The organism is Paenibacillus glycanilyticus (assembly GCF_023715145.1).
GTDB lineage: Bacteria > Bacillota > Bacilli > Paenibacillales > Paenibacillaceae > Pristimantibacillus > Pristimantibacillus glycanilyticus_A.
This window is the reverse complement of record NZ_JAMBNP010000013.1, coordinates 1-57671: the sequence shown is the minus strand read 5'-3', so window position 1 is coordinate 57671 and position 57671 is coordinate 1. Positions and strand designations below refer to the sequence as shown.

Sequence of the window (57671 nt, the reverse complement as noted above, 5' to 3'; positions counted from 1 at the left end):
GATCAATGCGGCAGCGGCCAGTTGACCGGCATACCAGCGGCTGATGACAAGCTGAATAAAGATGCCAGCCACGGCAAAACTCGTAAACCACAGGAAGCCCTGCTGGCCATGCGGCATTAACAGAAAAGCAACAAGCAGCGGAGCTAGCGCCTGGCCGGTATTGCCGCCTACCTGGAAGACCGATTGGGCCATCCCTTTGCCGCTGGAGGCAGCCATCCGGGCTACCCTGGAGGACTCCGGATGCAGGACGGACGAGCCTACCCCAATCAAGGTTGCCGAGACCAGCAGCATCCAGAAGCTGTCGGCATAAGCGAAGCCAATTACGCCGGCCAGCGAGAACAGCATGCCGAGCGGGAGCAGGAATGGCATCGGCCTGCGGTCGGATACGTATCCGATAAACGGCTGGAGCAGGGACGCGGTTATGTTGAGCATAAAGGCGACCCAGCCGATTTTGGTGAAGCTCAGATGCATGGTAGATTGAAAGAGCGGAAAAGCAGACGGCACGACGGTCTGCATCGCGTCATTCAGCAAATGAGCGAAGCTGACGCCAAACAGCATCCAGATGGCCGGGTTGCGCTGTGCGTGTAAAGCGGCGGTTTGATTCATGGAGCGGATCCCCCTTTTCATTTTTTTCAGTATAGCGGGGAAAGCAGAATATGGTCGTTGCGAAAAGTGCTGCAAATGGAGCAACTTTTGCTATAATGGTGGCAGGTGAAGAGACATGGAGATGAAGGTAGAGACGGATTGGATCGAGTTATGGCAAGGGAGCCATGGCTTCAAGAACGTTCCCCATAGGCACGAGGACTGGATGCAGGTTACCCTGCCGATCAAGGGCACGGTTCACTTTACGCAGGAAGAGCGGAGCTATGGACTGAAGCAAGGCAACGGCCTGCTTCAGCCGCCAGGGACGGAGCATCATTTTTACCTGGGCGAGCAATCCTCCGTTATTATCGTGAAAATACGTGAGCGCGGGGCCGGGGGCATGGAGTCCATCGGGCCGCAATTTGCGGCGGGAGAAGGGCAGGATATCCGGCAGGAGTTTCACACCGGAGATATGATAGGCCGTTTCCGCCAATGGATGATGGCGCTTATTGAGGGGCAGGCTTTGGCCGATCCGCTTGCGGTGCAGGAGGTCGAGCAGGATGTTGTCGCTTATCTGGGCGGCATGCTTAAGCTTGGCAAGAAGGAGCCGCTGCCGCCCGGCATTAGCGATCCTCATATTTTGCGGGCATTAACTTATCTCCATGATTGTTATGAAAATATGATTAATATCGATGAGCTTGCCGGGATCGCGCTTCAAAGCCGGTATCATTTCATCCGTTCCTTCCGCGAAGCGACCGGTACAACGCCCTATCAATATTTGCTGAGGCTGCGTATTTCGGAGGCCATGAATAGATTGCGCCGCTCGGATGCAACGATTGGACAGATCAGCGTGGATTTGGGATTCTCGAGCACGAGTCAATTCCACCGGGCTTTTCTGAAAATGACCGGCGTAACGCCGCAGGTTTACCGGCAGCAATAAACAGGATTAACCCTTCCGGGCACGGAAGGGTTTTTGCATAATGAAACGCGCTCCCGCGCCTAAGGGCGGCGAAGCCGTTTCTCCTTGACCTTCACATTAATGTGAGGGTATATAATCGATTCGAATCGACGATGCGGGAGGCGTGTAGGAATGAAAATCGGAGAGCTTGCGGCGCGTACCGGGGCCAGTCTGCGGTCGCTTCGTTATTATGAGGAGCAGGGACTGCTTACTCCCATTCGGCTGGACAACGGCTACAGGGAATATTCGGCGCTTGCTGAAGAGCAGGTGCGGACCATTCAGCTGTACCTCCAGCTTGGATTATCGACGGAGCAAATTGCCGGTTTTCTGCATTGCGTCCTGAAGAACAAAGAGGCTTTCTGCAAGGAGGTGCTCCCGATCTACCGGCAGAAGCTGGAGGAGATCGAGTCGCAGATCCATCTGCTGAGCGGCATCAAGCGGAATCTCGAGGACCGCATTCAGTCGATTCTGGAGGAACAGAAGGAAACGGAGGAATAAAGATGAGCGTGAGGAAAGTAGACGGCCAATCCTTTCATGAAGCTGTTCGCGGTAACGGAGCTGCTTTGGTCGAATTCGGGGCAAAATGGTGCCCGCCATGCAAGGTGCTGCTGCCCATTCTGGATGAGCTGCAGCGGGAGGAAGGCGAGCGTGTCTCCATCCTTCAGGTCGATTGTGACGAATCGCCGGAGATTGCCTCCGAGTTTGGCGTGATGTCAATGCCAACCGTCATTGTCTTCCATAACGGCGAGCCGGTGGACAAATATATCGGTCTGCGTCCAAAGGATGTATACCAGCAGGCAATTGCGAGGTACGCGTAAAGAATATCATGGCAGTCACGGGATGGGTCCGTCCGTGGCTGCCATTATTTTTCGGATTTATTTGGAGGCAGGAAACGGAATGTCTTTGGGAGAAAACAACTATGCTCAATATCTTCCAATTGGAGGTTAGATAGAATGGAGTTACAGCCCTACATAAACGATCTGTTTCAAGCTGCGCAGAACGGCGATGCTGCTCGGGTGAAAGAGATAGTCACGGCCCATCCTCGGCTTGCCAATACCGAAAATCAAGACGGGCTTACGCCGCTTGGCTATGCAGCGCATTTTGGCCATCCTGAAGTGGTGCGGGCGTTACTTGCGCTTGGCGCGGATGTGAATGCTCTCTCGCATTCAAGCATCTCCTTTATCCCTTCGAACACGGCGTTGCATGCGGCCATTGCGGGGGAGCGGAGCCTTGAAGTTATTAAGCTTCTTCTCGCGCATGGAGCGGATACGACAATACTGGACAGCAATGGCCATACTTGCCTGCACGCGGCCGCTTTCCATGATGACAATCTGGAGATGATTAGACTCTTAATGGAGCATGGGGCGGACGTTAGGGCCGCAGCGGAAGGCGGGGAAACGGCGTTATCCCTTGCCATCCAGCAAGGGAACGAGAACGTCGCGAGCCTTCTTCGGGAGTACGGAGCTTCAGTCTAAGAGGTTAAAAAGGGCAGTTGCTTAAGCCATCGGCCTAAGCAACTGCCTCTTCTATTATTTCAAGCCTTTCTGCGCAAGGAAGGCTTCCCACTGCTTCGCTACTTCGGTATCAACCTTCTCCATACCGGAAGCCTTCAGCTTCGAAACGTATTCCGGCAGGACTTTGTTTGGATCAACGGCGCCGGTCTCGAGCGCGGTTTCGTATTCATTTTTCACCGCGTTGATGTTGGCGACCTCTGATTTGAAACTCTCCTCGTTGACAGTAAAGCCGCTGCTTGCAAGAACGACAGCGTTGTCGTTCAGCTCGATCGTTTTTTGCCAGGTATCGGCTGCCTGACCAGGTTTCAAGTAAGCATTAAACTGGTTGCCGAATACCCAGTCGCCGTTAGGCGCATAACCGGAGCCTTCGATTGGCTTGATATTGAGATCGTCAACCTTCTCGTAATGCTTGCCTTCGATTCCGTTGCAAATCAGATTGTACAAGTATTTATCCGTGTTCAGTAGGTTGATGAACATGAGAGCGCGTTCAGGGTTTTTCGAGTTTTTGTTGATGACATGCATCGCGCTCGCGATACCCGTGAAATAGCTCTCGGAGATTGGTGCGTACACCACGTCATTGCCGCCGTTGATCGCTTTCTCGCCAATCTCGCCGCCCGGCTTCGAAGTGAACTCGATCGATACGGCAACGTTTCCTTTCGCTTTCAGATCGTTAATGTTCTGAAGGACAGGCGCGTCTTGATTGATGTAGCCCTTCTCATACCATTCATGCAGCTTCTGGTAGTAAGGGAGACGGTCATTGGCGGTATTCAGGAAAGTCGAAAGCGTGTAAGCCGGATCATCCTTTTTGTAGTAGACAGGCGAGCCGTCCGTGCCTGCAACCGTGGAATCGATATACATGCCTCTGGAGTTTTGCGCCAGACCAAGCGGAACAACATCCGGTTCGTTTTCTTTCAACGTCTTCAGGAATAGCTCGATATCGCTGTAGCTATGGATCGTCGAGACATCCAGGCTGTATTTGTCAATGAAGCGCTTCTGGATAATTAAGCTCTTCTGCTTGGCAGCGACCTGATAGATCGGGAAGCCGTAAACCTTGCCGTCTGCGGCAAGCATATCCGGCCAGAATTTATCCGGAATGTTCGCCCGTGCTTCAGGCGCATACTTGGCGAGCATGTCATCGGTAATTTCAAGATAAGCGCCGCGGTCGATATAAGGCTGATAGTTGCCGAGCCAGCCCTTGGAGCTCCAGGCAATATCGAAGTTCTCGTTAGCGGCGAGCATCGCATTCAGCTTAGGCTCGTATTCGTCGAAGGTAAGAGGCTTTAGCTCAACGGTTGCATTGATTTTTTCCTGCAGATATTTATTGATCTCTTCATTGACGAGCTTCTGATCCGGACCGGGATCGGCTGCAACCGGATAGAGGAAGGTCAGCTTAACGGGATCCAGCGCGGGTTCCGTTGATTCGGCAGGCGTATCGCTTGCAGCGGTGCTAGGCTCTGTGGTAGGAGCCGGAGTTGGATTGTTATTACCGTTATTATTGCTGGAACAGGCTGCGAGAATAACGAATACTAAGGCGACAGACAGCAGCTTGGCGATCAATCTGTTCTTTTTGTTGTTCACCATGAACTGAACCCTCCAATTATTGTTCCTGATTTAGTATTACTACACTTCGTGAAGCACTCCTGCTTAAGCTGTGTAAAAGGGTGCGGATCACCTCCTGAAAAGAATTCGATTCTTTCGAAAGCACTAGCCTAGAATTGCTGTACATTAGCCCTTGAGGGAGCCAACCGTTAACCCTTTTACGAAATACTTCTGGAAGAAAGGGAAGATGACAAGCATCGGCCCGCTGGCGATGATAGCCATGGCCATCCGGACGGTCAGCGTCGGGAACTTCGCGAATTTGAGCTTGTCGGCTGCTTCGGCCATCGGCGAGTTAGCGAGAAACTCTGCCTGCGACAAGATCCGGACCAGCAGCAGCTGGAGAGGAACGAATTTGTCGTTGTCGATGAAGAGCAGGGCGTTGAACCATTCATTCCAATACCCGAAGGCGATAAACAAGCCAAGAGTCGCCAGGGCAGGCGTGGAGAGCGGCAATATAATGACGAAGAAAATCCGGTACTCTTTTGCCCCGTCTACCTTTGCGGACTCGATGATCTCCCTCGATATCTTGTCGAGGAAGCCCTTCATAATCATGATGTTAAACGGACTCATGATGGCGGGAATAATAAGGGCGGCCAGCGTGTTTTTCAGATGCAGATATTGCGTCATCAGAATGTAGAACGGAATCAATCCGCCGTTAAACAGCATCGTAAAGAATACATAGAAGGTAAGCGGCCGCTGGTAGCGGAAATCGCTGCGTGAAATCGGATAAGCCATCAATGCGGTCATAAACAGCGATAACACGGTGCCAATGACGGTAATGGCAATCGTAACCCCGTAACCTCTAAGCAGAGGCTCCGGCTTCTCGAACACAATCCGGTAAGCCTCGAGGCTCCATTCCTTGGGCAGGAATTGATAGCCGAACTGATGCAGGCTGTCCTCGGAACTAAGCGAGATGGAGATGACGAGAACAAAGGGCATGGCAATAAGCAGACAAACGATAATGAAATACAGATTGATAAAAGTATCAGCAACTTTGATTTTCATGGTTAGGCGGCCTCCTCGGTCAGAAAAGCGCATTGTCTTTGTCAATGCGGCGGACAATCAGGTTAGCGGTTACGACGGTCACGAGTCCAACGACGGATTGCAGGAACCCGACGGCAGCGGCGGAGTTAATATCCCCGAGCTTCGTTAAGGCGCGGTACACATAGGTGTCGATAATGTCCGTTGTCGGAAAGTTAGGTCCCACATTATTCGGAACGAAGTAATGCAGCCCGAAATCCCCTCTGAATATATTGCCGAGACCCAAGATAAACAAAATGATGACGAGCGGCTTGAGGAGCGGCAGCGTAATCCGGGTCATCATCTGCACGCGGGAGGCTCCGTCTAGCCGGGCAGCTTCATAATAATCGGTGCTGATTCCCGTAATGCCGGCGAAGTAGACGAGGGTTGAGAACCCGACTCCTTTCCATAGGGCGACAAGCGGCAGGATAAAGATCCACGGTGTCGTCTCCAGATACCAGTTATGCGTCTTCAGGCCAAAGAAGGTAAAGATGGTGTTCAGGTATCCGTTCTCGAAATCCAGAAAGGCGTTGCCGATATAACCGACCAGTACCATGGAGATGAAATAAGGCAGGAACAAGGTCGTCTGGTATACCTTGATCAGCTTGCTCGTCAGCTCATTTAGCAGCAGGGCAAGCAGGAGGGATATCGCCATCGTGAGAAGAATGTACGAAAAGTTGTACAGCAGGGTATTGCGGATAATGCGGAAGGCATCCTGCGCTTTAAATAGAAACTCGAAGTTGGCAAGGCCTACCCATTTGCTGCCGAATATCCCCTGATCATACCGGAAGTATTTGAAGGCCAGGATCAGCCCGACCATAGGCAAATAGGCAATGACCAGTTTGAATAGGACGCCGGGGAGGGCAAGCAGGATAAGCTCGCGGTTTCGCCGAATATGCCACAGCTCTTTGGCAAGCCAGCTTTTGCGTTTGACAGGCGCAGGTGCTGCCGGCTGTTCAGGGCTGCTGGAAAGTCCGGCAGGCGGAATGTTGGACAAGTGCATCTCCTCCAAATTTGTGATGAGTCCAGCATGCCATGACCCGGATCGTGCAGGATAGAGTTCAATCCTTGAATAACTGTAGAAGCGGGGTGTACTTATTGCGAATTACTATTTAATACCGTTTGAGGCAGTAAAAAGCCGCCTGCTTCCTTGTAAGGAAACAGGCGGCTTAGCTTCAGGAGATCGATCTCTTAATGCGGAATTCCTTCGGCGTACTGCCGAACTTGCTTTTGAATAAGCGGAAAAAGTAGCTTTGGTTGCCATAACCGACCTTCTCCATGATTTCGGCAATCGTGCTGTCCTCTTTGAGCAGCAGCTCCTGTGCCCGGCGCAGGCGGACATCGTTGAGATATTCGGTAATCGTAATTCCGCAGCTGTCCTTGAACAGCTTGCCGACATAGGCGGAGCTTAGCTTGACGGTCGAGGCAATGGACTGCTGGCTTAGATTGTAGTCGCCGTATTTTTGCCAGATTAATTCCTTCACCGTCTCTATGATCATCTCATTGCGTTCCATGCTGGAAGGCTTTGCTTCATCGCAGATGGCGGTGCAGAGGGACAGGAAGGCCATATGCAGCTCATCCAGCGTATAGTGATCCTGCGGCAAGAGGGGAATGCGCTCAATATCGACGGACAGATGGGTAATCCGGTTGCTCGTGATATCCGCCGCGGCGTTCTTGATGACCCACGCCATGTCGGCGATGGCTCTCCTCATATCCTCCAGCTGCAGCTTTGCCAGTAAGGTGAAAGCCCGCTCAAGCTCGCTGCCGGCATCGGTCAGCTTTCCTTTCTTAATGGCCTCCGACAGCTTCTTCTCTACATCCTCCGGCAGCGACTTTTGTTTGTTCTCGAGATTTGTACGTATATCCTGTATTTCTATAATGGCTTTGTAACCCATCAGAATACTGTACTGGCTAAGCTGATAGGACTGATAATAGCTTGCGGACAGCTGGGTCAGCTGGGCTGCGGCTTCGCCGATTCCGCATGAGAGGGAGAGATGGTAGTAACGTTCCAGAACCTGCTGGACATCGGCAATAGATGGTTTGACAGCGGTCGGATCGAGCGGTTCTTCCTTACCGGATAAGATCAAGGTGAAGTGATCCTCCTGCATGTCAATCATCTCGCAGCAGAATGCCCGCGACAGCACTTCCCTCGTGATATTGATTACGGCAAAGCTGTGGAGCTTCTTCATCGCCGTTGAGGTACGGCGGTCATATTCATCGTACCGGTCGATCCGAAGCGTGCATACCGTAAATGGTCCTTGCGGAGCAAGCTGCAGCTCATGCTTCGTAATCAGCTGCCGCATATCCAGCTCCGAGAGGCTCCGGTAATCGGTCAGGAACTTGCGGATATAATATTTGCGCACGATCTGCTCCGAGCTGATCTCTTGCAGTTGTCCGGAGAGCTGCTCGTAGAAATCGCCCATGGCATCCAGTTCATTGCGCTTGCTTGAATCGGGAGCAGCGGTTCGCATATGCGGCAGAATCCGCTTCAGCATCGTTTCGATAGGACCGTAAAGCTTATAGCTCAGCCAGATGGAAATTCCGATAGAAAGAAGGATAAACGCGCCGGTGAGCGCAAAATTCCTTGTCCGCATATCCGAGACCGCTTGCATGATCTCCTTGTAAGGCTGAATGTACAGAATGGTCCAATCCCCGATCCCATGCAAGTACGTAATCATAACCTTCTGCCCGCCGGAATTGCCGATCACAAAGCCGGAGTCGCTTTGCTGTACGGATGATGCCGTATGATCCGGATCTACCAGCTGTCCAATGGCCTCCTGATCCAAAGGAAGAGACTCGCTCGAATGCCCGCTGTCGAACAACTGCCCGCCGGAGGTTCGGATTAGAATTTCGCCGCTGTTCCCGCTGCTTACGCCGTTAAGCTTGCTCAGGCTGTCGAATACCCAGTCCGGTTTAATGAACAAGATGACGGCTGATTGCTCGGAGGTGAACGGGCCGTATGCATCCGTTACGATAAAAGCAAAGGCATCGATGCCGTTAGAATGATTGAAGCTGAACGGAATCAGTCTGGAGGTAGGCAAGGAGCCTCCAGAGGTATGCAGCAGCCACTCTAGGATACTGTTTTTCGTCGTGCCGCCGTCCACCAGAAAATCACTGGAGGAACCGTAAAGCTCTCTCGTCGAGGCGTTATATACCGCCATTGAATGAAGGAAGGAGGAGCTTTCCAGCATGTTGTACATTTGCTGATAACCGCGGATATATTCCATCTTGGGCAGATTGTTGCTGAACATCAGCGGAATCAGGGCATTATCGCGATACGCGAAGGTAGATAGGTGTACGATAATTTCATTCATATAGGAGAGGTTGTATTGGGTCTGGGTCAGAACCTTCAAGTTCGCGTCCTCTTGGACATGCTTGACCGACCTCTCGAGCAGATAGGTATTGGCTGCGGACAGACCGGTCAAGATCAGGGCCATCGTCAGCATAATAGAAAATAACACGCGCTTGAAATATTTCTTGGAGGTAAAGTAGCCGTATGCTTTCATGAGTATCTGCCCCTTTATCCAGCATGTAGTCTCTATATGTATAGTTGTAAACGTTACCAAAAAGTTACGCAAGGGTTATTTTAGACGGAATCACCTTATAAAGGGGATATACGCAGATCGTACGCTTTTTAGCATTTTGTGCAGTTTACAGTATAGCCGGTGCTGTGGCAGTGTGGAGTCAAACCTACAAGCATAAGGGGTGTAAGCATGCTTGAAATCTATGTCAGCGGATCGGGCAGTGATCATGGCAACGGGAGCAAGGAACAGCCGTTCCGAAGCATTCGGGAAGCACAGGCGGCCGTCCGTTCTATCGTTAAAGAAGGCGCGGCTGCGGGAGTAACCGTTATTGTCCGGGGAGGCACCTATACCCTTGATGAACCTCTCCGGTTCGGCTGCGGCGACGCGGATGCTGAGCGATGCCCGGTCATCTACCGGAGCGCGGAAGGAGAAACCGCTGAGTTTATCGGCGGAATGGTTCTGACAGCGTGGGAAGACGAGGGAGATGGACTTTGGTCGGCACGGGTGCCGAAGGGTGTGAAGTTCCATACTCTTTATGCGGATGGCCGGCGCATTTCGAAAGCCAGAATGCCAGACTCCGGGTACTACCGCTCTCAGCCGCTCGAGGAAGACGGACGAGCCGGCATTCGCTATAGGGAGGGGGAATTCCCGGATATTCCGCATGGCGATGCGGATGGCCTGCAGATTTATGTATGGCCGGGCGGAGGCGAGGCGAACTGGTTCGCGGAGACCATTCCGGTCGCCGATATGGATGCCGGGCAGCGAACGATCCGTTTCAAGCGGCCCAGCTGCTGGGAGATTGGAGAGGAGTCCCGTTATTATTTGCAAGGCTCGCTTGCCTTCCTGCGGGAGCCCGCCCAGTTCCACCTGGATGAATCGGCCGGCGTGCTGTATTACCGTCCGCGAAGCGAGTCGCCATGGAAGGAGCAAGTCGTCGCGCCGTTAATCGGCCGTATTCTTCATATACAGGGAGACAGCGAAGAAGAGAGAGCTTCCGGACTGACCTTTTCCGGTCTAACCTTTGTTTGCACGGATTTCGTTGAGGATTTCCGAATGATGCGGGAGGAGCCCGGCATGGATAACGCGGAACCGGATGAGAACCGGAATGGCATCGTTTATCTGCGTGATGTTCAAGATATCGAGATCTCGGACAGCATCATTCGTAATTCGGGTACCTGCGGGGTATATCTTGACCGCGGCGTTGAAGGAGTTCGGCTGCTTCGCAACCGAGTCGAGCGGGTGGGCCATACCGGTATTTATGCATCAGGTTATGCACCGGGAGAGGGGGATTTTCGGGATAACCTTGCTCCTTACCGGAACAAAGGCCACCGTATCGCGGATAATGTGATTACAGACGGCGGCGAACTGGTGGGGCATGGAAGCGGCATTGTGCTGTATCAGAGCGGGGATAACGAGATTGCCCATAACCGGATCGCGAATATGCCCCGTTATGGCATTTCCATGAAAGGGCTTCGCTATCAGCGGATGCCGTCCATGCTGTGGGAGACGGCTGTCGCTTGGGATAACCATTATGATTTCCTGTATACCCGTAACAACCGGATCTGTTATAACGATCTCTCGAATGTAATGACGGACAGTCAGGACGGCGGGATGATTGAGTCTTGGGGAATCGGGCGCGGCAATGTCATTCATGGCAATCGGCTGCATCACAGCGGTATTCATTTCTCCTTCGGCTTTGGGATCTATCTCGATGATGCGACCGACGACGTAGAAGTCACTCATAACGTGATCGATCATTTGTACCAGACCGGTGAAGGCAAGCTGTGGATGGCCATATTCTCGAAAGGGATCGGCAACCGGATCAGGAACAACTTAATTACGAATAACGAGTCGGAATGCGCTTTTGGCACGCAGGAAATGGTAGGCGAGTACAACCGTGATATTGTGATCGAGTCGAATATCGTATCCAATTCCGGTTATATGTACGCGCATGTGAATTGGAGCGGGGAGCGTCTGGCATCGGCTGACCGTAATCTGTATTGGCGTGATGGCGCGGCGCCATTGGTCACGGGCGAGCTTCCTTTTCCCTCGATCGGAGTAAGTAAAGTCTGGGGTAACCTGTATGCGTGGGAATCCTGGCGTTCATTACTGGAGGGAAAATATGATGCGCAGACGCTGCTTGCGCCTGCCGGGTTCGTTGATGAAGCGGCAGGGGATTACGGGCTGCAGCCCGCATCGCCCGCGTACCCGCTTGGATGGCAGGATATTGATTTCTCGCTAATTGGTCCAAGGATGAAACCAAAGGAAGGGGAGAAAGGTATAATCTCCATAGATATAGGATCAGTTAACTAAAGGAGCTGAACGGTCTGGAGAGAATTATCCCGATTTTACCGTGTCCATCCCTAAAAGAGCAGGTGGCTTTCTATGAGACGCTTGGTTTTCAAACCGTCCAATTGTACACTCGTCCCAATCCTTACGCGGTTATGAAATACGGCGACATCGAGCTGCACTTCTATGGCAGCAAGAAGACGGTGCCCGTCGAGAACCAGAATATGTGCTATGTTCAGACGGATGATGTTAATGGGCTCTATGCAAGCTTTACATCCTCGCTCAAGGAGAAGACGGGGAAAATCCCGCGCGGCGGCATACCCCGCATATCCAAGGTAAAGGATCTGGCCGAGGACAGACGGTTTGTTCTGACCGATATCGGCGGGAACACCTTATTCGTAGGAACGGCTCACTCCAAATTAGCCGACCAGGCTGTATTCTTAAGAACAATCGAGAACGCCGAGTATGCGAATCATTTTGAGGTACTATATGATCTGATGTACTCGAAGGAAGACAGCCACTCCGCCTCCCTGATGCGGGTGAAGTTTTTCCCGGGGGACCTTGGCGAGCTGCAGGTGAGTGACCTGGATCTTGCGAAAATATTGCTGGTCGCGCTGGACATCGAGCTTCAGCAAAAGCAGATTCTAAATGACGAGCTGATGAACAAGTTGTCTGCTTTGCTTGATCAATATGGCCAGGAGCACGCGGATTGGTCCCGCATTGCCCAGAAGGCTGATGACATCGTGAATGTGGAATAAGTGTCTAACTATAGCTTAAGCCCCTCCTGTAGGAGCGGGCTTTTTTATTACAATTATTTTTAAAGTGCTGACTTAATAAATAGCAAGGTACAATAGGTGATAATGCTATAGAAGTGACAGGTGATACCATGAATACGAATCAAATACTCGACCTTTTTCTTAGAGACCATTTTTCTCCTGATTTCAGGCTGAAAGCTCCCTTATTTTATAATGCAGATACAGGAATTCGATATGAAATTGGAAATCCTGATCCCAATGTATCGTATGACAGTTATTTCAAACAGGTGAAACATCGGGCTCTGACTTTATTCAAAGATACGCATCAGGCAGATGATGATCTGCTTTTTATTTATTATGATTGCTTTAAACGAATACCCAACAAGCCTCGAAAATTCAAACCAATCAGTCGGCTACTGCTTAACTCGCATGCAGTTCGTACGCTCAGCTGCATCAGATGGCGTCCGGATGAGGAAGATGACGTAGAGGATGGCTGGGAATATTATCGTTTTGTGCTAAAGTGTAAAGCTTCAGATATTCACATCAATAAAATGCTGTTTTCAGGTCGCTGGATTTATATTGTTAACGAAACGAAAAAAACCATTTTTCATTTTTATGACAGTCGAGGTTTAGACATTGTGTCGGGTTCTCCCGAAACTCTTCGGTCCCAGTATTATAAACGGAATAACTGGATCCTTAATTATGACCGGGAGAGAATAGATTCCATTTTTTCATAATGCAAAGCATGCATTGCATCTTGGAATCTGCCCTGCTATAATCAACGTTAATTATCCGAGTTATGTGAAGGAGTTGCGCATATGATCACAATCATGCTTAATCAACTTCATCATCACAAAAAGCGTTAGCACCCCTGATACAAAATTCAGGGAGGGCTAGCGCATTTCGCGTTGGCCTCCCTGCGGCATAGATAACGCGCAGGACCAAGAGGTCCTGCGCGTTTTTTTGTTTTTTACCAAAATAAAAGGAGAGTGCCGGATATGCAAAATGTAAAAGGAACCTACGATTATTTCGGACGGGAACAAGCGCTTCGCAAGAAGGTAAGGACTGTGCTGCAGGAGGTTTTCGATTGGTATGACTATGAGAGCATGGAGTCAACCGTGCTTCAGGAGCTGGATTTATTGACATCCAAGTATGCGGGCGGCGATGAAATTCTGAAGGAGATGTACCGGTTCACGGATCAAGGCGGAAGGAGACTTGGTCTGCGCTATGATTTGACGATTCCGTTCGCGAAGGTTATGGCTTTGAATCCCGGAATCAAGCTTCCGTACAGACGGTACGAGATCGGGAAGGTTTTTCGCGATGGTCCGGTGAAGCGCGGCCGTCTGCGGGAATTCCTGCAATGTGATGTTGACGTGGTGGGAATTGCGGGGCCGGAAGCAGAAGCGGAGCTGCTGCTGATTGCGGTTGAGGTTTTTAAAAGGCTGGAAATTCCCGTCATAATGCGGTGGAATAACCGCCGGCTTCTAGGGGAGATTCTGGATGCGGTTGGAGTGCAGGCGGAAGACAGTCTTTCCGTCATGCTTACGCTCGATAAACTCGAGAAAATCGGCAAGGATGATGTCCTGGATGAACTGAAGGGGAAAGGCATTCCCGGAGCAACGCTTCGGGAGTTTGCTGAGCTTATGGCCATGGAAGAGCTGTCATTTGATGTTCTGGTCGATCGATACGGACTTGCGGAATCACAAGGTGCAGCCGAGGTTAGATCTCTGCAGACCCTAATGGATAAGCTCAGACTGTCGGACATTTGCCGATTTGATCCTTTTTTATCAAGAGGCTTGTCTTTTTATACAGGGACCGTGTACGAGATCTTTGACGCAAGCGGCTCTTATACGTCCAGCATAGGGAGCGGCGGGCGGTATGACGCCATAATCGGAAAGCTGATCGGAAGCGAAGACATTGCATATCCGGCCGTGGGGCTTTCGTTTGGCATGGAGTCTATTATGGAAATGATCCGGGATCGGCCAATTCCGGCGCCTGCTCCAAAGGTCGTCGTTATAGCCATCGGCAATACGATTGATGAAGCCTTGCTCGCTGCGACCGTCTTACGGTCGAACGGGATGAAGACGGGAATGGAACCGGCGGGCAGGAAGCTGAAAAAGGCATTGGCCTCGCTTGAAAGCAGGGCGATCCGGTATGCGCTGCTAATCGGCGAAGAAGAGGTTCAAAGCGGCACCGTCCGGCTGAAAGACATGGAGGGCAGGCAGGAGTACGAGGTTACGCTTGATGAAGCGTTGTTTCTTATTGAAAAGAACGATAAATAACCGGACAACTCAAAGTCCCGTCCGCACAAACTCCGGACGGGACGGGATAATGGCAAGCTTTTATATCTTCTGCGCCATGATCGTGCTCATCGCATGCTGATGAGGGATGCCGCTGGAATTGCAGTCAAATACAAGCTCGGCGCTGTCCTTGATCAGCCAGTCATGATAATGGCTTAACAGCTCGCCCGAATGCCATTTGTAGGCATGAGGTTCTTTTTCCGGCGGCGGGGCGATAAATGGTTTATGCACGAATACATTCAGGACATGGATTCCGCCAGGGTTAGTGAACTGCTTGTAGTTCGCGAAGATCTCCTGGCGGAACTCCGGCTTGATATAATGAAGAACTCCGCTGGAGTAGATGATGTCATAAGCCGAATCCAGCCGGAAATCAAGCACATCCGCTTTGATCACTTTCACTTGAACCCGAGCAGCGTCGGCGAGTCGTTTCGTCTTCTCGATCCCGGCATCCGACACATCGATTCCCGTTACTTCATAACCGTTGCGAGCAAAAAACACCGCGTCGCGCCCTTCCCCGCAGCCGATATCCAGCAGCTTCAGTCGTTTGGACGGCGGCATCTGCCGCAGCACCTCGTATACGCCGCCGTTAGGCTCCGTTCCCCAATAATAGTTCTCCGTTTTGTACTCCTCTTCGTAGATGGTAATCGGCTTATCCTGAGAGGCATAGCCAAGCAGTTTATCCGCGCTTACCTGAAGAGTCCGGCATAATTCCGGCAGCAGCGAGAGATCCGGCATCGTTAGGGCGTTCTCCCATTTGGATACCGCCTGAAATGAAATGCCGAGCCTTGTTGCCAGCTCCTCCTGCGTCAGCCCCCGTTCCTTCCGGTAGATCGCAATGCTCCGCGCCAGTTGCTCCTTCATAATAGTTCACGCTCCTTCGATACTCTTCATTCTATTGAAGTTAATCCGACGGAACAATAACGCGGCAATTGAACTTTTGCCGGACTCAACCTGCGGTTGAGATTTGTAGAAGCTTGGACAAAGAGAGTATACTGTAGGTATCTTAGGCTATTAGCGGGAGGACACCATCGATGTATACACATTCAGAACCAATCGGGATCATTCAGAATCATATAAAAGTATTCCAAGCCACGGAAGGGGATACGCCGGCCGTGCTTGGGCTGCTCGCCAGTACGGCGGAATGGCTGAAAAGCAAAGGCTCCACGCAATGGAGCGGTCTTTTGCAGGGCGAAGACTCCCATCGTACGCCGGAAGCCATCAAACGTGGCGAAGTATATATTTTCATGCAGGAAGACACGCTGATGGGGATGGTTATGCTGATGCAGCAGGCAAGCCCGTGGGACCGGGAACTGTGGGGCGAGGAAGGGCATGAGAGCTCCGTCTATCTGCACCGGCTTAATATTAACCGCAAGGCTGCCGGAACAAATCTCGGCGAGGCGATTGTTCAGTGGGCGGGTTCAGGCATTCATTTCCCGGGTAAAGACCGGGTTCGGCTTGATTGCATTGCCAACAATCCAAAGCTGAACGATTTCTACGGGAACGGCTGCGGCTACGAATTTAAGGGTACGGCATCCAACCCAATCGGCGATTTTAATCTTTATGAGAAAAAGGTATCGGAACGTTAATCTTATTCTTGCTATTCCGATAAACTTACTATACAATCTTCTCAATTCATCTTAATTATATGGTCAAAGGAGAATTCAAGATGATGCAACCGATCCATCCGGCTGAGGTTCAAAGACGCCTGGAAAGCTTGAAAGATCAAGATGTGTATATTCATCTTGAGATGACGACAGGAGCCTATGCGGCTCATAACGACGCCTCCAAGCATCCGGCCGCTACTTTTCTAACGAATGCCGTTATTCAATATTCGAATGGTTTAATTTCCGGGAACGGTCCTTTCCGCGTCGGACTGAAAATGCGGCAGGGCTGGGTTTATTCCGAAGGCCTGACTCATTATGAAGAGAACGAATCCGAGCGGCTTATTCTCGCCGGCCATGACCAGCAGGGCAAGCTGGTTGTCGCGCTGCAGCTGAGCCGGGAGCCGTTTTAACTGGAGGTTAATGCTTACGAAGCAGCTTTCTTACAGAAAGCTTAGCTAATGCTTACGAAGCAGCTTTCTTACAGAAAGCTTAGCTAATGCTTACGAAGCAGCTTTCTTACAGAAAGCTTTTAGAAAGGAGAGATACGAATGGAACGTATTCTAGTTATTTTTCCGCATCCGGATGACGAAGCGTTTATCTTATCCGGCACGCTTGCGCAGCTGATCGATCAAGGCGCGCATGTGACTTACGCCTGCCTGACGCTTGGGGAGATGGCCCGCAACATGGGCTTTCCGCCTTTCGCAAGCCGGGTTACGCTGCCGCAGATCCGCCGGGGAGAGCTTGAAGAATCCTGCGCGGCCATCGGTATTCAAGATTTGAGAATGCTGGGCTTCCATGATAAAACCATTGAGTTCGAGGATAAAGTGTACCTCGATGAACATATTCATGCTCTGATTGAAGAAGTAAAGCCTACGGTTATCTTCACGTTTTATCCGGGCTACAGCGTTCACCCGGACCATGACGCAACCGGGGAGGCCGTAGTTCGGACGGTAGGAAGACTGCCCGAAGAAGATCGACCTCCCGTCTATTGCGCGGCGTTCTCCCGCAATCATGAGCAGGCGATCGGCAAGCCGGATATCTCGTTTGATGTGAGGGATTATTTGAAGAACAAGATGGCTTCCATCCGGGCCCATCGCTCGCAGTTCCACGCATCTGAGATTTTCGGCAACAAGCTGCATACCGACAAAGAGATTCAGGAGCGCTTCGGTACGGAACGGTTCTGGACATACAAGTTTGAGAATTGGAATTAACGTTATAAACAGCAGAGGGAACCTTTCACTGAATGGTGAGGGTTCCTTCTTTTTTTTGCCGCTTGCCAATCTGTTAAAGCCAGGCGTCGTTTGCTTTGTTGAAGAGCAGAAAAGAGTATGCGAGTTAGTGAAGCGACTTTCATTAATTTGCTTACTCATTTTTATTTTGCTTAAACATTATAATGTTTTATTGACCTCTTCCCGTTTCCCCTGTATCTTAACCTTATAATGTTATCACTGATGTCTCTTTATGAAAAAGGTGGCAGGATGAGCGAACGAATCATATGGCGGAATGTCAGGCTGATTAACAGCTTGCAGACGGTGGATATTGTCATTGGCGAGGATGGACGTATTGCGGAGCTGGCGGCAGCGGGTACGGCAGGCGGCAGCCGGATCATAGACTGTACCGGTCTCTATGCCTCCAGCGGATGGATTGATTTGCATGTGCACGCGGTACCTGGACTGGATCCGTATGGCGATGAGATTGACGAGATTGGCGTCGGGCATGGGGTAACGACCATTGTTGATGCGGGAAGCTGCGGCGCGGACCGGATTGGAGAGCTTGCGGCAAGCAGGCAGCAGGCGAAGACGAGAGTGCTGGCACTGCTTAATGTATCCCGGATCGGGCTGCAGCGGGTGGATGAGCTGTCGGAGCTGCACTGGATTGACAGGGAAGCGGTATTGCGGGCGATTGACCGTTATCCGGATCTTATCGTGGGGCTAAAAGCCCGAATGAGCGGCAGCGTTGTTGGACGGAACGGCCTTGATCCGCTGCGGCTGGCACGTAGTCTATCCGAGGAAAGCGGCTTGCCGCTCATGGTGCATATCGGCTCAAGGCCGCCGGGCGTCGAGGAAATATTGCCGCTCCTTCGAGAGCGGGATGTCGTCACGCATTATTTGAACGGCAAGCCGGATAACCGGCTGTTTGATCTGTCAGGCAGACCGCTGCCCGCTCTGCTGGAAGCGAGGGCTAGTGGCGTCCGGCTGGATGTCGGCCATGGGACGGCGAGCTTCTCTTTTGAGGTGGCGGAGATGGCGAAGCGCGCGGGCATTCCGTTCGATACGATCAGTACGGATATTTACCGGGGCAACCGGCTGAACGGTCCGGTTCGGAGCATGTCCGATGTGCTGACGAAGTTTCTGTCTCTCGGGTATGAGCTGAACGAGATTATAGCGGCGGTTACCAAGCGTCCGGCGGAATGGTTGGGTAGGCCGGAGCTTGGACGCGTTAAGGCCGGCGAGCAGGCGAATCTTACCTTGTTCGAAGTGGCTGAACGGCCTTTGGAGCTTATCGACTCCGAAGGCGAGAAGCGAATGGCGATGCAAACGATTCAGGCGAGGGGAGTTTATACGAATGGACAATACCTTACATGCTAGATATGGATTAAAGCGGGTTATTAACGCCAGCGGACGGATGAGTATCCTGGGGGTCTCCGCACCAACCGATACGGTCATGGACGCGATGAAGCAAGGCGGACAGAGCTATGTGGAGATTGCGGATCTCGTTGATAAGGCCGGCGACTACATTGCGGGAATTATGGAATCCGAAGCCGCGGTGATTGTAAATTCCGCTTCAAGCGGCATTGCATTGTCGGTAGCGGGGATCGTGACGAAAGGAAATCGGCGGCTGACGGAGAAGCTTCATCAAGAGCCGATTTTACAGAACGAGATTATTATCCTCAAAGGCCATAACGTGCAATACGGAGCTCCGGTCGAAACGATGGTCTATCTTGGCGGCGGCAGGCTGGTCGAGGTTGGATACGCGAACGAAGGCAAAGCCGAGCATATGGAAGAGGCGATTAACGAGCGTACGGCGGCGATATTGTATGTGAAATCCCATCATGCCGTGCAGAAGAACATGATCAGCGTCGAGGAAGCATGGGAGATTGCGCAGCGAAGGGGCGTTCCTATGATCGTAGATGCGGCGGCGGAAGAGGATTTGCGGAAATACGTTGCTTGCTCCGATCTTTCGATATATAGCGGCTCTAAGGCGATTGAAGGTCCTACCTCCGGTATTGTAGGCGGCAAGCGGAAGTATATCGAGTGGGTGAAAATGCAGCTCCACGGCATCGGCCGCAGCATGAAGGTCGGCAAGGAGACTTCCTTTGGCCTGCTGCAGGCGCTGGACGAATACCGCGATAAGCCGGATAACAGCGAGCGGGAGAAGGCCGCTCTGAATAAGCTCCTTCCGCTTGGCGAGCTTCCCGGCGTGAAGGTGACGATCGTGCAGGACGAAGCGGGGCGGGCGATTTACCGTGCGCGCGTTCAGATTGACCCCGATTTGGCCGCTGCGACGGCCAAGTCCGTCAACGACGGGCTGCGCGAGGGAGATATTGCAATTTATACCCGTGACTATGGCGTGAAGCAAGGCTACTTCGATATTGATCCCCGCCCGCTGACGGGTGACGATATGGACGTCATTGAAGCTCGAATCAGACAACTGGCAGGAGGCCGTACCCATGTCTAATATGACGAAGAGATTGTACAAAGGACGAGCTGCGCTAAATGTGCTTGCGGGCAGCATCGGCAATGCGAAGGAAGTATTCGAGACGGCGGAAGGTTATGTGCTGGTTGGCGTCTTGTCCAAAAACTATCCGACCGTCGAGGCAGCGGTGGAAGCGATGCGCGAGTACGGAAACGCGATAGACGATGCCGTGTCGATTGGCCTTGGTGCCGGGGATAACCGGCAGGCAGCCGTTGTAGCGGAGATCGCGAGGCAATACAGGGGCTCGCATATTAATCAGGTATTTCCCGCGGTTGGTGCCACGAGGGCTAATCTGGGAGAGCGGGACAGCTGGATCAACGCTCTGGTATCCCCGACCGGCCGGGCGGGCTACGTAAATCTGTCTACGGGACCGGCAAGCGCGGTTCAGCGGGAGCAGGCGATTGTGCCGGTGAAGGCGGCGATTGCGCTTGTCCGCGATATGGGCGGCAATGCGTTGAAATATTTTCCGATGAACGGCTTGGCCTGCGAAGATGAGCTTCGCGCCGTTGCACGGGCGTGCGCGGAGGAAGGCTTTGCGCTTGAGCCGACGGGCGGAATCGACATGGATAACTTCGAGGCGATTTTGCGCATTGCGCTGGAAGCGGGCGTGCCGCAGGTTATCCCGCATGTTTATTCCTCGATCATTGACAAGACAACCGGAGCAACCAAAGCGGAGGACGTAAAAGAGCTGCTCAGCACGATGAAGAAGCTGGTTGACCAGTATGGAGGCTAAGCGGATCGCGGCATTTGGCGAAGTCATGATGCGTCTGCAGACCCCAGGCTGTGAGCTGCTGACGCAAGCGGGAAGCCTTGCCTATTCCTTCTCGGGGACTGGCGTTAATGTGATGTCGGCGTTATCGAGGTTCGGTTATTCCACCTCGCTGATCTCCCGCCTTCCGGATAATCCGCTTGGCGATGCGGCAGCGGCAAGTCTGCGCAAGCTTGGCGTAATGCAAGACCGGCTTTTGCGCGGCGGCCAATATATCGGCATGTATTTTCTCGAAAAAGGTTTTGGTTCGCGTCCTAGCCGCGTCACTTATTCGAACCGGCAGGAAAGCAGCTTTAATACCGCTCCTGCGGATGCTTATCATTATGAGCGGATTGCCGCCGATATCGACGTTCTTCATCTATGCGGCATATCGCTTGCAATGAATGACGGCGTCCGGCTTCATATGCGGAAGCTGGCCGAGGCGGTTAAGGAGCGGGGCGGGACCATCGTGTTCGATTGCAATTACCGTCCTGCATTATGGGGAGAAGGCGGATATGGCGCCGCGAAGCCGCATTACGAGAAGCTGCTTCAGCTGGCGGATATGGTTATGATGAATGAACGGGACGCCATTCATATTCTCGGCATGCAGGCGGAGGCAACGGAACGCGAAGAGCAGCTGAAGGAGCTGATGCCCGGCGTGGCCGGCCGGTATGGCATTTCCGTAATTGCGGGTACGCACCGTACCGTAAACGCCGACCAAACCCACTCGCTGCGCGGCTTTCTCTATAAGGAGCAGGACTTTGCTTTTTCACCCAAGCGGACGTTTATGGTTTACGACCGCATTGGGGCTGGCGATGCTTATACAAGCGGGATCATTCATGGGGAGCTGCAGGGATTTGCGGCGGAGCGGACGGTTGGCTTTGCTGCTGCTGCGGCAGTACTAGCCCATACCATCGCAGGGGACACGCCGATGTCGCTCGAGCGGGATATTGTGCGCGCAATGGCGGATACGGCAAGCGATGTAGAAAGGTAGGAACAGATACGATGAAGCTGGCACGAAAGAACAGGCCTCTTTATATACAGGTGATGAGCATCATTAAAGATCGGATTTTGCACGGCGTGTACCCGGTGGATTCGAATATTCCATCGGAGCCGCAGCTGGAGCAGGAATTCCAGGTAAGCAAAATAACCGTGCGCAATGCGATAAAAGCGCTTGTGCAGGAAGGTTATTTGGAGACGAGCAGCGGCAAAGGGACGAGGGTCGTCCGTAATACTTCATCCTCCAAGCTGTCCAAGCTGAAGCGGTTCACCGAAGTGCTGGTCGAGGAGGGCCATCAGATTGGCAAGCGGCTGCTGCGAACTGAGCTTGTGGATAATGAGGAGGGCACCGAGCCGTACCGGTTGTTTGGCCCTCAGGCATTAAAGGTGGAAAGATTATATCTTCTGAATGGACATCCTTATATTCATTACACTCATTATCTGTCGGTCGGGCTTTATGCGAATGGCGAAGGCGGGGCTAATCTCTCCATTCAATCGCTATACGACTGGCTGGAGGAGCAAGGCTTTGTTCCGGAGCATTACCGGGACGAGTTCGGCGCATCGCAAGCCCCCGCGGCTGTGCAGGAGGTGCTCGGCCTTTCTGCGGAGCAGGCTATTTTGCTGAAACGTTCCAGGTTTGCGTATGGCGCTGCCGATGAGTTGATTGAGTACAGTGTGGGCTTTTATAATACGGACATGCAGCCCTATGTCGTTAATTACGAGGTGTAGGGGCGAAAGGAGCAGGTATGGAAGCGAATAAGACAACTTACCAAACGATTGATGAGTATATTGCGGATTTTCCCCCAGACTTACAGGCCATCTTAACGAAGATCAGGGAAGTGATTCGGGAAGCCGCGCCGGATGCCAAGGAAAAGATCAGCTACCAGATGCCGGCTTTTGAGCTGAACGGGAACCTGGTCTATTACGCGGCCTTCAAAAAGCATATCGGCTTCTATCCGACCGCGGGAGGCATCGCTGCTTTCCACGAGGAGCTGTCCGGTTACAAAGGGGCTAAGGGCTCTGTACAGTTCCCGCTGAATAAACCGATTCCGTATGAGTTGATTAAGCGGATTACCGAATATCGGGCAGCGGAGAACCGCGAGAAAGGGAAGAAGTAGCATGGAAGAGGTGTATCTGGTTCGGCCGGCGGCGGATTGGAAGGAGCCCTATCTGGATTTTTATCGGGAGTGGATCGCAAGCGGAGAAGATATTGTTCCCTGGGTTGTAGAAAGGGATCCGTCTGATTTTGAGGCGATGATTCAATGGCTGGAGGATCAAGCGAGCGGAGCTGGTCTTCCGGATGGCTGGGTGCCTGGCTCGACCTATTGGCTTGCCGCCGGTGATCGCACCATTGTTGGCGCCGTCAATATCAGGCATGATTTGTCGCTTTGGCTGCTGAACAGAGGAGGACATATCGGCTACGGAATCCGCCCTTCGGCCAGAAGGAAAGGGTATGCGACCCAGCTGCTTGCCTTCTCGCTGGAGAAGACGAAGGAGCTTGGGATCAAGCGTGTTCTCGTCGTTTGCGATAAGGACAATTTGGCCTCTGCCAAGACCATTCTGAACAATGGCGGAGTAGAGGACGAAAGCTTCGTGGAAGAGAACGGGAATGTAATCCGGCGCTTCTGGATAGAAGGATAAGCGTTCAGCCTGCTGAAACGGTTTGCCGCTGGCCGCAGGTAATGATTGTTGATTGTTGTAAGCATAAGGTTTTCGGAATTTGTCAATTTTCACACAAGCCAGTCGAAAAGTTTTGGGCGCTCTTAATCAACATGTCACCTTTCGTCGCATATGGTGTAGTAAGGTGGTGATGATGGAGTGACATTTACACTTGTCGACTGGATCAAGTACACGTTCTGGGGCGTATTCGGCTTTATGATCATTGATTTCGTAATTGCCTTTTCCAAATCGTTCTGGGACGGGAGCTTCAAGACATCATTTCTTCCTTATCTAAAAGACATCCTATTCTACGTATATCCTCTATATTTCCTTATATCAATAGTGAATTTGGACCCGACGGAATGGACGCTGATTACCCTATTCTTCATAGGCGGCTTATCCCTGATTATCAAGTACGTGCTGGACATTGCCGGACGTTTCAAGCCAAAAGCCGAAGAAGAAAGCGAGTCGTAGGCACTCACACGAACGCAACGCAAAAAGACCCCGAGTGGGTCTTTTTTCGTTTTTTTCGCGTTGCTCCACAACTTAGTTGCGAGGGTGAGCCAAATAGCAGGCAAAAAGCCTGCTGCAGCCGATCGAGCACCTTGGCGCGCGGAGGAAAGTGGCGAATAGCAGGGAAAGTGCCTGCTATAGCCGTTCAAGCGGCGTGACAGGCCGAAGAGGGTGGCGAGTTCCAAGCCACGAGAAAGAGCAGGTAGCTAATACAATACAACCCGAGCAGAAAAAAAGACCCCTGCGAGGGTCTATCTTTCCGCTTCATCCAAACGATGAAGCGAGGTTTTTGTGGTGTAACGCCAAACGGAGCAGGCGGACACGGAGCGAGTGAATGCTTTTTAGAAGCGTAGATTATGCTTCCGAAGTAGCTTTCTTGCAGAAAGCTTGTAGCTCGCCTTTGTTTTCGAAGTTTAACCATAGACCAATTTTAAATCGGAAACTTTGAAAACAACAGCGATCGAAAGAGCATTCACTTGCGTAGTGCCAGCCACAGCGCAGTGCCAGCCACAGCGCAGTGCCAGCCACAGCGCAGTACCACGCGCCAACAGTTACCCGCAACTACCTCCCCTCATCGTCCCTATACTCCTGGGGAGTCACGTCAAAAAACTTCTTAAACACGCGGATGAAATACGCGGTATTGTTGTAACCGACAATCTCGGCGATCTCGAATACCTTGGAAGGCGTTGTGCGAAGCAGGAACGCGGCCTTTTCCATCCGAAGCCGGTACACGTATTCCGTCAGCGGCTCGCCGGTTTCCGCTTTATAGATTTTCGAGAGATACACGGGATGCAGATGGACGTGGTCCGCAATAGCCGGCAGCGATACGTCCTTAGCCAGATTGACGTCGATAAACGACCGGACCGTGCGGACAATCGTGCTGTGATTATCCTTCAGCTCCTGATCGGCATCCTCGCGGATACCCTGCAGGATCCGGATCGACCATTCCATCAGCTGCGCCGCCGTGGTGTAGGCGGGGGCATGGAAGAATTTGAGCGCCTCAGCTGAGAGAACGGAGGACAGCAGCTTGCCGTTCTTGTGAATGATATACGAGAACGCACCGGCCAGCACATGATAAGCTTCAATCAGCTGTTCCGACATATCCTGCTCACTGCCCGTCTCCAGCATATCGCGGAAAATATGCCGGATCTTCGTCTCGACGTCGTCGAACCTTCCGGCATCCAGAAGGCTGATCAGGGTAGGCGGCTCGTATAAGGACCAGACCGTATTCATCGGGCTGGAATCCAAGGCTTCCTGCGTGGTCACAAACAACCCTTTTCCGTGGCCCATCTTCCGGCGCATGGAGGTAACGGCATGCTCATAGATTTCCTTCACTTGTCCCGGAAACGTTCCTTGGCCTCCTACAAGTACCGAAATAGCTCCCTTGAGATAGTTCTGCACGTTAGTCTGAATTTGCGCGGCGTAACGCTCGAGCAAGGCCCTGGCTTCAGCGCCCGCAACCGCCGGATTCCTTGGTTTTACTAGAATCGCGATGTAATCGTGGCTGTCTCGGGCATGCCAGATATGGTAATCATTTTGCATGATTTCACTCGTTATATTGCAAATCGCGTACTCCATCAGCGCGGAGTCCTGCCCCGGCATTTCGGCAAAACGCTCTTCCATCCGGATCAGCATCATGCAAGCCTGATCGCCCTCCGCAAAAGGAAGCTCCAGAAGCGCCAGCTTATCCGCAAGCGCAGACTGATTGCTGCCTCTCAGCAGCTCATTTAGCGTATTAGCCCTCAGCAAAGGAAGGTTCTCGTTCAAGGTATACAAGGTTTTCCGGTAGGAGGCAACCTCTTCCCATTTCTCCTTGATTTGTTTCACTACGCGCTCAACCGAATCGATCAGATCCTCGTCGCTGACCGGCTTCAGCAGATAGTCAAAGGTATTCTGAGCAATCGCTTGTTTGGCATAATCGAAATCGGCATATCCGGTAAGCAAGATAGTCCGGACATGCGGCCATTTGCCGTTAATCGCCGTAATGAGCTCTATGCCGGACATCCCCGGCATTTTGATATCGGTAATCACAATATCAATCGCATGATCCTCCATAATTTGCAATGCCATGGAACCGGATAACGCTTCGTGAACAACGGAAATACCGCATTCTCCCCATGGAATCGTCTCGGCCAAGGTCTCGACAACGGACCGTTCATCATCTACCAGCAAGAGCTGTAACATGCTGTTTCACCTACTCTATTGTATTGTCACTCCAGGTAATAATCGTTTTGATTCCCCCCAAGTCCGAGCGGGAATAAGACAAGCCGGCTCCTTCTCCAAACAGATAGATCAGTCTTTGATGCACGTTCCAGGTTCCGCAGCCCATATTGTCGTCCAGCGGTTTGGTAAGGCTGAGTTGCAGTTCCTGAATTTCATCGTCTGCCATGCCAATCCCGCTGTCCTCCACGACTAACCGATACCACCCGTCCTTCGCATATCCTCGGATCCGAATCTCGCCGTTCTCCGCCTGGGGCTCCAATCCGTGGACAATGGCATTTTCGACAATCGGCTGCAAGGTTAACCGCGAGATCGTCTTGTTCATGAGCTCATCGGGTACCTCAATCGCAAACCGCATCCGTTCAAGCCGGAGAGACTGGATTTCCAGGTAATTCGTGACCATGCTCAGCTCCTCGCGAATTGTCGCCACGTCGTTTTCCGACCTCGTAATGTAACGGAAATACTCTCCAAGATTTAACGCCATCGCCACTACGGCCTTTTCGTTTTTCATCCGCGCCATGTTTTTGATATAGAACAGACAGTTGTACAGAAAATGCGGATTGATCTGGGATTGCAAATGCTTCAGCGTTGCTTCCCGCCTCCGCAGCTTCTCCTCGTATACGTTCTCGATCAGCTCTTGAATCCGCTGGGCCATAATGTTGAACCGGCCGAGCAACAAGCTGAATTCATTCGTGCCGGAATGACTGAGCCGGACCGAGAAATCGCCGGAAGACAGCCGCTTGGTGCCCCGGACAAGCTGAAGCAGAGGGACCTGAACGCTCCGGTAAATAACAAAGATAACCGCGATACTCATGACGAGCAGGACGGCAATCGACGTATAGAACAAGTTCCGGCTGCTTGTAATCGGGCTCAAGATCTGCTGCATCGGAACATAATCGACATAATACCACTTCAGGCTATCCGACTTGATGTAAGAGACGTAATACTCGGTATTGTCCAGCTTCGTGCGGAAGCCTCCCCTGTCCCCGAGCTTGGATGATTTCAGCTTCTCTGAGAGAAGATCTATCTTCGCGGAGTTGGCGGAATGATTGCGGATCGATCCCTGCTCCGGATTAAACAGGAACGGATCGCCGCTGTTGTTCACTTTGTTTTCATCCAGCATGGCCGTCACATGGTTGATCGGGAAGCTGATCTTCGTAATGAGCCTCGCGCTGCGCGGATTGGACATCGCCGTCGTTGGTTCGGTTGCATACCAGACAAAGCTGTCGCCCGTATACTCCCAGGATTTGAGGAACGGCCTTGTAAAAGCATCCTCCCGATACGTGATCGTATTGTAATAGTCCGTGGACAAGGCGTCTCCCGTGCGCGGGAAAAACAACGTAATGGTGGAATGCCACTTGCTGGCGGCGTTGTACAGATTCATTTTTTCCAGTATGGCGACGCTCAGCTTTACCCGTTCATACGGCTGCTCCCGGAAGTCCGGACGCTGGTACTCCTGAATGCTGGAGTCCTGCCCAATCGATACGCCGTAGAGGGATAACTGATAAATATTCGACTCGACCTGGGCAGCGAAGGAAGACAAGCGATTCGTTGTGCCGCTTTGGATTTCATTCTCGATGACGCGCACGCTTTCCCGGTTGGAATAGGTGTAAAGGGATAGGACCGGGATAAGCAGGAGCAGGACGAGAAGGGAGATTTTCGTAAAAACATTGAACCGCAGCAGCAAGATGATGCCCCCTTCAGATAGTTAAAATATCAATATCGTTGTTGCAATATTAGGATATAGATCACAAATCCCCGTTGCTATAATCGTTATATTACAAGGTCAGGACGACCTAGAAAAGCACAAATTTGTCTGAACATGGAGGATACCGCGGTGAAAGAAACTGCTTTACAGCTACCTGCACAAGAAGAAAAACGCCGTGTTTCAAGGAAAAGCTGGAACATGAAACGCAACTGGCCCCTGCACGTGATGCTCCTGCCGACGCTTGTTCTCGTCATTATTTTCCAGTACGTTCCGATGGCCGGAATCGTAATCGCGTTCCAGGATTTCAAGCCTTGGAAAGGGTTAACCGGATCTGAATGGGTCGGCCTCGACAACTTCCGGTTTCTGTTCAAGTATCCGGATATCGGTCAGGTGGTTTGGAATACGCTTGTCATCGCCTTTTTCAAAATGGCAGCCGGACTTATCGTTCCGTTCCTGTTCGCCATTCTGCTGAATGAAGTTAGGCTGATGGCCTTCAAGCGGGTCACCCAGACACTCGTCTATCTGCCGCATTTCCTGTCCTGGGTTATTCTCGGGGGGATTCTGCTTGATATTCTTGCCCCTGACGGGGGGCTCGTGAATAAAGCCGTAACGGCGCTGGGGTTTGAACCGGTCTTCTTCCTCGGGGACAACAACTGGTTCCGCTTCACGCTTATTGTCAGCGACGTCTGGAAGGAATTCGGCTTCGGAACAATCGTCTTCCTGGCGGCGCTGGCGGGAATCAATCCGGCGCTTTACGAAGCGGCGGAGGTGGACGGGGCGTCAAGGCTGAAGCAGACCCTTCACATTACGATGCCGGCGCTGATGCCGATTACCATCGTGCTTGGAACCTTGTCGATCGGCAATATTTTGAATGCCGGGTTTGATCAGGTGTTTAACCTGTACAACCCTCTCGTGATGGAGAAGGGAGATATCATCGACACCTTCGTTTATAGGCTGGGGATATTAAACGGGAAAATGAGCTTCGCCACAACGGTTGGACTGTTTAAATCCGTCGTAGCGACGATTCTCATCGCGACATCTTACCGGCTGGCCTATAAATTTGCGAATTATCGCGTCTTCTAAGGAGGTTCTACTTTTGTACCACAAAACGTTAGGCTACAAAATTTTCAACATCGGCAACTATGTGTTTCTTGGTCTTCTGTCGCTTCTGTGCATCTTGCCGATCATTCATATTCTGGCCGTATCGTTCAGCAGCATGGCGCCGGCTTCTTCCAACCTTGTAGGCTTTTGGCCAATCGGCTTTACGACGGATGCTTACGAGAAAACGTTCGGCAATTCCAATTTCCTGAACTCGCTTGGCGTTTCGGTTATGAGAACCGTATTATCCACGGTAATCGGCATGGCTCTCTGCCTGATGACCGCTTATCCGCTGTCGAAGGAGGATCTTCATTTCCGGGGCCGCACGATGTATATCTGGATCTTTGTCTTCACGATTTTATTCAGCGGGGGCTTGATCCCAAGCTACATCCTGGTTCAAAAGATCGGACTGATGGATTCCATCTGGGCGTTGGTGCTGCCGGGCGCGGTATCGGTATGGAACGTCATTCTGATGCTGAACTTTTTCCGGAGCCTGCCGAAGGAACTGGAGGAAGCGGCTTTTCTGGACGGGGCGGGACAGCTGAAGACGCTGGTGCTGGTGTTTATTCCGCTGTCGATGCCGTCCATCGCGACTTTGTCGCTGTTCACGATGGTCTATCAATGGAACTCCTGGTTCGACGGGATGATCTATATGCGGGATATCAAGGATTATCCTCTGGCTTCGCTCCTCCAGACGATTATCGTCCAGCAGGATTTCAGCAAGATCAACGTCGATCCGAAGCAGCTGGAGAACATTTCGCAGCGTACGGTACGGGCCGCGCAAATCTTTATCGGCGCGCTTCCGATTCTGCTCGTTTATCCGTTTCTGCAGCGGTTCTTTGTTAAAGGGATGGTAATTGGCGCGGTAAAAGAGTAGCGATAGGCAAAGGAGGGGCCGATTGATGCGGCCCCGACCTGTAAACCATTGGGGAGGTAACTATGTTAAAGAAGAGATTATCGCAATTAACGGCCTGCAGTCTGCTGGCAGCCACTCTTAGCCCGCTTGTCGGAGGGACAGCGATTCATGCCTCGGAAGCGGCTGCGGCAGCTTCGTTTAAGGATCTCCGAGGACATTGGGCGGAATCCGCAGTCAATCGCATGGCTTCATTTGGAGTTGTAAGCGGTTACGAAAATGGTGCGTTTAAGCCTGGCTCGCCAATCAGCCGTGCAGAATTTATTGCCATGCTGGACCGTATATTTGGATTCGCCGGACAAGAAACAGCCGGATTTCAGGATGTGGCACTTGATGCGTGGTATTCCGATGCGGTAACGAGAGCAAGCGGTTCCGGCATTGTTCAAGGCGTGGACGCGGAGCATTTTGCTCCAAACGCCGGCATTACGCGGGAAGATGCGGCGGTCATGATTGACCGGGCGTTCGAGCTCTCCACGGGTTTGGAATCCGATGCGGAGCTGAAGCAGTTCAAGGATTTGGCGGATGTTTCCGGCTATGCAAAGAGAGCGCTTACTTATTTGGCGAGCGAAAAACATATAAAAGGCTATAACGGCAAGCTTCAGCCGAAGTCGCCGATTACGCGCGCCGAATCGGCCGTGCTTTTGTCCGGCATGATCGGGGATTTGGTTGCGAAGCCGGGCAATTATGAAGCCTTGCGGGTGGAAGGCAATCTTGTTATCCGTTCAACGGGCGTTACGGTCAGCCAGACGTCCGTGCACGGAAACCTGCTGCTTGCCGAAGGGATTAAAGAAGGCGATGCGACGCTCAAGGGCATAACCGTTACAGGCAAGACGGTTATTAAGGGCGGCGGAAGCCATTCGATTGTTTTTGACGGCGCGAAGTTGAAGGATGTGCATATCAACAAGCCGGGCGGCCAGGTCCGCGTTGTTTTCTCAAACGGAACGACGGCGGATCTGGTCCTTATCCAGCATCCAACGGACTTCGAATGGTCGGCGGATAGCCGCGTAGGAAGTCTTCAGGTCCAGTCGGGCGGCGTGACGGTGAATGACAAAGCCGTGCCTGCAGGGACGCAAACCACCCTTGGTACGGGTTCTGAGGGAACGACCAATCCTCCGGCAACCAACCCGCCTGCAGCCTCTGGGGAGAAGCCCGTGCCGCCTACAACGATAGCGGATAACGAGTGGAAGCTTGTATGGAATGACGAATTTAATCAATCAACGATTGATTCAAGCAAGTGGACGGTTCAAGATACCGGCGTTGTTTACAATAACGAGCTTGAGTACTACAAACCGGATAATGCGGTCATTGAACGGGATGGCGAACGCAGCGTCCTGAGCCTTAAAGCCAAGAAGGAAGAGCACAAAGGAAGCCATTACACCTCGGCGAAGCTTATCTCCAAAGAAAAAGGCGACTGGACCTACGGCAAGGTTGTTGTCCGCGCCAAGCTTCCCGTTCAGCAGGGCATGTGGCCGGCGATTTGGCTGATGCCAACCGACGAAGCCCATTACGGGGGCTGGCCGGCTTCCGGCGAGATCGATCTGATGGAGCTGATTGGCGGGGCGAACAAGAACCGCGTCTTCGGCACCCTTCATTACGACAGCGTTCAGCCTGACGGCTCGCATGGCTCCGAGCAAGGCAGCTATGTTCTGCCGGAGGGTAAGAGCTTTGCCGACGATTACCACGATTTTCAGCTGGAATGGCTCCCTGGCATCATTCGTTTCTATGTAGACGGCCAGCTCTACCAAGAAGTGAGCGACTGGAAAACCAAAAGGCCGGGGCAGCCGGACTATTATACTTATCCCGCGCCGTTTGACCGCCCGTTCTATCTGATTCTGAACCTGGCGGTAGGCGGTGATTGGCCGGGTTCGCCAAACGGCGATTTTACGGCCGATCAAATGAATGTCGACTTCGTAAGGGTGTATGAATACAAGAATTTGGACAGCTGGGAGGATGTAACGGGCAATCCGCCGGAGCCGTCCCCTAAGCGCGAACCGCAGGCTGACGGCAATCTGCTGTATAACGAAAAGTTTACGCAGTCAATGGATGCAAATGGCGTGCCGCAGGATTGGCAGTTCCTTCTTAACGCTGGCGGCTCAGGCCAAGCGGCCGTCGTGGACGATGCGTTCAAAGGAAAAGCGGCAAAAATCGCAATCGATAACGCCGGTACGGAGATTTACTCCGTTCAGCTGACGCAAATGCCGGTGTTTTTGCAGAAGGGCAAAAAGTATAAGGTCACGTATGAAGCGAAGGCCGACGAGGCCCGCACGGTGATGTCGAAGGTAAATCAGTTCGAGAAGAACTGGAAAAATTACTCCGGCGAGCAATACGGCAATCTGACGACCGAATGGCAGTCCTATGAATATACGTTCGACATGCTGGAGAGCACGGACAACAATGCGAGATTCGAGTTTAATCTCGGGAAAAACGCGGCGGCCGTCTATATCGCAAACGTGAAGCTGGTTGAGATCGGCGATGCGTCCCCTCTGCCGGAGGTGCCGGGTGAACGGACCGCGCTGGCGGACGGCAATCTGATCTACAACGGTACGTTTGATCAAGGGAAAGACCGGCTGGCTTTTTGGACCAAGTCCGTTGCTCCGGGTGCGGAAGCCGCGGTCAGCGTGAATAACTTCCTTGCGTTTCCGATATATGAGAGACAGCTAGTCGTTGATGTGACAGACGGCGGAGCGGATGCGGAAGCCGTAACGGTCTCCCAGCCTGGGCTGGCGCTTGCAGGGAACAGCGAATACGGCATTTCTTTTGAGGCCAAGGCCGATGCGCCGCGGAGTATGAAGGTTGAACTGGCAGGCGATCATTCCGCTTCATACCCAGGAGGCAACAGCATATCGCTTGGCACCACGCTGCAAGCCTACTCGCTGGAAGCGGTATTGGGGGACGGCGCGGATACGGCGGAAGCCGAGTTGAAGCTGTTGTTCGGCGGCGAGAGCGGTACGGTCTATGTCGACAATGTCCGGCTAGTGAAGCGCGGCGAGCCGATTACGGTTGCGGGCTATACTCATATTCCGGCGGCAAACGCATGGGAGATGCAGGGGCTGCAGCTCGAAAATGCAAGCGAAGGCGGCAAAAACGTCGCTTACATGGATGAAGGCGATACGCTCAAATATAAACTCGGCGTAACCCGTTCCGCTGAATACCAGTTCTCAGCCAGAGTGGCAAGCGGTAAGGATCAGTCGCAAGTCCGCCTGCGGATCAAAGACGAGAATGGTGCCGTAGTCTCGCAATCAAATTATGATCTCGGCAATACCGGCGGCTGGCAGACGTATCAAACCATCTATATGAATCCTGCTGCGCTGGCAGCCGGACATGACTATTATGTGGAATTCCAAGGCTACGACTATAACACGCTTTGGGTAGACCTGTCGCCTAACTTGGTTCAGAACGGCGGATTCGATACGGATCTTAACGGCTGGAATCTGATTGCGGGAGGTTCGGCGACGATGAGCCGCTCGGATGAGGGAAGCCTGGTTGCGACGCTCCCGGGCACAAGCGCGAACTGGTGGGACGATACGCTTCAGCAAGGCCAATTAACGATCGAGAAGGGCAAGACTTACAGGCTGGAATTTGATGCTTCCGCTACTAGCGAGAAAGCCGTGCAGGTTGTTGTCTCGCAGAGCAGCGGCGATTTCGCCAAATATTTGGAGGACACCGCCCAGCTTTCCGCAGACCGCAAGCATTACGCGTACTCTTTTGCAATGGCCGGCGATTCCGATCCTTCGTCCGTGCTGGTGTTCGGGCTGGGCAATCCGGCGGGCGCTGCAGGCGGGCATTCGGTAATTTTCGATAACGTGCTGCTCTACGAGGTTAATGCTTCCGCGGAGAGCGGCGGCCAGCCTACGAACGTCAATCTGCTGCAAAACGGCAATTTCGCGAACGGCCTCGCGGGGTGGTTCTCTTATACGGCGGCACCGGGCGAGCTTACGATCGGGGCTAACAACGGAAAGCTGGAGGCTTCGATCGGCGCGGTAGGCGATAACCCTTGGGACCGGCAGGTTATCCAAGAAGGCTTCGCTATTCAGCAGGGAAGCAAATATGCGTTTAGCTTCAAAGCCAAAGCCAGCACGGCAAGGAAGCTGGGTCTTGGCATCGGATGGGTAGATGTGCCGGCAGGCTATGCCTGGCATGGCTATTACGGCCAGCAGGTGGATTTGACGGAAGAGGAGCAGAGCTTTACGTTCACCTTTGACGCGACCGATCAGGGGTATAATACGTCCCGCATCTCCTTCGATATGGGCAATATCGCGGGCGGCAACGCCGGTAACGCGACGATTACGATCTCGGACGTTAGCTTGGTCAATCTGGGGCCGATTTAACGCCATTTTATAGATCGAGAGCTTGGTGCTGGGGGAGGGGATAAGCGAAGGCGGCAGGCAATTCCAAGGCACGATAAAATCCGGAGGTGTTCGATGAAAAAGAAAGCATCCCTTCTTATGGCCGGTTCGGCGATTGTATCGATGTTGTTTGTCTCAAGCTCTTACGGGGCTACGGAATTTTGGGAGCCTCTTACGTATTATAATCCCGCTACCTGGCAGAAGGCGGACGGCTACTCGAACGGCGGCATGTTCAACTGTACCTGGCGGGCGAACAACGTAAGCTTTACGAGCGACGGGCATTTGAAGCTGGGCTTGACCAGCTCCGCCTACAACGTGTTTGACTGCGCCGAGTACCGTTCCGTCAACAAATACGGTTACGGTCTGTACGAGGTCAGCATGAAGCCGGCCAAAAATACGGGCATCGTCTCTTCCTTCTTCACTTATACCGGTCCGTCTGACGGTACGCCTTGGGATGAGATCGATATCGAGTTCCTCGGCAAAGATACCACCAAGGTTCAGTTTAACTATTACACTAATGGCGTAGGCGGCCATGAGAAAATCGTTGATCTTGGTTTCGATGCGTCGCAAGGCTTCCATACTTACGCGTTTAACTGGCAAGCCGGGTCTATCAAATGGTATGTGGACGGCGTACTGAAGCATACGGCAACCTCCAACATCCCAAGCAATCCGGGCAAAATCATGATGAACATCTGGAACGGTACTGGGGTAGACAGCTGGCTTGGAGCCTATAACGGCGCAAATCCCCTCTATGCCGAATACGACTGGATGAAATATACGAGCAATTAGGGCGGAGAAGCGGTGCGGGAGTACATCCTGTACCGCTTTTTTTATGCAGAATATACCAACTAGTAGCAGGCGGCCTTGTACAGTAAAATTTTAAGATACATATTCAATTTTCAATATCCTAAAGAAGTGCAATCGATGTTGCAATCTTAGTATAGAACGGGGTTGTTCGACTCCTTAATATAAGTCCTGTAAGCCAATACATTGCACTGGGGGAAATGCAGTTGAAAGAACAGAAAAGAAAATGGCTGCCTACAATGGTACTCGCGGGAGTTGTGTCTCTAACGGCGATTACAAGCGCTTGCGGCAACAACAATGCACCGGACAATGCCAATGCGAATGCAAGTCAAGAACCAAGCAATACTTCTGCTGCCGGAAATACGAATACAGGCACGGAAGCCAAAGACGTTAAATTCGATCCTCCGATCACGATTTCCTATTTGCGTCCCTGGGGTCCGGATGTGAAGTTCAAATCCGGTGAAGATCAAGATAATAACGTTCATACCAAATGGGCGCTTGATAAATTCGGTATTCAGCTTAAGAATCAATGGATCGCTCCTTCGACGAACAATGCCTTTGAAACGAAGCTCCGCTTATCTCTTGCGACCAACGAAAAGATGCCGGACATTATTTCGTACCGCGGCGACTTCACCCTCGTGAGAGAACTGATCGATTCCGGCAGATTTATAGATGCGGGCGAGCTGTTCGACAAATATGCAAGCCAGGTTTGGAAGGACGCGATGAACGAGGATCCGACTGTATGGTATCCGTACATGGAGGATGGCAAGCGGGTTGGCATTCCGATTCTGGATTACGCTTACAATGGCGACCCTGTCATGTGGATCCGTGAAGACTGGATGCAGAAGCTTGGACTGTCGGCGCCAAAAACGTTGGATGATCTCGAAAAAGTGATGGATGCCTTCACGAATCAGGATCCGGACGGCAACGGCAAGAAGGATACTTACGGTCTCGCAATCGGCTTCAAGAACTGGATCAATACATGGATGTCGGACGCGGGCTGGATCTTTGGCGCTTACGGCACAATGCCTAACCAATGGAACAAAACCGCGGACGGCAAGCTCGAATACGGCTCCGTAACCGAAGGCTCCAAGAAGGCGCTGGCCACGCTTCAAAGCTGGATGAGCAAAGGCTATCTGCCAACCGAAGCGGGTCTCTATGACGAGACGAAAGCGGCGGAAGACTTCACGGCGGGCAAAGCGGGTATCGTTGTTGGTCCTCACTGGATGCCGGCATGGCCGCTGGAAGACGTGAAGAAGAACAATAAAGACGCACAGTATAAAGCCTATTCGTTGCCAGCGGGACCAGACGGCAAAGTGGGACGTCACGGTACATCGAACTCCAACGGCGTTGTCTTGATTAATGCCGAGATGGAGCATCCGGAAGCGTTCTTCGCTTACCAGAATTACCTGTTCGAACAATACGCGAATCCTCAGGCTGGCGGAGAGTTCGAGAACGGTCTTGCCGAAGGCTACGACTGGGTTATGGTAGACGGCCAAGTGAAGACGGACGCGGCAAGCACAGGCGGTTACGCACCTGAGAAATATACGCTGACGTTTGACGGCGCGCGTATTCCAAGCTTGAACATGCAAGTGCTATCGAAGCTGGCGAATGGCGAAGAAGCGACTACTCCATTCGAGAAGAAGCTGAAGATGAGCACACCGCTGCCAATGCTGGAAGCGGCTAAAATCGTACAGGAGCAGAAGGATTCCGTTCTGCCTCAAATGTTCACGGGCGCTCCGACCAAGACAATGCAGACAAGCAACGATATTCTGGGAAAGATGGAGAAGGATACCTTCTCGCAAATCATCTACGGCAAAGCTCCGGTTGATTCCTTCGACAAATTCGTGGAGAAGTGGAAATCCTCCGGCGGCGATAAAATCACCCAGGAAGTAAACGAGTGGTACCAATCCGTCAGCGGCGGAGCAAAATAATAAGTAAAAAGCAAGACCGCCTCTCGAATGAAGAGGCGGTCTTTTTTTGGCCTTCTCTTGTTGTGGTAGTGTGGATTAATAGATTATAGTGAAATAAAGTATAAAGACGAATCGGGAAGGAAGATGAAGAGTGGCACAGGAATCAGACAATAATACGGAAAATTCCTGCTGTTCGACGCAGCGCTCATCCATCGTCATGGCTCCCAAGAACCTTAAGCTGAAAGCAGAACTTAAATCGGTGATTGCTGCACCGGCGAATGTCGATACAGCAGGCATGGTCCATATTCCGGGCGGCACCTTCCTGATGGGAACGAATGATAAGGAAGGCTTTCCTGCAGACGGCGAAGGACCGGTGCACAGCGTAACGGTAGATAGCTTTTATATGGATGAATGCGCGGTAACGAATGAACAGTTTGGGCGATTCATTAAGGCAACCGGTTATGTAACGGAGGCTCAACGGTTCGGCTGGTCCTACGTGTTCCACCTGTTTGTCTCGGAAGCCGAAGCGGCGAAGGTGAAGTCGGTGCCGCAGTCGGCCCCGTGGTGGTACCCGATTGAAGGAGCGGACTGGAATCATCCGGAAGGACCGGACTCCCGGATCGAAGGCCGCGAGGATCATCCCGTTATTCATGTCAGCTGGAATGACGCGATGGCGTATTGCGAGTGGGTGGGCAGACGCCTTCCAACGGAAGCCGAATGGGAGTATGCGGGACGCGGCGGTCTGGTGCAGAAGCGTTATCCTTGGGGGGATGAGCTGAAGCAGGGCGGCGAGCATAACTGCAACATTTGGCAGGGCAAATTCCCGGTCAAAAATCACGCCAGCGACGGTTACCTGGGAACCGCCCCGGCTAAGAGCTTCCGGCCAAACGGCTATGGCCTCTACAATATGTCGGGCAACGTATGGGAATGGTGCTCCGACTGGTTCAGTCCAGGCTACTATCAAAGCGGAGAAAACGACAATCCGGCTGGCCCCCGCGCGGGAGAAGGACGCGTCATGCGCGGCGGATCGTATCTCTGCCACAGCTCCTACTGCAACCGTTACCGGGTAGCGGCGCGGAGCAAAAATACCCCCGACAGCTCAACCGGCAATTGCGGCTTCCGCACGGTGCTGTCCGCACCGCAGCAATAATATAGCAAAGCCGTCTACCAAGCATGCCGTTAGCTTGGCGGACGGCTTTTTTTGTAGCCCGAATGCACCTGCGGCGCGGAGGCTGGGGCTATTTCAACCAAACCTACCTAAACCGTGCTTTCCCGATCTTAACGATGCCGCACATCGTTTAGGAACGCTCAATTGCCCCAAACTAGCTCGCAGCGCTGTTTTCCCCAAGCTTAACGATGTCCCGCATCGTTAAGCGACCTCTCTCCATCCGCCATCTCACCGACAGGTCACAATCTTAGCCTTTCAGGTCACCGGATTGGTAGTGAGGCACCCCCTCAGGCTCTTACAATTAACTCATGAACCACGGCAAACCGGGGTCAACAAATCAAAAAGAGTTGATAAAGGGAAGGGAGCTCTCAACGATGTTAAAGAGCAAAAAAATGCTTATCACGCTTAGCTTGCTGGCTGTGTCGATGTCGCTCGCAGCATGCGGCGGCAACAATAACGGCAATACCGCGGCTAATGCCAATGCCTCCGCAAGCACAAATGCAAACGCGAACGCACCGGCTTCCGAGTCGCCATCGCCAAGCGCGGATGCAGCGGCAACAGGCAGCAACGGGCCGACTGAAGCCAAGCCTGCGGAGCTGACGATCTGGCCGGACACGGCTGAAGACAAGCTCGCAGTCATTCAAGCAGCAGCAGACAAATATACGGCTGCGACCGGTATCAAAATCAACATCAAGCCTGTAGCCATGAACGACCAGCCGGATGTGCTTGCCCTTGACGGTCCCGCGGGCAAAGGTCCGGATCTGTTCTACCAGCCGGGTATCGGCAGCTTGGTCGTGAAAGGCCTCGTGCAGGAGGTGAAGGCATCCGACGAAGTAAAAGGAACGTATACACCGGAAGCGCTCGCGGCTCTTAGCCAAGACGGCGTTCTGTACGGTCTGCCGCTCGTCACCGAAACTTATGCTCTCTTCTATAATAAGAAGCTTGTTCCCAACGCGCCCGCAACCATTGCCGATCTCGAGCAAATCATGAAGGACCAGACTGATGCGAAGAAACAAAACTACGGCTTCCTTTTCGAAGCGGCAAACTTCTACTTTGCCTGGGGCTTCCTTGGCGGTGAAGGCGGCTACATCTTCAAAGACAATGCCGGCAAATATGATATCAACGATATCGGTCTGAACAAAGAAGGCACGGTAAAAGGCGCTACCTTGATCCAAAGCTGGTTCAACAACGGCTACCTGCCTAAAGGCGTGAGCGGCGACATCGTCGGCGGCCTGTTCACGCAAGGCAAAGTTGGCGCGGTAATCAACGGACCATGGGCGATTAACGATTACAAGAAAGCATTGGGAGACGATCTGGCGGTTGCTCCAATCCCTACTCTTGAAGGCGGCGCGCACCCAACCTCCTTCATCGGCGTAAAGGGCTGGATGCTCTCCAAGTTCTCGAAGAGCCCGGAGTGGGCGGCGGATTTTGCGGCTTTCCTGACGAACGAAGAGAACGCGCTTGAGTACTTCAAGAAAACGGGCGAGGTTCCGCCGGTTATCAATGTTCTGAACAATCCGGCTCTGACAGGAGATCCGCTGGTAGCCGGATTCTCGCAGCAAATCCAATACGGCCAGCCGTTCCCTACCGTACCTGAGCTTGACCATGTATGGGATCCAATGGCGAATGCATTGAAATTCATCACGGAAGGCAAGGATATTCAAGCTTCCCTGGATGATGCCGTCAAACTCATTAACGATAAGATGACCATGGCCGGCGCGAAATAAGGGCATTCACAGGTACGAGGCAAAAGCTTGAAACAAAGAAAAAGGGGCTCCTAGAAGCCCCTTTTCCTATAATATCTCAATGCATTCGGAATTATGGAAGGTGAACCAAACATGAACATCAACGCTCTGGAGCCGGCGCCGCAAGCTGACCCGATCAAGAACAATCATAATCCTCTCCTTGCGACCGTTCTCTCGATTGTGCCTGGATTAGGCCAGCTGTACAACCGAAGGTGGATTAAAGGAATTGTATTTCTTGTAATTGGCTTAAGCTTGATCATAGCGTTAGCCGTACCTATCGCAAACAACATTACGGGAATGATTACTCTGGGCGATAATCCGGAGACCGACGATTCACGGAATTTGCTCGTCCAGGGTCTGCTATCCTCCATCATTGGCATCATCCTGCTGGGACTTTACGTGCTGAATATACTTGATGCCCGCAAGGATGCGAGCAAACGGCAGGAGGGTATCCGCACGCCGTCGGTTCGGCAGGCCTTCCAGGACAGCTGGGAGCATGGCTTCCCTTACTTTGTTGTCGTGCCGAATTTCATTATGATGGCGCTGATCGTTATTTTTCCGCTGCTGTTTATGATCTCTCTCGCTTTTACCAACTACAACCTGTACAATTCTCCGCCCGCTCATCTGCTGGATTGGGTTGGCTTGGCGAACTTTAAAGCCCTGTTCACGGAAGCCGTGTGGAGCAAAAGCTTGTTTACCGTGCTTTCCTGGACGGTGGTATGGACGCTTGTCGCAACAACGCTTCAAATTATACTGGCCTTTTTCCTGGCCGTCATGATTAACGACAGTCGCGTTAGATTCAAGCGTCTGATCCGTACCGTGCTGATTCTGCCTTGGGCAGTGCCGTCCTTTATGACCGTGCTTGTGTTTACCGCGATGTTTAACGATACGTTTGGTGCGATAAACCGGGACATTTTCTCTCATTTTGGCGTGACTATTCCATGGCTGTCCGATCCAACCTGGGCTCGCGTAGCGATAATTGGCATTCAAGTATGGCTAGGCTTCCCGTATGTATTCACGCTTATTACCGGCGTGCTGCAAGGGATCTCGAAGGATTGGTACGAGGCAGCCGATGTTGACGGAGGCTCCCGCTGGAAGAAGTTCCGGTTTATTACGATGCCCCATGTGCTGTTTGCTACGGCTCCTCTGCTCATCATGCAGTATTCGTTCAACTTCAACAACTTTAATATTATTTATCTGTTTAACAAAGGCGGTCCTCCGGTGCCCGGCCAGAACTCGGGCGCAACCGACATTCTGATTTCATGGGTGTACAGTCTGACGTTCAAGGAAAACAACTACAAAATGGCGGCTGCCGTTTCCATCATCATGGGTATCGTGGTAGCGGCGTTTGCTCTCTATCAATTCAGCAGAACCCGTTCCTTCAGAGAGGAGGATATGTACTAAGATGAAGCGTTCATTCAAATCCGCTCTCGAAGTATCCGGCATTTATCTGGTCGTACTAATTATGTTCGTCATCATCCTGTACCCGCTGCTGTGGGCGTTCAGCATGTCCCTCAACCCGGGCACCAGCTTATTCTCGCTCAAGATGATCCCGGACAACTGGTCGCTGGAGCATTATGAATGGCTGTTCAACAATCCGAGCAGCAACTACACCTTATGGTATAAAAACACCCTGATCGTTGCTTTCATTAATGGTCTCGCATCGGTCTGTCTGGTCTCGATCGTTGCTTACGTATTCTCGAGATTCCGGTTTGTCGGCCGCAAGAACAGCATCTACACGTTCCTGCTGCTGCAGATGTTCCCGGTGCTCATGGGGATGGTTGCGATCTACCTGCTGCTCAACACGGTGAATTTGCTGGATACGTTTACGGGTCTGATCCTGATCTATGTATTTGGCGGTCTTCCGATGAATCTGTTTCTTGTAAAAGGGTACCTCGACACGATTCCGCGCGATCTCGACGAATCGGCCAAAATCGACGGAGCCGGCTACCTGACGATTTTCTTCAAGATTCTGATTCCGCTCGCTAGTCCAATTATTGCGGTTGTCGCCTTGTTTACGTTTATGGCGCCGTTCTTCGACTTCCTGACGCCGCAGATCATTATCCGCAGCCCGGAGAAGTTTACCTTGGCGCTTGGCTTGTACAACTTCATTAACGATAAGTTTTCGAATAACTTTACGATGTTTGCCGCAGGCACCATTCTAATTGCGGTTCCCATCTCGATTGTATTCCTGCTGCTGCAGCGGTTCCTCATCTCCGGACTTGCGGATGGGGCGACCAAAGGTTAACCGTTTCAAGAATGGCTTCAAATTCTTTATACCTATGCTTACGAAGCAGAATTGCTTCACAATTCTATTAGGAGGAATGGGATCAATGCCATCATTATTAAAGAAGCTGTTCATTCTTTGCATGGTGCTCCTTATTGCGATCCCCCCGCTGTCCGCTCAGGCGGACGGCGTTTCCGGGGTTAATAATGAAGACGCTTTCATTCGAATTCATAATCCTTGGCAGGGTTATTCGCTTTATGAGGATGCGCAAGGCAAGGTACGGTACGGCTATCCCGCTGCGAACGATCCGTATGCGCAGTGGATGATTGAAGAGAAGGACGGTCATAAGCGGATCAAGAACCGCGCGACCGGTCATTACATGAATTCCGAGCAAGTGACGGACGCGAATATTACCAATGCGGTTGAAAGCACGGCTATCGGCGAGGACTGGGTCTCCGATACGTGGGATATCGCGGAAGCTGCCGGCAAGCCGGGCGAATTCAACCTTATCAGTACGCGCAATTCCTCGTGGATTGTGAACTTCCAGATTCAAGACGGCAATGTGCAGTCCAACAACTGGGCGCAAAAGGATTGGGGCAGCGCGACCTGGACGCTTGATCCGGCGGAAGAAAGCGAACCCGTTCGGATCGTTAATCCATGGAACGGTTCTTATCTGTATGAGGAAGAGGGAGAAGTCAAATACGGCGAACGCGTCTTGAACGATACGTCTTCGCAATGGTTTGTAGAGGATAAGGACGGTCATAAGCGTCTCCGCAACCGCTCGACCGGTCATTATCTCCACTCGCAGGCAATAACGGCCGAGCAGATTACCAATCCGGTAGGGATTTCCGATATTGGCGAGGGATGGACGTCTGATCTATGGTCTTTGGAAGCGGCTGACGACAATGGCGGCATCAATATTGTCAGCTCCCGCGATAACAGCTGGATTGTGAATATCCAGGGAGCGGGCAACGGTGCCGACGGGATTGTTAGGGCGAATAACTGGGCGCAGAAGAGCTGGGGCAGCGCGGTCTGGAAGCTTGAGCCCGCGTCGGACTCCGTGCCCAAGCGAATTAAGAACAACTGGAAAGGCACTTATTTGTACGAAGACAACGGCCAGATCAAATACGGCGAGCCAGCCTATTCGGATAAAGCCTCGCAGTGGATTCTGATCGATTCGGCTGAAGGCACGCTGCTGCGCAATCTCGCAACCGGTCATTATGTGACGAGCGTGGATTATGCAGGAGCAACACCGCTGTCCGCTGAGGGTACGCCAAGCGTGGACTCGAACTGGATTATCGCGGCTGCCAAAACCGACAGCGGCGGCGAAGTGGAAGGTTACGTCACGCTGAGAAGCGCAGCCAACGGAGGCAGCTTCATCAATGTGCAGAATCAGGACGGCTTCGCGCAGGGCAATAACTGGGCGCAGGCAACCTGGGGAAGCGCGCAATGGGCGCTGGAGGATCCGGCTCCGCCGACAGCTCCAGTTGTTCCGTACATCCGAATCAAGAATAACTGGCTGCAGCTGTATTTGTTTGAAGATCCAAACGGAGTTGTTCAATACGGCAACGTCTTGCCTTCCGACCAGAACGCGCAGTGGCTGGTAGAAGAGCATGACGGCGTAAAACGGATCAAGAACCGCGGCACCGGCCATTATTTGAACAATGATGGCGTAACGGGTGACCGGGACGCTTTGAAGTCTACCGCTTTGGCTGTTGATTCAACGGCTGGCGATTGGACAATTGAAACGTATCAGGGCTACAAGCTGATCAGCAAGCCGGGAGATGACAGCGGGAAATACGTCAATGCCGAGAACAAGCTGAAGCATGCGCAGTATAGCGTGGTGCCAAAGGATTGGGGCAGCCCGAAATGGGAGTTTGTCACAGTTGGAGAGACAGCGCCGGCTTATGTGCGTCTGAAGAACAGCTATTTTGGCCAATATCTCTATGAGAATGAAGACGGCAAGGTAGCATACGGACAGCCCGATGTGAAGGATCCGGCTTCCCAATGGTCGATTGAGACCGCTCCGCAAGGCGTGTATATTGTGAACCGTGCAACCGGTCATATGATCTCGAACGAGAATATTAACCGTGATCCGGGCAATGAGACGGATCCTCATCTCAAGCCGCTCGAAAGTCTAACGCTGGATAAGACATGGGGCAGCGTACAATGGACGATGACCGATGTGGAAGGCTCGGCGAATACGAAGGTGTTCAGCAACAGCTGGAATCCGAACTGGAATAATGAAGCGGCTAATATCCACATGCAGGATGAGACCGGCTTTGCGCAGGCCAGCAATATTCCGGCGAATTGGGGCAGCGCGCAATGGGTGCTGGAGGCTGCGCCGCAAGCACCGACGGAGCTGCCGGAAGGGTTTATCCGCATCAAGAATGAAGCTTCCGGCGAATATTTGTACGAGAATGGCAGCAACGTTGTCTTGTACGGCACGCCTGCCGCTAATAACGCCGCATCCCATTGGAAGGTGACGAGCGAGAACGGTACGCAGCGTATCGTGAACCGTGCGACGGGTAATGCCATTTCCATCGAACATCTGCAAAGTTATCTCGAGACAACAGCATCGCCGTCTTCAGAGGATAGGAAGGTGCAATGGGTAGTGGAAAATGGCCCGTCAGCCGGTCTTTATCTTCTTCGCAGCAACGCGGAAGGCTTCGAAGACAACTATATCCATACCGAAGACCTGCAGGGCTATGCGCAATACGAGCTTAGATCCATGGAAAGCCGCGGCGTGCAGTGGAGATTCGAGACGGCACCGGCAGAAGCGGTGACGGTACCGTCTGTGGATGGACCGGCAAATGCGGTAACTCCGGTATTGAAGGAGCTTAACGCGGTTCGGATAGTTGACGCGGCAACAGGCAAAGCGTTAATCGAACGCAATGGCGCCATTGTGGCGGATACGCCAGCTGCTGTCGACGGCAAAGCAGCCGAATGGCTGCCGCAGGACTACAATGGGCACAAGCAGTATGTGAATCAAGCAACCGGCCGTAAGCTGGCGGTAAAAGCGAGTGGCCTCGCAACCGTGCTGACGGATGGAGCAAGCTTGTCCACGCAATGGGATGTCTCTGCTTATGCGGGTTATCAACTGCTTAGTAACGCTTCTTCCGACGGGCAATTCTTAACGATTGGCGATTCAGGCTCTGTCGCCGTTCAAGTCATTCAGCCGTCCGACGCCAAGGCTCATTGGCTGCTTCAACCGGTGAAGAGCGATGTCCGTTACGAAGCGGAAGAAGCTTTTATGACCGGCGGGGTGACCGCAAATGGAGCCTATGTATCCGGCTTTAAGCAAGAGGCTGCAGCATTGCTGTTTGCCGTAAATACGGACGGCGAAGGTTCGTATAGCGCCAACGTGCATTACCGCAATTCCGGCAGCAACACGACAACGCTAGCTGTCTATATTAACGGCTTGAAACAGGCTGAAGCGGTGGAATTCCCTGCTACTGGCAACGACTGGCGGAATATAGCACTCACGCTTCCTCTACGCTTAGGAATGAATACGTTCTCGCTGCAGTATGATAACGGCAGCACGGGCGGGATTGAGGTTGATTACCTCATGGTAGAAGATGCGGTGAACAAGGATTACCGCGGAGCAACCGTTCCTTTTACCACTTATGAAGCCGAGCATGGAGTAACAAACGGCACTCTGATTGAAGAGGATCGCACGTTCAAAACCTTTGCCTCCGAAGCATCCGGCAGGGAAGCCGTCCGTCTGGATGCTGAAGGGCAATATGTAGAGTTCCAAACAACGGAGCAGGCGAATGCGCTGACGATGCGTTATATTATCCCGGACGCTTCAGCGGGTGACGGCGAAGAACATACGCTGACGCTCTATATTAATGGAGAGAAGCAAGGCAAGATCACGTTGTCCAGCAAGTACAGCTGGGTGTACGGCAAGTATCCTTGGACGAATAATCCGGCAGACGGCGATGCTCACCGCTTCTACGACGAGTCGCGTTTGCGGATCGGGGATGTGCCGGCAGGCTCGACGGTCCGGCTGGTGAAGGAAGCTGACGATACAGCGGAGTACTATGTGGTTGATCTGGTTGACCTAGAGCAGGCGCCTGATGCATACGCCAAGCCGGACGGCTACGTGTCGGTGGTAGACTTTGGCGCAACGGCAAGTGACGGCACCGACGATTCGGCAGCTTTTGAAGCCGCTATTGCCGCTGCGAAAGAGGATGGCGTTGGCGTATGGATACCGGAAGGTCGATTTACGCTTGCGCAAGGTCCACTCCATATCGACAATGTAACAATCCGCGGAGCGGGCATCTGGCATACCGAGCTGCATGGAGCAGGCTTCCTGATAGAAGGCAGCAAGGTACGAGTCTACGATCTGTATATGGATCTTGGCGTAACAGCCCGTCATGACGAGCTGCGCGAAGCGGGGTTTGACGGTACCTTTGGCAAAGGCTCCATTATTCAGAATGTGTGGATCGAGCATGCCAAAGCGGGCATCTGGTCGATGCGAAGCAATGCGGGGATACCGACGGACGGCTTGTATGTTGGCGGCGTGCGCATCCGCGATACGTATGCCGACGGCGTTAACTTTACGACGGGTACAAGAAATTCGATGATCGAGCAGACCCATATCCGCAACTCCGGCGATGACAGCATCGCGCTCTGGTCGCAGAAGCCGGAAGGCGTATCCGATGATGACAGCCGGGTAAGCGGCAATACCGTTCGCTTTAATACCGTTCAACTGCCGTGGCTTGCGGATAACGTAGCGGTTTTTGGCGGGCGGGACAACAAGGTGCAGGATAACATCCTGTCGGATACGGTTGGTTTTGGTGCGGGGATCGCCGTATCGACGCGCTTTAATCCGGTAGCTTTTGACGGAACCACATGGATTGAGCGCAACACGCTGATCCGCACCGGCGGCCGCGAGCCAAGCTGGGGACAAAACTTCGGAGCCATTTGGCTGTTCACGGGCGACAAACCGATTGACGCGGATATTAAGATCCGCAATAACACGGCGCGGGACAGTACGTATCAGGGCTTGTATGTGAATGGGCCAAACGCCATCGCAAATGACACCCGGAGCATTACGGTTGAGAACTATGTCATTGACGGCACCGGCACATGGGGCATTCATGTAAACAATGACGTCAGCGGTTCGATTAATCTGGATAACGTTATTGTCCGCAACACCAAGATTGGTCCGATCTTTAATGCCGGATCAACGGGCTTTGAGCTGCGTACCGTTACCCATGAGGACCAATCGGGTACTGGGAATCCAGGCGGCGGCATAGAGCCTTCCGTTAATCATGATGCGGAGCTGAAGGCAGGGCTGACAGCTGGGAAGAACGAGATTGTAATTGACCTGCAAGCTGGCGGCGGCTCGGTTACTGCTGAGTTCTCCGCTTCCGCATTAAAGGCAGCGGCATCTGCCCCTCATGAAGCATCTATCATCATCCGATCCGGCGGCATGACCTACACGCTGCCTTCGAATATTTGGACCATTCTGGAGGGAGCGGGATATGGGGAAGCGTTGGCAGTCGCGGATGCTAAGCTGACGATTACACTCTCGCCTGTTTCCGGCACGATAGCAGCTGAGATGAACGATAAAGCGGCATCATCCGGCTTTACGATTGCAGGCAAGCCGGTTTCCTTCGAGTTGACGCTGCAATCCGGCGGCGAATCGATGCCGGTACACCAGTTCGGGAAGCATTTTGTAGGGAGGAGCTTTACGCTTGACGGCCAATTGGATGAACAACGCAGCTCGGTAGTTGTATATGATCCGGCGACCGCTCAGTTCAGAACAGTACCTGCTTTATTCGCAAGCGAAGGCGGCCATACCGTCGTCACGGTACTTAGCACAACGAACAGCTTGTATGCCGTTGCGGTTACGGATGCTGCCTTTAAGGATCTTTCCTCCCATTGGGCGAAAGAAGATATTATGCTATTGGCCAACAAACGAATCGTGAATGGCGTCTCGGCAGACCTGTTTACGCCAACCCGCAATATTACAAGAGCCGAGTTCGCGGCGCTGGTAGTGAAGGCGCTTGGCTTAACTCCGGCAGGTGAGGCGTCTATTGTATCTTTCGCGGATGTGGCTTCTACTTCCTGGTATGCTTCTTATGTGAAGACGGCTGTCCGGTACGGCATTGTAAAAGGAATGAGCGACGGCAACTTCCGTCCGAATCAGGAGATTACCCGTCAGGAGATGGCGGTTATGCTGGCACGGGCGTTGAATATGGTCATGAAATCCCAAGCTGGGGCGGCGGATTTTGCGCAAGACGGCACCCAAATCGCGGATTGGGCACAGTCAGCGGTCAACGAGCTTGTAGCTGCAGGTATTATGCAAGGCAAATCGGCCGGCAGCTTTGCGCCGCTTGACCACGCAACGCGCGCCGAAGCAGCCGTAACGCTGAAGCGATTGCTTCAGGCAGCAAGCCTAATGAATAAATAAGGATAGATGGCGTCATGGGGGATTTTCCCTGTGGCGCTATTTGTTTTTTAACAAATTGGTAGAAATATGATAAAAAGAGAAGAGTAACAAAATATAATCATTCACTGAATATTTAGATGTTAATAAGTTTTTGATAAGAAATGATATGTATACTAACGACAATAATGAGTATTCCAGGAGGCACTATGGCGGTAAGCACAATATTAATGGTTGATGATGAGGCTGAAATCCTTAAGCTGATGAGCTTATATCTTAAAAACGAAGGCTACAAGTATCTGCAGGCATCTAATGGGCTGGAGGCTCTTGAAATTTTAGAGAAACAACCTATCGATCTTGTCATTCTCGATCTTATGATGCCGAAGATGGACGGGATCGAAGCTTGTATGAGAATACGGGAAAAGAATCATATTCCGATTATTATGCTGTCCGCCAAAAGCCAGGATATCGATAAAATATCCGGTCTTAGCGTTGGGGCGGACGATTATGTAACCAAGCCGTTTAGTCCGCTTGAATTGCTTGCGCGCATCAAATCGCAGCTTCGGCGCATGAATCATTTTAAGACCGGTCCTTCGAACACGAACGAGATTCATATCGATAATATCGTGATTAATATTGCCTCTCATACCGTGACGGTGGATCAGAAGGAGATCAAGCTGACTCCCCGGGAGTTTTCCCTCTTGAGATTTTTGGCTGTTAACCGTGGCAACGTGCTGAGCATGGAGCAGATCTATGAAGAGGTTTGGAACGAGCCTTTTATGGAATCCAAGAATAGTGTAATGGTTCATATCCGCAAGCTGCGCGAAAAAATTGAGTCGGATCCGCGTGAACCCCGAATTATCAAAACGGTTTGGGGGATCGGCTACAAAATTGAAGCCATCTGATGACGGAAGGAATTTGAGATGAATAATAAATGGATGTTCACGATCCGTTGGCGCTTGCTGTTTATCCTGTTCTTGAGCCTTGGCATGACGGCGCTCGCTCTTTTTGTCTGTTATTATTTGACGGGGCTGCTCCTCGAGGTCAAAGTGCTGAGAGCACCGTTTAAGTGGATCATTGAAACGTATGGATCCGAGCCGGCCATGATTGTAGTAGGCATCATTTGTTTCCCGTACTTCTTCTTTGTAGCGAGCGGAGGTCTTGTTAAAGATTTGCGCAACGTCGACGTGGGGCTTCGGGACATATTGGACGGGCGGTTAGGCGGGCAGGTCCAGGTTGGAGGAAGGGATGAGTTAACCCGAGTAACGGAGAGCCTTAATCAGGTAAGCAATAAATTGGATCATTACCTGGAGGAAATTATACAGGGGCTGGAAGAGATTGCGAAGGGCAATTTCGATCATCAAATTCCGGAAATGGCCGGAAATAAAATGGGGAGAATGGTAAGCAGCATTAATCGGATGAGCGAGCAGCTTAATCGATCCATCCAAGAGGAGAGAAATGCCGAGAAGACGAAGAACGATTTGATAACCGGCGTTTCACATGATCTGCGGACGCCGCTCACTTCTATTTTGGGCTTCCTTGAAGTTATTGAGAAGGATCGTTATCAGGACGAAACAGAGTTAAGATATTACGTGAACATTGCCTACGAGAAGTCGTTAAGCCTGCGCCGGCTGATTGACGATTTGTTCGAGTATACCCGGATTAACAACGGACTGCCGCTTAGTCTTCGGGAACTCGACATTATCGGATTGCTCCGGCAGCTGAACGACGAGTTTGTTCCGGCTATGGAAGGCGCAGGGATGACCGGCAGGCTGAAATTCGACGAAGTAAGCTGCAAGATCGTCGCGGACGGAGGTTTATTGGTCAGGGCATATGAGAATTTAATTGCGAATGCCATCCAATACGGCCAAGAAGGCAAATATGTCGACATCGAATTCGCGCGAGAGAATGCCGATGTGGTGGTGCGAATCATAAATTACGGGGAGCCGATTCCGGAAAGGGATCTACCCTATATCTTCGACCGGTTCTACCGGGTAGAACGCTCCCGTTCCAAGGAGACGGGGGGAACCGGACTTGGACTTGCCATTACCAAGAGTATCATAGAGCTTCATGGCGGGAAAATTACCGTTCGCAGCAGCAAATGGTTTACTTCCTTTGAGACGCGCCTCCCAATTTCAGGTCCTATCCAAGCTGATTAAAAGGAAAACAATCATATAAGCTGTTACCGGTCCTTGTACCCGTAACAGCTTTTTTCATTTTTCGATAAATCTTTAGGAGAAGTTAAGGAGTTCATAAGGAGTTCGCATCCCGTTTATTAAGTTATGCCTTTTATACTGACTTCATCAGTCACATAGGAGGCATGTTTAATGTTAAGCAGAGGCAGATTTATTATTTTATCCTTGGTCAGCTTGTTTGTTATTGCTCTTATCACTACAACCGTATACGCGAAAGGAATCTCCGGTCTATCATTATCGAGCATAAAGACAAATCAGGCAGTACCGGTCAAAAGCTCCGGAGCTGACCCTCATGCACCAAACGTTGCCGTTCTTATGTACCATCATATAATGGACAAGCCCACACAGGACGGCATTATTTCGACCAAGCAATTCGAAGAGCAAATGCGTTTGCTTAAAGAACAAAATTATCATGTTATTGGATTGGATCAATACAGAGATTTTATTCTTCACGGAGCGGCTATTCCGGACAAGGCCGTCTTGATCACCTTTGATGATGGCTATGAATCTTTCTATAAGCTGGCATATCCGATCTTGAAGAAATATGGTTACTCCGCAGTCAGCTTTGTCATTGTATCGAGAATCGACCATCCGGTTAACGGCGAAATCCCCAAGATGACTTGGGATCAACTGCGCGAGATGAAACAAAACGGCATTGCGCTTATGAATCATACTTATGATCTGCATAAGTCGGCAGCGGTTAACGCAGCCGGCGGACAGAAGCCAATGACGGTCGGAAAGCTGTATTTGAAGGATCAGAAACGCCAAGAGACGGATGCCGAGTACCAGAAAAGGTTGAGCGAGGATCTTAAGAAGGCCGAGGATCGGTTGAAAGATGAATTGGGCAATACGTATGGCGCACTGGCTTTTCCTTATGGCGCTTATAATGACGAGCTTCTAAAGATCGTGAAAAATCTTGGCATCGATTTGACCTTTACCGTCAAGCCGGGGCTGACCGACCAATCGAATGCTAACGCATATCGAATTAACATGGGACGTTCCGATGTAAAACCGGAAGAATTCATGAAGCAGTTAGGCGAGTTTGAAGCAGGAAAGCGCTAAGAGAACAAAAGGGGTTGTTCCAATAAGGGACAACCCCTTTCTGATTTGGACCATAAGTCACAATCTTGTTATTTGAAGTTACAATTAGAGTAGTCGGAAAGAATCAAGCCGTTGTATGATGAGGTATCTAACCTTACGCCAAGGAGACGAGTGACATGTTTAACAGAGCCAACAAGAAAGCGCTTCCAATTATAATCGGATCGCTGCTCGTCGTCGCTATTCTAATTGCTTTCTCGACGATGTACGGACAAACGCCTAAACCGGCCAAGTCAACAGCCGATTCCCATACAGATACAGACAACAAATCCTCTGCAGCCAGGCCGGCAGCAGACAACAATACCGATCAGCTCGTTATGGTTTTCCCTGCGGGAAACGTGCCCAAGGACCTTAACCTGGTTGAAGACAAAATCAACGACTATCTGATGAAAAAAATCAATGCTACTCTCGATATCCGCACCATCGACATGGGCTCCTGGTGGGATAAGACCGGGCTGATGTTTGCGTCCGGCGAGCAGATGGATATTCTCTTTACCGCGGGTTGGATGCGCTTTGGCGATGAGATTGCGAAGGGACGCTACCTTCCGCTTGATGAGCTGTTAGACAAATACGGGGCCGGTATCCGCAAAATCCTTGATCCTTCCATACTGGAAGCCAGCAAGGTAAACGGCAAGCTGTATGGCATTGTGACCAACAAGGAATTTGCCTCGAGCAAAGGACTTGTTCTCCGCCAGGATCTCGTCGACAAATATGATATGGATATTTCCGGGATTAAGACGCTGGCTGATTTTGGGCCAATTTTTGAGAAAATCAAGCAGGATGAGCCTGGTGTAGCTCCACTCCAAGCACGCGCGGACCGCAGTCCGCTCACGTTTATGATGCAGTACGGTATTTTTGACATGCTGGGAGAAGGTCCCGGCGTGCTCCGGCGCGAAGGGCAGTCCACGAAAGTGCTCAATATGGCGGAAACTCCTGAATTTATGGCATACGCGAAGCTGCTCTATGAATGGAATCGCAAGGGTTACCTGAACGCGGATGCAACAACATCGAAGGATAATGAGTATGACGCGGTAAAAGCCGGCAATGCCTTCGCCTATGCGGAGTCGCTGAAGCCCGGCTTTGAGATTCAAGCCTCGCGGGATACCGGCTATCCGATGGTGAGCGTTGAGCTGACAAAGCCTTATACCACAACGGCGGATACCACAAGCGCCATGTTCGCTATAACCCGTAATGCGAAGCATCCGGAGAAATCGATGATGCTGCTTAATCTGCTGTATACCGATCCTTATTTGCTGAACCTGCTCGATTGGGGTGTCGAGGGGGTTCACTATGTGAAGAAATCGGATAATGTCATTCAATACCCGCCCGGCGTAGATGCCAAGACGGTTGGTTACAACCTCAATCAGCCATGGATGTTTGGCAATCAGCTGAACTCCTATTTATGGGACAACGAAAATCCCGGTCTGTGGGAGGAATACCGCAGCTTTAACGAGCAGGCGGACAAGTCGAAGGCGCTTGGGTTTGTGTTTAACCCGGAGCGGGTGAAGGCCGAGATAGCCGCTTCGATTCTCGTTGAAAAGGAATTTATGCCGGCGTTTAACACCGGAGCGCAGGATCCGGAGAAAATCATGCCGATGTATATAAGCAAGCTGAAAGCAGCAGGCGCGGATAAGGTCGTCCAGGAGAAGCAGCGCCAGCTTGATTTATGGCTGGCGAACCGCTAGAAGTTCTTTACCCAGGAGAGGAGGAAAGCAATGAGACAAGCAACGATGCGTTCCAGACTGATTATTGGCTATGGTCTCGTGACGGTTCCTCTCGTCATCCTTCTGTTATGGAACAACCTCTACGCCACCAAGGTCGTTCACTCCCAGGTCGCGCAATCGAACCGGAATATGCTCACGATGTATATGAACGATATGGATCAGGTGCTTGGTGAGATCGAGAACTATTTATACAAAGCGGCGGAACAGGATCAAAGCCTGATCTCGCTCAGCCAATATGACAAGGACAGCTGGGAGTATTATTTGTCCACGACGCAGACGTCAAATGATTTGGATCTGAACATTAACTATTATGATGCAGCAGATGTTCTATTCGCTTATAGTGCCAAATACGGTCAGCTGCTGGTGGCCCAGCAGCAATCCGTTACATACGATCGTAAACAGGAGATCCAGTCAAAGCTGAAAGAGCTGCTCGCTAACGGGGATCCGTCAATCCGGGCAGGCTGGAACGTTGTGGAGCTGAAGGGGCAATATGCGCTCGTCCGGGTGGTTGATACGAATTACGATTCGTATATCGGGGCGTGGATTGATCTGAACCGATTAATGGAGCCCATGCGGGTTCTGGGGCAAGGAGGCAAGGCCGAGGCGCTTCTTGTATCGGGTCAAGGGAAGCCTTTATCTACGGTAGGCTCTTCGATCCGTCAGAAGCTTGAAGACTTGGACCTGACCGCCTATATGGATAACGGCAATGCGGCTTATAACATCGTGAAGCTGGGCAATCCCTATCTGCTTGTAGCCAAGAGCTCCAGAATGGCGGATATGAATCTGATTTTCCTGCTGCCGGAGCGCACGCTGCTGGAAGGCCTTCCGATCTTCCGGAAAATGACGTTTCTTATTCCGATGCTGGCGGCTATCATGCTGGGTCTTTATCTCTTCTTTCTCCAGAATTCGATCGTCAAGCCGATCCATCATTTCATTAAAGGGATGCGCAAGATCCGTTCGGGCGACCTGAGCGTCCGGATGGAGGATTATAAGCTGCAGGAATTTATTACGCTCAAAGAAACGTTTAACGGAATGGCCCAGCAGATCGAGCATTTGAAGATCGATATTTATGAGGAACAGATCCGAACGCAGAAGGCGGAGCTGAAGCATCTGCAGGCTCAGATCCATCCTCATTTCTTCATGAACTCTCTTAATATTGTCTATCAGCTCGCTCAGATCAAGGACTATGAAGTGATCCAGAATATGTCGCTGCATCTTGTGCGGTACTTCCGGTTTACAACAAGAACCCAGGTGTCGACGGTTACGGTAAAGGAAGAAGTCGAGCATATCTATCATTATCTCTCGATTCAGAAGTATCGTTTTCCGGAGACGCTCGCCTTTGATTTCCACGTGGATCCGGCGTTGGAGAAAGCAAGTCTGCCGCCGCTCAGCATTCAGCCTCTTGTTGAGAACGCCATGGTGCACGGCTTCTCCATCCGAACGGGAACACCTTTCCATATCCGGGTGAAGGTATGGGCCGAGGGCGAAGGGGATGACGCCGAGATGGTCATCGAAGTAGAAGATAACGGGAAAGGCCTTACCGAGGAACAAAAGGAACAGTTGCGCTTGAAGGTTTATCAGCTAGAGCCCGGTGACGGCAGCTTGGGGCTGTGGAATGTGGTGCGGCGCTGCAGGCTCTATTACAAAGGTACAGTCAGAATGGCATTTGACAGCGTTGATCCGCAAGGCACGGCCGTTACGCTGCGTGTGCCGAGGAACAAAACGGGCGAAAGGGAGCCGGGACAATGATACGAGTGCTCATTGTGGATGACGAGATTTATGCGGTGAAGGGACTTCGTTCCGGCGTCCGCTGGGAGATGATTGGGGTGGACGAGGTTTATGAGGCATATCATGCTCCAATGGCGCAGCAGGTGTTGGTCGAGCAGCCGATTGACATCGTCATTTGCGATATAGAAATGCCCGAGATCAGCGGGCTGGAGCTGATGGAGTGGGTGAAGTCCCGCGGCATGCAGCCGGAGACGATTGTCTTGACCTGCCATTCCGAATTCGAGTACGCCAAGCGCGCGATTCATCTGGGAAGCTTCGAATATTTGCTCAAGCCGGTCGTTTATACCGAGCTGGAGGAGACGCTTCTCACGGCGATCTCCAGAGTGAAGGAGAAGCGGAGAATCAGCGAAACGGATGATCAGTATAACAAAATCGTTGAGCTGTGGAATAGCCGCAAGCCGCTGCTTGTTGAGCGCTTCTGGCAGGATCTGCTGGAGCGCAGAGTATCAACGGGCCGAGAAGCAATCCGGCAATCCTTGTCTGCTTATGATATGAGGCTTAGTACGGTAGAACGGGTTCGCCTCATTCTCATTAGCGTGGAGAGCTGGGAAAGACCGCTTAACGAACGCGATGAGCTTATTATGGAATTTGCTCTGCGCAAGGCAGCCGAAGAGCTGCTGCTGGAGAAGCTGCCGGGCAACGTTATTCAGGATCATCGCGGCAATATTCTGGTTGTGCTCCATCTTGGCGAGATTGATGCGCAGAGAGCTGAGCTGGAGGCGTTATGCCGGAATTATATAGAGGCCTGCAGCCGCTACTTCTATTGCCGCGTATCCTGCTATATCGGGGAGTTGTCCGCCGTTACCGATGTGCTGCAAAGCTATCTGGGCCTGCTTAACAAGGAATACCGCAACGTCAGTATGGCGGGCGGGATCATTTGGAGCGAGGATCCATCGAGTAACGCGGTCAAGCCGGCTGCTCCATTTACGGAATCGATGCTGGACTGGGCCGATTTGCTTGAACAAGGTGATGCGACGGAACTGAAGCGCAGGCTGGAAGAATGGACGGATGCGATTGATCCGAACAAAGCTACTGTAGAGACCTTAACGGCTTCTTATCATGCGCTGCTGCAAGTGATCTATTATGCCATGCATCGAAAAGGGCTTCAAGCCCAGCAGCTGTATGACAATCATGCCTGCTCCGGGGTCGAGACGGCAACCCGTTCAGTTGGTCAGTTCAAGATCTGGGTGCGCTGCATTGCCGATGCCGCCGGCAGCCTGTTTATGAGAACAATGGCCGTCAGCCCGATCGTGCAGAAGGTAAAAGCTTATATTGCCGAGCATCTGAATGAAGAACTGTCCCGCGAGCAGCTGGCATCTATTGCTTTTGTGAACCCCGCCTATCTCTCGCGTTTGTTCCGCAAGGAGACCGGCATGGTGCTGACCGATTATATATTGAAGGAAAGAATGGATAGAGCCGCGGAGCTTCTGACAACAACGGACCGCAGCATCAGCGAGATTGCAGACGGTCTCAGCTATGGCAACTTCTCGTACTTCGCGCGTTTGTTCCGCAAGGTGCATGGGGTAACTCCGCAGGAATACCGCAAGCCGTACCGCAGATAATCATGAGCCACCCTTGAGGGTGGTTTTATATTTCCTTCATAAAATTTCCTTTCAAGGGAATCATAAGGAAAACGAAGCGGCGGAGTTTGCCCTACAAGAATGGAGGGATGTACATGGAGCATAGCGAACAAGAGCAGCCAACTGCGCCATTTGCATCCGTGAAGGATAATATCGCCTTTATCAGACAATCACTTGGTTCACCCGCCGATTTATTAATCCACACCTTTTTAACGGCAGACGGTGAAAAAGCGGCAGTTGCATGCATCGAAGGCTTGGTCGATAAGCAGGTTATTCAAAATCAGGTCATCAGCCAGCTAATGCAGGTTGGTGGGAGCTATTTTACCCGTTCCGACCGTACCGAGGGCTTGCGGGATTCCATCTATTAAAATTTACGGATTTGATCGGAGACAATCCGGATCGCTGGATCCGGTCGGACAATATGTGGCTTCGCAGAACGGCTCTTCTCTATCAACTGAAATATAAGAAGCATACGGATCCGGAGCGTTTGTTTCACTATATCGATCTGCAAAAAGATGAGGGCGAGTTCTTTATCCGCAAAGCGATAGGCTGGGCGCTTAGAGAATATGCGAAGACGGATCCGAAGGTCGTCCGTCCTTTTGTAAAGGAGACCCCATTGTCTTCTCTCAGTGCGAGAGAAGCTTTGAAGCATATAGGGAAGGAGTGAGCAAAGTCTGCTAGAGAAAGTTTTTCAAAAAAAGACTTGCAATCGTATTTACGCCTATGGTATATTCTAATTCCGGCCGAGAGAGACACGCGGTTGGGACAGAAAAGCTTACAATCATCGAAAAACTTGATGAAAAATAAAGCTTGACACTGAATTCGATAACGTGATAAGATATGCAGCGTTGTTGAAAAAATTGTTCTTTGAAAACTGAACAACGAGCAAAACTGCCCCGTTAGAAATAACGGAAAAGCGATAAAACAAGTTTGAGCAAGTCAAACAACCAAGGGGTTTTCGTCGATCGGTTTCGGTCGAACGAT

General features: G+C 51.8%; 45 protein-coding genes (1 of these 45 running past the window's edge). 37 read left to right on the top strand and 8 right to left on the bottom strand.

The window, feature by feature from the left end:
- Positions 1-606 carry the 5' portion of an MFS transporter gene (locus tag M3194_RS26135; protein ID WP_251657042.1) on the bottom strand. The gene continues 609 nt to the left of window position 1, outside the view, so the window shows 606 of its 1215 coding nt (coding positions 1-606); it begins with the start codon at positions 604-606; its stop codon lies off the left edge, out of view.
- 115 nt (positions 607-721) lie between these two features.
- Here M3194_RS26135 and M3194_RS26130 point away from each other — a divergent pair, with 115 nt between their 5' ends.
- The 4 genes from M3194_RS26130 to M3194_RS26115 all read left to right on the top strand — a co-directional run bounded on the left by M3194_RS26130 (position 722) and on the right by M3194_RS26115 (position 3015).
- Positions 722-1522 (top strand): AraC family transcriptional regulator, encoded by an 801-nt coding sequence (locus M3194_RS26130; protein ID WP_251657041.1) that lies wholly within the window; start codon positions 722-724, stop codon positions 1520-1522.
- A 150-nt stretch (positions 1523-1672) separates the two neighbouring features.
- Positions 1673-2038 carry a MerR family transcriptional regulator gene (locus tag M3194_RS26125; protein ID WP_251657040.1) on the top strand — a complete coding sequence of 122 codons (366 nt, stop codon included), beginning with the start codon at positions 1673-1675 and terminating at the stop codon, positions 2036-2038.
- A 2-nt stretch (positions 2039-2040) separates the two neighbouring features.
- Positions 2041-2358 carry a thioredoxin family protein gene (locus tag M3194_RS26120; protein WP_251657039.1) on the top strand — a complete coding sequence of 106 codons (318 nt, stop codon included), beginning with the start codon at positions 2041-2043 and terminating at the stop codon, positions 2356-2358.
- 135 nt (positions 2359-2493) lie between these two features.
- Positions 2494-3015, top strand: coding sequence for an ankyrin repeat domain-containing protein (locus M3194_RS26115; protein ID WP_251657038.1), 522 nt, complete (start codon positions 2494-2496; stop codon positions 3013-3015).
- Positions 3016-3069: 54 nt separating this feature from the next.
- Here M3194_RS26115 and M3194_RS26110 read toward each other — a convergent pair whose 3' ends face one another.
- The 4 genes from M3194_RS26110 to M3194_RS26095 all read right to left on the bottom strand — a co-directional run bounded on the left by M3194_RS26110 (position 3070) and on the right by M3194_RS26095 (position 9179).
- Positions 3070-4635, bottom strand: coding sequence for an ABC transporter substrate-binding protein (locus M3194_RS26110; RefSeq protein WP_251657037.1), 1566 nt, complete (start codon positions 4633-4635; stop codon positions 3070-3072).
- Positions 4636-4779: 144 nt separating this feature from the next.
- Positions 4780-5658, bottom strand: a complete 879-nt coding sequence (locus M3194_RS26105; RefSeq protein ID WP_251657036.1) for a carbohydrate ABC transporter permease — start codon at positions 5656-5658, stop codon at positions 4780-4782.
- Positions 5659-5677: 19 nt separating this feature from the next.
- Positions 5678-6676 carry an ABC transporter permease subunit gene (locus M3194_RS26100; RefSeq protein ID WP_311292092.1) on the bottom strand — a complete coding sequence of 333 codons (999 nt, stop codon included), beginning with the start codon at positions 6674-6676 and terminating at the stop codon, positions 5678-5680.
- Between the two features lie 172 nt (positions 6677-6848).
- Positions 6849-9179 carry a helix-turn-helix domain-containing protein gene (locus M3194_RS26095; protein WP_251657034.1) on the bottom strand — a complete coding sequence of 777 codons (2331 nt, stop codon included), beginning with the start codon at positions 9177-9179 and terminating at the stop codon, positions 6849-6851.
- 207 nt (positions 9180-9386) lie between these two features.
- Here M3194_RS26095 and M3194_RS26090 point away from each other — a divergent pair, with 207 nt between their 5' ends.
- The 4 genes from M3194_RS26090 (at position 9387) to M3194_RS26075 (ending at position 14523) form a co-directional block, all read left to right on the top strand.
- Positions 9387-11510 (top strand): right-handed parallel beta-helix repeat-containing protein, encoded by a 2124-nt coding sequence (locus tag M3194_RS26090; RefSeq protein WP_251657033.1) that lies wholly within the window; start codon positions 9387-9389, stop codon positions 11508-11510.
- A gap of 62 nt (positions 11511-11572) precedes the next feature.
- Positions 11573-12244, top strand: a complete 672-nt coding sequence (locus M3194_RS26085) for a VOC family protein (protein ID WP_251657032.1) — start codon at positions 11573-11575, stop codon at positions 12242-12244.
- Positions 12245-12372: 128 nt separating this feature from the next.
- The gene (locus tag M3194_RS26080; RefSeq protein ID WP_251657031.1) at positions 12373-12978 is read left to right on the top strand and encodes a DUF3885 domain-containing protein; all 606 of its coding nucleotides are present in this window, start codon (positions 12373-12375) and stop codon (positions 12976-12978) included.
- A 261-nt stretch (positions 12979-13239) separates the two neighbouring features.
- Entirely contained in the window at positions 13240-14523 is a 1284-nt protein-coding gene (locus tag M3194_RS26075) for a histidine--tRNA ligase (RefSeq protein WP_251657030.1), read from the top strand.
- 60 nt (positions 14524-14583) lie between these two features.
- On the opposite strand, the gene M3194_RS26070 is transcribed toward M3194_RS26075, so the two are convergent.
- Positions 14584-15402, bottom strand: coding sequence for a methyltransferase domain-containing protein (locus M3194_RS26070; RefSeq protein WP_251657029.1), 819 nt, complete (start codon positions 15400-15402; stop codon positions 14584-14586).
- 170 nt (positions 15403-15572) lie between these two features.
- On the opposite strand from M3194_RS26070, the gene M3194_RS26065 reads away from it, so the two are divergent.
- The 11 genes from M3194_RS26065 (at position 15573) to M3194_RS26015 (ending at position 23721) form a co-directional block, all read left to right on the top strand.
- The gene (locus tag M3194_RS26065) at positions 15573-16127 is read left to right on the top strand and encodes a GNAT family N-acetyltransferase (protein WP_251657028.1); all 555 of its coding nucleotides are present in this window, start codon (positions 15573-15575) and stop codon (positions 16125-16127) included.
- 83 nt (positions 16128-16210) lie between these two features.
- A complete protein-coding gene (locus M3194_RS26060; protein WP_251657145.1) occupies positions 16211-16555 on the top strand; it encodes a YojF family protein in 345 nt (114 codons plus the stop codon).
- 138 nt (positions 16556-16693) lie between these two features.
- A complete protein-coding gene (gene bshB2 / locus M3194_RS26055) occupies positions 16694-17356 on the top strand; it encodes a bacillithiol biosynthesis deacetylase BshB2 (RefSeq protein WP_251657027.1) in 663 nt (220 codons plus the stop codon).
- 267 nt (positions 17357-17623) lie between these two features.
- On the top strand, positions 17624-18733 hold the full coding sequence (locus M3194_RS26050) for an amidohydrolase/deacetylase family metallohydrolase (RefSeq protein WP_251657026.1): 1110 nt from the start codon (positions 17624-17626) through the stop codon (positions 18731-18733).
- Positions 18711-19823, top strand: a complete 1113-nt coding sequence (locus tag M3194_RS26045) for a DgaE family pyridoxal phosphate-dependent ammonia lyase (RefSeq protein ID WP_251657025.1) — start codon at positions 18711-18713, stop codon at positions 19821-19823. The genes M3194_RS26050 and M3194_RS26045 overlap by 23 nt, the downstream gene beginning before the upstream one ends.
- On the top strand, positions 19816-20574 hold the full coding sequence (gene dagF / locus M3194_RS26040; protein WP_251657024.1) for a 2-dehydro-3-deoxy-phosphogluconate aldolase: 759 nt from the start codon (positions 19816-19818) through the stop codon (positions 20572-20574). The genes M3194_RS26045 and dagF overlap by 8 nt, the downstream gene beginning before the upstream one ends.
- On the top strand, positions 20564-21583 hold the full coding sequence (locus tag M3194_RS26035; RefSeq protein ID WP_251657023.1) for a sugar kinase: 1020 nt from the start codon (positions 20564-20566) through the stop codon (positions 21581-21583). The genes dagF and M3194_RS26035 overlap by 11 nt, the downstream gene beginning before the upstream one ends.
- Before the next feature lie 11 nt (positions 21584-21594).
- The gene (locus tag M3194_RS26030) at positions 21595-22317 is read left to right on the top strand and encodes a GntR family transcriptional regulator (RefSeq protein WP_251657022.1); all 723 of its coding nucleotides are present in this window, start codon (positions 21595-21597) and stop codon (positions 22315-22317) included.
- 17 nt (positions 22318-22334) lie between these two features.
- The gene (locus tag M3194_RS26025) at positions 22335-22706 is read left to right on the top strand and encodes an iron chaperone (protein WP_251657021.1); all 372 of its coding nucleotides are present in this window, start codon (positions 22335-22337) and stop codon (positions 22704-22706) included.
- Position 22707: 1 nt separating this feature from the next.
- Positions 22708-23229, top strand: a complete 522-nt coding sequence (locus M3194_RS26020) for a GNAT family N-acetyltransferase (protein ID WP_251657020.1) — start codon at positions 22708-22710, stop codon at positions 23227-23229.
- A 177-nt stretch (positions 23230-23406) separates the two neighbouring features.
- Complete coding sequence (locus M3194_RS26015; protein ID WP_251657019.1) at positions 23407-23721, top strand: hypothetical protein; 315 nt, start codon at positions 23407-23409, stop codon at positions 23719-23721.
- A gap of 600 nt (positions 23722-24321) precedes the next feature.
- Here M3194_RS26015 and M3194_RS26010 read toward each other — a convergent pair.
- Positions 24322-25944, bottom strand: a complete 1623-nt coding sequence (locus tag M3194_RS26010) for a response regulator (protein WP_251657018.1) — start codon at positions 25942-25944, stop codon at positions 24322-24324.
- Positions 25945-25954: 10 nt separating this feature from the next.
- The gene (locus M3194_RS26005) at positions 25955-27667 is read right to left on the bottom strand and encodes a sensor histidine kinase (protein WP_251657017.1); all 1713 of its coding nucleotides are present in this window, start codon (positions 27665-27667) and stop codon (positions 25955-25957) included.
- Between the two features lie 219 nt (positions 27668-27886).
- Between M3194_RS26005 and M3194_RS26000 the strand changes: the two genes are divergently transcribed.
- From M3194_RS26000 to M3194_RS25915, 18 genes are all read left to right on the top strand, one after another.
- Positions 27887-28771, top strand: a complete 885-nt coding sequence (locus M3194_RS26000) for an ABC transporter permease (protein WP_251657016.1) — start codon at positions 27887-27889, stop codon at positions 28769-28771.
- Positions 28772-28784: 13 nt separating this feature from the next.
- Positions 28785-29663: a carbohydrate ABC transporter permease gene (locus M3194_RS25995; protein WP_251657015.1), complete on the top strand. Its 879-nt coding sequence runs from the start codon at positions 28785-28787 to the stop codon at positions 29661-29663.
- A gap of 62 nt (positions 29664-29725) precedes the next feature.
- Positions 29726-34027, top strand: a complete 4302-nt coding sequence (locus M3194_RS25990; protein ID WP_251657014.1) for a carbohydrate binding domain-containing protein — start codon at positions 29726-29728, stop codon at positions 34025-34027.
- A 141-nt stretch (positions 34028-34168) separates the two neighbouring features.
- Entirely contained in the window at positions 34169-34834 is a 666-nt protein-coding gene (bglS, locus tag M3194_RS25985) for a beta-glucanase (protein WP_397334386.1), read from the top strand.
- Positions 34835-35049: 215 nt separating this feature from the next.
- Positions 35050-36783: an extracellular solute-binding protein gene (locus M3194_RS25980; protein ID WP_311292079.1), complete on the top strand. Its 1734-nt coding sequence runs from the start codon at positions 35050-35052 to the stop codon at positions 36781-36783.
- A 196-nt stretch (positions 36784-36979) separates the two neighbouring features.
- On the top strand, positions 36980-37912 hold the full coding sequence (locus tag M3194_RS25975) for a formylglycine-generating enzyme family protein (protein WP_463674787.1): 933 nt from the start codon (positions 36980-36982) through the stop codon (positions 37910-37912).
- 392 nt (positions 37913-38304) lie between these two features.
- Complete coding sequence (locus M3194_RS25970; RefSeq protein WP_251657011.1) at positions 38305-39657, top strand: extracellular solute-binding protein; 1353 nt, start codon at positions 38305-38307, stop codon at positions 39655-39657.
- A 111-nt stretch (positions 39658-39768) separates the two neighbouring features.
- Complete coding sequence (locus tag M3194_RS25965) at positions 39769-41079, top strand: sugar ABC transporter permease (protein ID WP_251657010.1); 1311 nt, start codon at positions 39769-39771, stop codon at positions 41077-41079.
- A 1-nt stretch (position 41080) separates the two neighbouring features.
- Complete coding sequence (locus tag M3194_RS25960) at positions 41081-41923, top strand: sugar ABC transporter permease (protein WP_251657009.1); 843 nt, start codon at positions 41081-41083, stop codon at positions 41921-41923.
- 85 nt (positions 41924-42008) lie between these two features.
- The gene (locus tag M3194_RS25955; protein WP_251657008.1) at positions 42009-48326 is read left to right on the top strand and encodes an S-layer homology domain-containing protein; all 6318 of its coding nucleotides are present in this window, start codon (positions 42009-42011) and stop codon (positions 48324-48326) included.
- A 185-nt stretch (positions 48327-48511) separates the two neighbouring features.
- Positions 48512-49207 carry a response regulator transcription factor gene (locus M3194_RS25950; protein WP_251657007.1) on the top strand — a complete coding sequence of 232 codons (696 nt, stop codon included), beginning with the start codon at positions 48512-48514 and terminating at the stop codon, positions 49205-49207.
- An 18-nt stretch (positions 49208-49225) separates the two neighbouring features.
- A complete protein-coding gene (locus M3194_RS25945; protein ID WP_251657006.1) occupies positions 49226-50461 on the top strand; it encodes a sensor histidine kinase in 1236 nt (411 codons plus the stop codon).
- 168 nt (positions 50462-50629) lie between these two features.
- Positions 50630-51559: a polysaccharide deacetylase family protein gene (locus M3194_RS25940; RefSeq protein ID WP_251657005.1), complete on the top strand. Its 930-nt coding sequence runs from the start codon at positions 50630-50632 to the stop codon at positions 51557-51559.
- 155 nt (positions 51560-51714) lie between these two features.
- On the top strand, positions 51715-53280 hold the full coding sequence (locus M3194_RS25935; protein ID WP_251657004.1) for an ABC transporter substrate-binding protein: 1566 nt from the start codon (positions 51715-51717) through the stop codon (positions 53278-53280).
- A gap of 30 nt (positions 53281-53310) precedes the next feature.
- On the top strand, positions 53311-55068 hold the full coding sequence (locus M3194_RS25930) for a sensor histidine kinase (RefSeq protein ID WP_251657003.1): 1758 nt from the start codon (positions 53311-53313) through the stop codon (positions 55066-55068).
- Positions 55065-56669, top strand: a complete 1605-nt coding sequence (locus M3194_RS25925; protein ID WP_251657002.1) for a helix-turn-helix domain-containing protein — start codon at positions 55065-55067, stop codon at positions 56667-56669. The genes M3194_RS25930 and M3194_RS25925 overlap by 4 nt, the downstream gene beginning before the upstream one ends.
- Positions 56670-56782: 113 nt before the next feature.
- Positions 56783-57055 carry a spore germination protein gene (locus M3194_RS25920; protein ID WP_251657001.1) on the top strand — a complete coding sequence of 91 codons (273 nt, stop codon included), beginning with the start codon at positions 56783-56785 and terminating at the stop codon, positions 57053-57055.
- Positions 57056-57066: 11 nt separating this feature from the next.
- Entirely contained in the window at positions 57067-57354 is a 288-nt protein-coding gene (locus tag M3194_RS25915) for a DNA alkylation repair protein (RefSeq protein WP_311292071.1), read from the top strand.
- Positions 57355-57671: the final 317 nt, after the last annotated feature.

What these genes read in the sequence shown, in the direction of transcription:
- M3194_RS26130 (WP_251657041.1), top strand. Translation starts at nt 722, where the DNA reads ATGGAGATGAAGGTAGAGACGGATTGGATCGAGTTATGGCAAGGGAGC.
- M3194_RS26125 (WP_251657040.1), top strand. Translation starts at nt 1,673, where the DNA reads ATGAAAATCGGAGAGCTTGCGGCGCGTACCGGGGCCAGTCTGCGGTCG.
- M3194_RS26120 (WP_251657039.1), top strand. Translation starts at nt 2,041, where the DNA reads ATGAGCGTGAGGAAAGTAGACGGCCAATCCTTTCATGAAGCTGTTCGC.
- M3194_RS26115 (WP_251657038.1), top strand. Translation starts at nt 2,494, where the DNA reads ATGGAGTTACAGCCCTACATAAACGATCTGTTTCAAGCTGCGCAGAAC.
- M3194_RS26110 (WP_251657037.1), bottom strand. Translation starts at nt 4,635, where the DNA reads ATGGTGAACAACAAAAAGAACAGATTGATCGCCAAGCTGCTGTCTGTC.
- M3194_RS26105 (WP_251657036.1), bottom strand. Translation starts at nt 5,658, where the DNA reads ATGAAAATCAAAGTTGCTGATACTTTTATCAATCTGTATTTCATTATC.
- M3194_RS26100 (WP_311292092.1), bottom strand. Translation starts at nt 6,676, where the DNA reads ATGCACTTGTCCAACATTCCGCCTGCCGGACTTTCCAGCAGCCCTGAA.
- M3194_RS26095 (WP_251657034.1), bottom strand. Translation starts at nt 9,179, where the DNA reads ATGAAAGCATACGGCTACTTTACCTCCAAGAAATATTTCAAGCGCGTG.
- M3194_RS26090 (WP_251657033.1), top strand. Translation starts at nt 9,387, where the DNA reads ATGCTTGAAATCTATGTCAGCGGATCGGGCAGTGATCATGGCAACGGG.
- M3194_RS26080 (WP_251657031.1), top strand. Translation starts at nt 12,373, where the DNA reads ATGAATACGAATCAAATACTCGACCTTTTTCTTAGAGACCATTTTTCT.
- M3194_RS26075 (WP_251657030.1), top strand. Translation starts at nt 13,240, where the DNA reads ATGCAAAATGTAAAAGGAACCTACGATTATTTCGGACGGGAACAAGCG.
- M3194_RS26070 (WP_251657029.1), bottom strand. Translation starts at nt 15,402, where the DNA reads ATGAAGGAGCAACTGGCGCGGAGCATTGCGATCTACCGGAAGGAACGG.
- M3194_RS26065 (WP_251657028.1), top strand. Translation starts at nt 15,573, where the DNA reads ATGTATACACATTCAGAACCAATCGGGATCATTCAGAATCATATAAAA.
- M3194_RS26060 (WP_251657145.1), top strand. Translation starts at nt 16,211, where the DNA reads ATGCAACCGATCCATCCGGCTGAGGTTCAAAGACGCCTGGAAAGCTTG.
- bshB2 (WP_251657027.1), top strand. Translation starts at nt 16,694, where the DNA reads ATGGAACGTATTCTAGTTATTTTTCCGCATCCGGATGACGAAGCGTTT.
- M3194_RS26050 (WP_251657026.1), top strand. Translation starts at nt 17,624, where the DNA reads ATGAGCGAACGAATCATATGGCGGAATGTCAGGCTGATTAACAGCTTG.
- M3194_RS26045 (WP_251657025.1), top strand. Translation starts at nt 18,711, where the DNA reads ATGGACAATACCTTACATGCTAGATATGGATTAAAGCGGGTTATTAAC.
- dagF (WP_251657024.1), top strand. Translation starts at nt 19,816, where the DNA reads ATGTCTAATATGACGAAGAGATTGTACAAAGGACGAGCTGCGCTAAAT.
- M3194_RS26035 (WP_251657023.1), top strand. Translation starts at nt 20,564, where the DNA reads ATGGAGGCTAAGCGGATCGCGGCATTTGGCGAAGTCATGATGCGTCTG.
- M3194_RS26030 (WP_251657022.1), top strand. Translation starts at nt 21,595, where the DNA reads ATGAAGCTGGCACGAAAGAACAGGCCTCTTTATATACAGGTGATGAGC.
- M3194_RS26025 (WP_251657021.1), top strand. Translation starts at nt 22,335, where the DNA reads ATGGAAGCGAATAAGACAACTTACCAAACGATTGATGAGTATATTGCG.
- M3194_RS26020 (WP_251657020.1), top strand. Translation starts at nt 22,708, where the DNA reads ATGGAAGAGGTGTATCTGGTTCGGCCGGCGGCGGATTGGAAGGAGCCC.
- M3194_RS26010 (WP_251657018.1), bottom strand. Translation starts at nt 25,944, where the DNA reads ATGTTACAGCTCTTGCTGGTAGATGATGAACGGTCCGTTGTCGAGACC.
- M3194_RS26000 (WP_251657016.1), top strand. Translation starts at nt 27,887, where the DNA reads ATGAAACGCAACTGGCCCCTGCACGTGATGCTCCTGCCGACGCTTGTT.
- M3194_RS25990 (WP_251657014.1), top strand. Translation starts at nt 29,726, where the DNA reads ATGTTAAAGAAGAGATTATCGCAATTAACGGCCTGCAGTCTGCTGGCA.
- bglS (WP_397334386.1), top strand. Translation starts at nt 34,169, where the DNA reads ATGTTGTTTGTCTCAAGCTCTTACGGGGCTACGGAATTTTGGGAGCCT.
- M3194_RS25980 (WP_311292079.1), top strand. Translation starts at nt 35,050, where the DNA reads ATGCAGTTGAAAGAACAGAAAAGAAAATGGCTGCCTACAATGGTACTC.
- M3194_RS25975 (WP_463674787.1), top strand. Translation starts at nt 36,980, where the DNA reads ATGGCTCCCAAGAACCTTAAGCTGAAAGCAGAACTTAAATCGGTGATT.
- M3194_RS25970 (WP_251657011.1), top strand. Translation starts at nt 38,305, where the DNA reads ATGTTAAAGAGCAAAAAAATGCTTATCACGCTTAGCTTGCTGGCTGTG.
- M3194_RS25965 (WP_251657010.1), top strand. Translation starts at nt 39,769, where the DNA reads ATGAACATCAACGCTCTGGAGCCGGCGCCGCAAGCTGACCCGATCAAG.
- M3194_RS25960 (WP_251657009.1), top strand. Translation starts at nt 41,081, where the DNA reads ATGAAGCGTTCATTCAAATCCGCTCTCGAAGTATCCGGCATTTATCTG.
- M3194_RS25955 (WP_251657008.1), top strand. Translation starts at nt 42,009, where the DNA reads ATGCCATCATTATTAAAGAAGCTGTTCATTCTTTGCATGGTGCTCCTT.
- M3194_RS25950 (WP_251657007.1), top strand. Translation starts at nt 48,512, where the DNA reads ATGGCGGTAAGCACAATATTAATGGTTGATGATGAGGCTGAAATCCTT.
- M3194_RS25945 (WP_251657006.1), top strand. Translation starts at nt 49,226, where the DNA reads ATGAATAATAAATGGATGTTCACGATCCGTTGGCGCTTGCTGTTTATC.
- M3194_RS25940 (WP_251657005.1), top strand. Translation starts at nt 50,630, where the DNA reads ATGTTAAGCAGAGGCAGATTTATTATTTTATCCTTGGTCAGCTTGTTT.
- M3194_RS25935 (WP_251657004.1), top strand. Translation starts at nt 51,715, where the DNA reads ATGTTTAACAGAGCCAACAAGAAAGCGCTTCCAATTATAATCGGATCG.
- M3194_RS25930 (WP_251657003.1), top strand. Translation starts at nt 53,311, where the DNA reads ATGAGACAAGCAACGATGCGTTCCAGACTGATTATTGGCTATGGTCTC.
- M3194_RS25925 (WP_251657002.1), top strand. Translation starts at nt 55,065, where the DNA reads ATGATACGAGTGCTCATTGTGGATGACGAGATTTATGCGGTGAAGGGA.
- M3194_RS25920 (WP_251657001.1), top strand. Translation starts at nt 56,783, where the DNA reads ATGGAGCATAGCGAACAAGAGCAGCCAACTGCGCCATTTGCATCCGTG.